General features: G+C 67.8%; 53 protein-coding genes, 2 tRNA genes and 1 pseudogene (1 of these 56 running past the window's edge). 33 read left to right on the forward strand and 23 right to left on the reverse strand.

Annotation, left to right across the window (positions count from 1 at the left end; translation table 11 throughout):
* Positions 1-93, forward strand: a pseudogene (locus ABZV44_RS10280) (1,4-dihydroxy-2-naphthoyl-CoA synthase); the annotation flags it as partial.
* Positions 94-202: 109 nt separating this feature from the next.
* Positions 203-1,018 (forward strand): alpha/beta hydrolase, encoded by an 816-nt coding sequence (locus ABZV44_RS10285; protein WP_354834168.1) that lies wholly within the window; start codon positions 203-205, stop codon positions 1,016-1,018.
* Here ABZV44_RS10285 and ABZV44_RS10290 read toward each other — a convergent pair.
* Positions 987-1,826 (reverse strand): helix-turn-helix domain-containing protein, encoded by an 840-nt coding sequence (locus ABZV44_RS10290; RefSeq protein ID WP_354834171.1) that lies wholly within the window; start codon positions 1,824-1,826, stop codon positions 987-989. The two genes, ABZV44_RS10285 and ABZV44_RS10290, sit on opposite strands and share 32 nt — an antisense overlap.
* Positions 1,827-2,310: 484 nt before the next feature.
* On the opposite strand from ABZV44_RS10290, the gene ABZV44_RS10295 reads away from it, so the two are divergent.
* On the forward strand, positions 2,311-2,814 hold the full coding sequence (locus ABZV44_RS10295; protein WP_354834174.1) for a hypothetical protein: 504 nt from the start codon (positions 2,311-2,313) through the stop codon (positions 2,812-2,814).
* Positions 2,815-3,007: 193 nt separating this feature from the next.
* On the opposite strand, the gene ABZV44_RS10300 is transcribed toward ABZV44_RS10295, so the two are convergent.
* A tRNA-Leu gene (locus ABZV44_RS10300) sits at positions 3,008-3,089 on the reverse strand.
* Between the two features lie 388 nt (positions 3,090-3,477).
* On the opposite strand from ABZV44_RS10300, the gene ABZV44_RS10305 reads away from it, so the two are divergent.
* Together ABZV44_RS10305 and ABZV44_RS10310 are read left to right on the forward strand one after the other, a co-directional pair.
* Positions 3,478-12,819 carry a fatty acid synthase subunit beta domain-containing protein gene (locus ABZV44_RS10305; protein ID WP_354834177.1) on the forward strand — a complete coding sequence of 3,114 codons (9,342 nt, stop codon included), beginning with the start codon at positions 3,478-3,480 and terminating at the stop codon, positions 12,817-12,819.
* A gap of 233 nt (positions 12,820-13,052) precedes the next feature.
* On the forward strand, positions 13,053-13,475 hold the full coding sequence (locus tag ABZV44_RS10310; protein WP_354834180.1) for a holo-ACP synthase: 423 nt from the start codon (positions 13,053-13,055) through the stop codon (positions 13,473-13,475).
* A gap of 31 nt (positions 13,476-13,506) precedes the next feature.
* On the opposite strand, the gene ABZV44_RS10315 is transcribed toward ABZV44_RS10310, so the two are convergent.
* Positions 13,507-14,145, reverse strand: coding sequence for a TetR/AcrR family transcriptional regulator (locus ABZV44_RS10315; RefSeq protein ID WP_230329926.1), 639 nt, complete (start codon positions 14,143-14,145; stop codon positions 13,507-13,509).
* Positions 14,146-14,438: 293 nt separating this feature from the next.
* On the opposite strand from ABZV44_RS10315, the gene ABZV44_RS10320 reads away from it, so the two are divergent.
* Entirely contained in the window at positions 14,439-15,755 is a 1,317-nt protein-coding gene (locus ABZV44_RS10320; protein ID WP_354834183.1) for a hypothetical protein, read from the forward strand.
* A gap of 70 nt (positions 15,756-15,825) precedes the next feature.
* Here the strand turns inward: ABZV44_RS10320 and ABZV44_RS10325 are convergent, their stop codons facing one another.
* Together ABZV44_RS10325 and bcp are read right to left on the reverse strand one after the other, a co-directional pair.
* A complete protein-coding gene (locus ABZV44_RS10325) occupies positions 15,826-15,981 on the reverse strand; it encodes a hypothetical protein (RefSeq protein WP_354834186.1) in 156 nt (51 codons plus the stop codon).
* A gap of 11 nt (positions 15,982-15,992) precedes the next feature.
* Positions 15,993-16,466 (reverse strand): thioredoxin-dependent thiol peroxidase, encoded by a 474-nt coding sequence (gene bcp / locus ABZV44_RS10330; RefSeq protein ID WP_354834189.1) that lies wholly within the window; start codon positions 16,464-16,466, stop codon positions 15,993-15,995.
* A gap of 140 nt (positions 16,467-16,606) precedes the next feature.
* Between bcp and ABZV44_RS10335 the strand changes: the two genes are divergently transcribed.
* Entirely contained in the window at positions 16,607-16,831 is a 225-nt protein-coding gene (locus ABZV44_RS10335) for a DUF3618 domain-containing protein (RefSeq protein ID WP_354834192.1), read from the forward strand.
* A 185-nt stretch (positions 16,832-17,016) separates the two neighbouring features.
* On the opposite strand, the gene ABZV44_RS10340 is transcribed toward ABZV44_RS10335, so the two are convergent.
* The gene (locus ABZV44_RS10340; protein ID WP_354834195.1) at positions 17,017-17,319 is read right to left on the reverse strand and encodes an excalibur calcium-binding domain-containing protein; all 303 of its coding nucleotides are present in this window, start codon (positions 17,317-17,319) and stop codon (positions 17,017-17,019) included.
* A gap of 391 nt (positions 17,320-17,710) precedes the next feature.
* Here ABZV44_RS10340 and ABZV44_RS10345 point away from each other — a divergent pair, with 391 nt between their 5' ends.
* Positions 17,711-18,175: a MarR family winged helix-turn-helix transcriptional regulator gene (locus ABZV44_RS10345; protein WP_354834198.1), complete on the forward strand. Its 465-nt coding sequence runs from the start codon at positions 17,711-17,713 to the stop codon at positions 18,173-18,175.
* On the opposite strand, the gene ABZV44_RS10350 is transcribed toward ABZV44_RS10345, so the two are convergent.
* The gene (locus tag ABZV44_RS10350; protein WP_354834200.1) at positions 18,172-19,218 is read right to left on the reverse strand and encodes a crotonase/enoyl-CoA hydratase family protein; all 1,047 of its coding nucleotides are present in this window, start codon (positions 19,216-19,218) and stop codon (positions 18,172-18,174) included. The genes ABZV44_RS10345 and ABZV44_RS10350 overlap by 4 nt on opposite strands.
* Before the next feature lie 52 nt (positions 19,219-19,270).
* A complete protein-coding gene (locus tag ABZV44_RS10355; RefSeq protein ID WP_354835294.1) occupies positions 19,271-19,585 on the reverse strand; it encodes a hypothetical protein in 315 nt (104 codons plus the stop codon).
* 165 nt (positions 19,586-19,750) lie between these two features.
* Here ABZV44_RS10355 and ABZV44_RS10360 point away from each other — a divergent pair, with 165 nt between their 5' ends.
* Entirely contained in the window at positions 19,751-20,608 is an 858-nt protein-coding gene (locus ABZV44_RS10360) for a GNAT family N-acetyltransferase (RefSeq protein ID WP_354834203.1), read from the forward strand.
* 16 nt (positions 20,609-20,624) lie between these two features.
* Here ABZV44_RS10360 and ABZV44_RS10365 read toward each other — a convergent pair whose 3' ends face one another.
* Positions 20,625-21,071, reverse strand: coding sequence for a MarR family winged helix-turn-helix transcriptional regulator (locus tag ABZV44_RS10365; RefSeq protein WP_354834206.1), 447 nt, complete (start codon positions 21,069-21,071; stop codon positions 20,625-20,627).
* Positions 21,072-21,149: 78 nt separating this feature from the next.
* Between ABZV44_RS10365 and ABZV44_RS10370 the strand changes: the two genes are divergently transcribed.
* A complete protein-coding gene (locus tag ABZV44_RS10370) occupies positions 21,150-21,524 on the forward strand; it encodes a cupin domain-containing protein (protein ID WP_354834209.1) in 375 nt (124 codons plus the stop codon).
* An 87-nt stretch (positions 21,525-21,611) separates the two neighbouring features.
* The gene (locus tag ABZV44_RS10375) at positions 21,612-22,433 is read left to right on the forward strand and encodes a thioesterase family protein (RefSeq protein ID WP_354834211.1); all 822 of its coding nucleotides are present in this window, start codon (positions 21,612-21,614) and stop codon (positions 22,431-22,433) included.
* 58 nt (positions 22,434-22,491) lie between these two features.
* Here the strand turns inward: ABZV44_RS10375 and ABZV44_RS10380 are convergent, their stop codons facing one another.
* Positions 22,492-23,403, reverse strand: coding sequence for a LysR family transcriptional regulator (locus ABZV44_RS10380; RefSeq protein WP_354834214.1), 912 nt, complete (start codon positions 23,401-23,403; stop codon positions 22,492-22,494).
* Between the two features lie 61 nt (positions 23,404-23,464).
* On the opposite strand from ABZV44_RS10380, the gene ABZV44_RS10385 reads away from it, so the two are divergent.
* A complete protein-coding gene (locus ABZV44_RS10385; protein WP_354834217.1) occupies positions 23,465-23,815 on the forward strand; it encodes a DoxX family protein in 351 nt (116 codons plus the stop codon).
* A gap of 82 nt (positions 23,816-23,897) precedes the next feature.
* Here ABZV44_RS10385 and ABZV44_RS10390 read toward each other — a convergent pair whose 3' ends face one another.
* Together ABZV44_RS10390 and ABZV44_RS10395 are read right to left on the reverse strand one after the other, a co-directional pair.
* Positions 23,898-24,833, reverse strand: a complete 936-nt coding sequence (locus tag ABZV44_RS10390; RefSeq protein ID WP_354834220.1) for an EI24 domain-containing protein — start codon at positions 24,831-24,833, stop codon at positions 23,898-23,900.
* A 508-nt stretch (positions 24,834-25,341) separates the two neighbouring features.
* Complete coding sequence (locus ABZV44_RS10395; RefSeq protein WP_354834223.1) at positions 25,342-25,551, reverse strand: cold-shock protein; 210 nt, start codon at positions 25,549-25,551, stop codon at positions 25,342-25,344.
* Between the two features lie 245 nt (positions 25,552-25,796).
* Between ABZV44_RS10395 and ABZV44_RS10400 the strand changes: the two genes are divergently transcribed.
* On the forward strand, positions 25,797-26,669 hold the full coding sequence (locus tag ABZV44_RS10400) for an SGNH/GDSL hydrolase family protein (protein ID WP_354834226.1): 873 nt from the start codon (positions 25,797-25,799) through the stop codon (positions 26,667-26,669).
* An 86-nt stretch (positions 26,670-26,755) separates the two neighbouring features.
* Complete coding sequence (locus tag ABZV44_RS10405) at positions 26,756-27,589, forward strand: SAM-dependent methyltransferase (protein ID WP_354834229.1); 834 nt, start codon at positions 26,756-26,758, stop codon at positions 27,587-27,589.
* An 18-nt stretch (positions 27,590-27,607) separates the two neighbouring features.
* Here the strand turns inward: ABZV44_RS10405 and ABZV44_RS10410 are convergent, their stop codons facing one another.
* Positions 27,608-28,873: a helix-turn-helix domain-containing protein gene (locus ABZV44_RS10410; RefSeq protein WP_354834232.1), complete on the reverse strand. Its 1,266-nt coding sequence runs from the start codon at positions 28,871-28,873 to the stop codon at positions 27,608-27,610.
* A gap of 272 nt (positions 28,874-29,145) precedes the next feature.
* On the opposite strand from ABZV44_RS10410, the gene ABZV44_RS10415 reads away from it, so the two are divergent.
* Both ABZV44_RS10415 and ABZV44_RS10420 read left to right on the forward strand, forming a co-directional pair.
* Positions 29,146-30,474 (forward strand): cytochrome P450, encoded by a 1,329-nt coding sequence (locus tag ABZV44_RS10415; protein ID WP_354834235.1) that lies wholly within the window; start codon positions 29,146-29,148, stop codon positions 30,472-30,474.
* Positions 30,475-30,498: 24 nt separating this feature from the next.
* The gene (locus tag ABZV44_RS10420; RefSeq protein WP_354834238.1) at positions 30,499-31,908 is read left to right on the forward strand and encodes a wax ester/triacylglycerol synthase family O-acyltransferase; all 1,410 of its coding nucleotides are present in this window, start codon (positions 30,499-30,501) and stop codon (positions 31,906-31,908) included.
* 120 nt (positions 31,909-32,028) lie between these two features.
* On the opposite strand, the gene ABZV44_RS10425 is transcribed toward ABZV44_RS10420, so the two are convergent.
* From ABZV44_RS10425 to ABZV44_RS10440, 4 genes are read right to left on the reverse strand one after another with little or no spacing between them, the layout of a single operon-like run.
* Complete coding sequence (locus tag ABZV44_RS10425; RefSeq protein WP_354834241.1) at positions 32,029-33,051, reverse strand: NAD-dependent epimerase/dehydratase family protein; 1,023 nt, start codon at positions 33,049-33,051, stop codon at positions 32,029-32,031.
* Positions 33,048-34,766, reverse strand: coding sequence for a fatty acid CoA ligase family protein (locus tag ABZV44_RS10430; protein WP_354834244.1), 1,719 nt, complete (start codon positions 34,764-34,766; stop codon positions 33,048-33,050). Before ABZV44_RS10430 ends, ABZV44_RS10425 begins: the two co-directional genes overlap by 4 nt.
* The gene (locus tag ABZV44_RS10435) at positions 34,763-35,683 is read right to left on the reverse strand and encodes a hypothetical protein (RefSeq protein WP_354834247.1); all 921 of its coding nucleotides are present in this window, start codon (positions 35,681-35,683) and stop codon (positions 34,763-34,765) included. Before ABZV44_RS10435 ends, ABZV44_RS10430 begins: the two co-directional genes overlap by 4 nt.
* Positions 35,680-36,720, reverse strand: a complete 1,041-nt coding sequence (locus ABZV44_RS10440) for a 3-oxoacyl-[acyl-carrier-protein] synthase III C-terminal domain-containing protein (RefSeq protein ID WP_354834250.1) — start codon at positions 36,718-36,720, stop codon at positions 35,680-35,682. Before ABZV44_RS10440 ends, ABZV44_RS10435 begins: the two co-directional genes overlap by 4 nt.
* A 392-nt stretch (positions 36,721-37,112) precedes the next feature.
* Between ABZV44_RS10440 and ABZV44_RS10445 the strand changes: the two genes are divergently transcribed.
* The 4 genes from ABZV44_RS10445 to ABZV44_RS10460 all read left to right on the forward strand — a co-directional run bounded on the left by ABZV44_RS10445 (position 37,113) and on the right by ABZV44_RS10460 (position 42,980).
* Entirely contained in the window at positions 37,113-38,486 is a 1,374-nt protein-coding gene (locus ABZV44_RS10445; RefSeq protein WP_354834253.1) for a cytochrome P450, read from the forward strand.
* Between the two features lie 3 nt (positions 38,487-38,489).
* On the forward strand, positions 38,490-40,688 hold the full coding sequence (locus tag ABZV44_RS10450; protein ID WP_354834256.1) for an MMPL family transporter: 2,199 nt from the start codon (positions 38,490-38,492) through the stop codon (positions 40,686-40,688).
* 48 nt (positions 40,689-40,736) lie between these two features.
* Positions 40,737-42,212 carry an NAD(P)/FAD-dependent oxidoreductase gene (locus ABZV44_RS10455; RefSeq protein ID WP_354834259.1) on the forward strand — a complete coding sequence of 492 codons (1,476 nt, stop codon included), beginning with the start codon at positions 40,737-40,739 and terminating at the stop codon, positions 42,210-42,212.
* Positions 42,213-42,752: 540 nt separating this feature from the next.
* Positions 42,753-42,980 (forward strand): hypothetical protein, encoded by a 228-nt coding sequence (locus ABZV44_RS10460; protein WP_354834262.1) that lies wholly within the window; start codon positions 42,753-42,755, stop codon positions 42,978-42,980.
* Positions 42,981-43,282: 302 nt separating this feature from the next.
* Here ABZV44_RS10460 and ABZV44_RS10465 read toward each other — a convergent pair whose 3' ends face one another.
* The gene (locus ABZV44_RS10465) at positions 43,283-43,690 is read right to left on the reverse strand and encodes a single-stranded DNA-binding protein (RefSeq protein ID WP_354834265.1); all 408 of its coding nucleotides are present in this window, start codon (positions 43,688-43,690) and stop codon (positions 43,283-43,285) included.
* 1,038 nt (positions 43,691-44,728) lie between these two features.
* Between ABZV44_RS10465 and ABZV44_RS10470 the strand changes: the two genes are divergently transcribed.
* A complete protein-coding gene (locus tag ABZV44_RS10470; RefSeq protein WP_354834268.1) occupies positions 44,729-45,259 on the forward strand; it encodes an HD domain-containing protein in 531 nt (176 codons plus the stop codon).
* On the opposite strand, the gene ABZV44_RS10475 is transcribed toward ABZV44_RS10470, so the two are convergent.
* Together ABZV44_RS10475 and ABZV44_RS10480 are read right to left on the reverse strand one after the other, a co-directional pair.
* On the reverse strand, positions 45,235-45,717 hold the full coding sequence (locus tag ABZV44_RS10475; protein WP_354834271.1) for an NUDIX domain-containing protein: 483 nt from the start codon (positions 45,715-45,717) through the stop codon (positions 45,235-45,237). The genes ABZV44_RS10470 and ABZV44_RS10475 overlap by 25 nt on opposite strands.
* Positions 45,718-45,722: 5 nt before the next feature.
* Positions 45,723-46,460, reverse strand: a complete 738-nt coding sequence (locus tag ABZV44_RS10480) for a helix-turn-helix transcriptional regulator (RefSeq protein WP_354834274.1) — start codon at positions 46,458-46,460, stop codon at positions 45,723-45,725.
* Between the two features lie 144 nt (positions 46,461-46,604).
* Here ABZV44_RS10480 and ABZV44_RS10485 point away from each other — a divergent pair, with 144 nt between their 5' ends.
* The 11 genes from ABZV44_RS10485 (at position 46,605) to ABZV44_RS10535 (ending at position 53,792) form a co-directional block, all read left to right on the forward strand.
* Entirely contained in the window at positions 46,605-47,090 is a 486-nt protein-coding gene (locus ABZV44_RS10485) for a hypothetical protein (protein ID WP_354834277.1), read from the forward strand.
* Positions 47,090-47,356: a hypothetical protein gene (locus tag ABZV44_RS10490; protein WP_354834280.1), complete on the forward strand. Its 267-nt coding sequence runs from the start codon at positions 47,090-47,092 to the stop codon at positions 47,354-47,356. Before ABZV44_RS10485 ends, ABZV44_RS10490 begins: the two co-directional genes overlap by 1 nt.
* 227 nt (positions 47,357-47,583) lie before the next feature.
* Positions 47,584-48,213 (forward strand): DUF2637 domain-containing protein, encoded by a 630-nt coding sequence (locus tag ABZV44_RS10495; protein WP_354834283.1) that lies wholly within the window; start codon positions 47,584-47,586, stop codon positions 48,211-48,213.
* On the forward strand, positions 48,213-49,523 hold the full coding sequence (locus ABZV44_RS10500) for an FtsK/SpoIIIE domain-containing protein (protein WP_354834286.1): 1,311 nt from the start codon (positions 48,213-48,215) through the stop codon (positions 49,521-49,523). The genes ABZV44_RS10495 and ABZV44_RS10500 overlap by 1 nt, the downstream gene beginning before the upstream one ends.
* Positions 49,520-49,708, forward strand: coding sequence for a hypothetical protein (locus tag ABZV44_RS10505; protein ID WP_354834289.1), 189 nt, complete (start codon positions 49,520-49,522; stop codon positions 49,706-49,708). Before ABZV44_RS10500 ends, ABZV44_RS10505 begins: the two co-directional genes overlap by 4 nt.
* Positions 49,705-49,872 carry a hypothetical protein gene (locus tag ABZV44_RS10510; protein ID WP_354834292.1) on the forward strand — a complete coding sequence of 56 codons (168 nt, stop codon included), beginning with the start codon at positions 49,705-49,707 and terminating at the stop codon, positions 49,870-49,872. Before ABZV44_RS10505 ends, ABZV44_RS10510 begins: the two co-directional genes overlap by 4 nt.
* Entirely contained in the window at positions 49,869-50,048 is a 180-nt protein-coding gene (locus ABZV44_RS10515; protein ID WP_354834294.1) for a hypothetical protein, read from the forward strand. Before ABZV44_RS10510 ends, ABZV44_RS10515 begins: the two co-directional genes overlap by 4 nt.
* Positions 50,045-50,707 (forward strand): hypothetical protein, encoded by a 663-nt coding sequence (locus tag ABZV44_RS10520; RefSeq protein WP_354834297.1) that lies wholly within the window; start codon positions 50,045-50,047, stop codon positions 50,705-50,707. Before ABZV44_RS10515 ends, ABZV44_RS10520 begins: the two co-directional genes overlap by 4 nt.
* Entirely contained in the window at positions 50,707-52,401 is a 1,695-nt protein-coding gene (locus ABZV44_RS10525) for a replication initiator (protein ID WP_354834300.1), read from the forward strand. The genes ABZV44_RS10520 and ABZV44_RS10525 overlap by 1 nt, the downstream gene beginning before the upstream one ends.
* 15 nt (positions 52,402-52,416) lie before the next feature.
* Positions 52,417-52,593, forward strand: coding sequence for an excisionase family DNA-binding protein (locus ABZV44_RS10530; protein ID WP_354834302.1), 177 nt, complete (start codon positions 52,417-52,419; stop codon positions 52,591-52,593).
* Positions 52,590-53,792 (forward strand): tyrosine-type recombinase/integrase, encoded by a 1,203-nt coding sequence (locus tag ABZV44_RS10535; protein ID WP_354834304.1) that lies wholly within the window; start codon positions 52,590-52,592, stop codon positions 53,790-53,792. The genes ABZV44_RS10530 and ABZV44_RS10535 overlap by 4 nt, the downstream gene beginning before the upstream one ends.
* Before the next feature lie 61 nt (positions 53,793-53,853).
* Here the strand turns inward: ABZV44_RS10535 and ABZV44_RS10540 are convergent.
* Positions 53,854-53,926: transfer RNA gene (locus ABZV44_RS10540), tRNA-Lys, on the reverse strand.
* Positions 53,927-54,245: 319 nt separating this feature from the next.
* On the opposite strand from ABZV44_RS10540, the gene ABZV44_RS10545 reads away from it, so the two are divergent.
* Complete coding sequence (locus ABZV44_RS10545; protein WP_354834306.1) at positions 54,246-55,448, forward strand: Ig-like domain-containing protein; 1,203 nt, start codon at positions 54,246-54,248, stop codon at positions 55,446-55,448.
* A gap of 96 nt (positions 55,449-55,544) precedes the next feature.
* Here ABZV44_RS10545 and ABZV44_RS10550 read toward each other — a convergent pair whose 3' ends face one another.
* Positions 55,545-55,916, reverse strand: a complete 372-nt coding sequence (locus ABZV44_RS10550; RefSeq protein ID WP_354834309.1) for a hypothetical protein — start codon at positions 55,914-55,916, stop codon at positions 55,545-55,547.
* Positions 55,917-56,051: 135 nt separating this feature from the next.
* A protein-coding gene (locus tag ABZV44_RS10555; protein ID WP_354834311.1) for a cyclase family protein crosses the window boundary here: on the reverse strand, positions 56,052-56,159 show its end. It continues 540 nt past the right edge of the window; the window shows 108 of its 648 coding nt (coding positions 541-648); its start codon lies off the right edge, out of view — the gene reads right to left on this strand; the stop codon is at positions 56,052-56,054.

Genomic DNA, 56,159 nt, shown 5'->3' on the forward strand with positions numbered 1-56,159 from the left:
CTGGCCTACATGACCGACGAAGCCGTCGAGGGCCGCGACGCCTTCCTCGAAAAGCGCGAACCCGACTGGAAGCCCTACCCCTGGTACTTCTGAACTGACCTGCGCTATTGCGGATTTCGCCATGCTGTCCGGCCGGACCCACCTCTGGACAGAGTGTGCTCGGGCCGCGACAGTAGGCAGAAAGCGCGGTTACGCTACGCCAATGCCGTACGTCAGTACCGATGGGGCTCGCATCTTCTACACCGACTCCGGTGCTCGCAGCAGCTCCGTCGTAGTGTTGAGCCATGGGTTCTTCATGGACCTGTCGATGTTCGCACCGCAGGTGGAATATCTGGAAGCGAAGGGTTTTCGGGTGCTGTGCTGGGATGCCCGGGGGCACGGTGGCACTGCTACAGAGCCGCATCGGTCTTTCAGCTATTGGGATTCGGCGCGCGACCTGCTGGCCGTGATGGACGCGGCCGGCGTGGACCGCGCGGTCCTGGGGGGAATGTCGCAGGGCGGTTATACGGCTCTGCGAGCCGCGCTGCTCGCACCGGAGCGCGTGCAGGCACTGATCCTGCTCGACACGGAGGCCGGTGACTCGCCCGACGAGCAGAAGGCAGAGTATCGCGAGCTGTTCGACGCCTGGACGAATCCTGAAGTGCCACTGGCAGTTCTGGCCGACGGTTTGGCGCCACAGCTGATCGGCGGCACGGCTGCCGATCAGGCGCCGTGGCGCGCCAAATGGGCGGCCAGTGACCGTTCAGCGATCATTCAGGCGGCCGCCTGCTTGACCGAACGGGAGTCCCTCCTCGACCGGTTGGGCGAGATCACCTGTCCCGCAATGGTTTTGCGCGGTGAATTCGACGCCTCGAGCACCGCCGACAAGTCCGGTGCTCTGGCTGCCGGACTGACCGGGTCCGGTCCTGTGATGACGGTTCCCGGCGCCGGCCACGCAGCCAATTGGACGGCCCCGGATCCGGTCAACGATGCGATCGGCGGATTTCTCAGTCGGTTGGCAAACTCGGCGGCCCGCTGAACGACTGGCGCATGCCGATGAACCACTGAAACGGTGCATCTACGCTGGGCACATCGGTAATCCGGACCCGCACACTGTAGGGCTCGCTGGTGGCCGGGTCACGCAGGTGCATCAAGGGCTGGTGGCGTTCGAAGTCGACGTGCTCGGCCAGATACATGGCCCGGAAGGCCGCGCATGAGCTGAGCCTGCCGAGCAGATCCAGTGCCCACTGTGGGTTCTGGTATCTGCCCATGTGCCATCTGAACCAGTTCACGGTCAGCCGGGCTTCGTCCTCCCATTCGATCATTACCTGGTGTGACTCCGGGACCAGGAAGAACCAGACCAGAATGTTCTCCACTTCCGACAGCCGTGGATACGCGCGGTCGTAGGCTTCGTTGGTCCACAACACATTCCATCGCTCGTCGATATACCCCGACAGATGTGGAATCAGGCCGTCGGCGGCAGCGCGTAGATCGTCGGAGATCAGTTCACGCATCTCGGCGACCGGCATCGGTGTGTGGGTCCGCGGGCCCGGAGTCTTGGGTGCGGCGAGATTGTGCATATGCTGCCGTTCGGCGGGCGTCAGCCGCAGTGCGCGGGCAATCGCGTCCACCACTTCGGGACTCGGTGAGGTCTTCTCACGCTGCTCGATCTGAGCTATATAACTGGCGCTGACGTCACAGAGACCGGCCAGTGCCGGACGGCTGAAGCCGCGGGGATGGTCCGGGTGCCTCGGAGCCGTGCGGTGGGTCCGGACGAAGTCACCGAGGTTGGGGGCCAGCAACTGGTCAACCTCGGTTCCCCCCGGTGCGGTGTAGCCAGCGTTCACGGCGAGCAGGATACTCTCCGGGAAGCGATACAGCCCGAATGAGTTTGAGCCCATGCACACCGGAAACCCAAGTGGGAGCGTGGGTCCCGCCTATGTCGAATCGACCACTGGCCAGAGGTACCTCTGGCCAGCGTGCGCCCGGCGTCTTTACCGGCGCAATCCGGGCGTGTTCTTATTTTCCTCGCACCGGCTCCTCGGACACCAACCTCAGAGTCGTCGGTGAGTAGTTGCATTCGGCTCCGCGTATATCGGAAGCACCCTGAATGGTGCGGAGCCCGATAGTTTCCCCGCCTCGCAGGAGGAGGATGGGGATCCCGCTGCGAGGGCTGCGTGAAGGGGGCGTAGCCCTCGCAGAAGGGCATGCACAGGGGATTGGTACGAGATGTCCACGGTTTTGCCGTGTCCGGCGTGGTGCGTAGAGCACGACGACCCGGATCCGTTCGCACCCGGCGATGGCTGTCACCATTGTGGCCAGGAGCGGCCAGTGCTGGTTGAGATGCCGGCGCGGTCCGGGCTTCCAGCGCTGTTCGTGCAGTTGAACGCTCACGACTGTCATGGGCTGCGATACAGCTGGATCGATCTGGTTGCGCCGAGCCGCGTCCATTCCGAGATGACCGCCGCACAGGCACGGCAGCTTGCCGAAGCTCTCGTAGCGACCGGGGATTTATGGGATTCCCGAATTCTGGCCGACGGCCTGCTGCAGGCCCATGCCTGCCCTCCGTGGTGTAGACAGCACGACGAGGCGATGGATCCGAAGGCCGAACAGTGGCACAGCAGTAGGCCGTGGACGGTGCCGGTGATAGGACCTCAACTGTCCGGTAGCAGAGTCCGAGTACGGTTGTGCGCCAAAGACACCCGTTTCGATCGCCGACTGGCTGTGGCCCTGACGGTGCGCGAAGGCGAAACAACGGAGCTTACCGGCCCTGAGGCCCGCCGCATCGCGGCAGCGCTTCTGAACGCCGCCGATGACCTCGACAGCACCCTTTAGCCCGGATCTTCATCGGTCCGATGTGCCGGTCCCTGAATGGACCGCGAGGCGATGGCGAGACCTGCTACCTACCAACAACACTCGATCGACGCCGGCCTGCCGGGGTTCAGCGATAGCCACTGGTTAGCCTTCCAGTGTCTGAGGGCACTCGAACACCGGGTTCGTCATACGTGGCACGGATGCCACGCTGCTGTGCGCGAGGCGGGACTTGAACCCGCACGTCCTAGGACACCAGAACCTAAATCTGGCGCGTATGCCAATTTCGCCACTCGCGCTAACGGTACGACCGTCCAAACTTTACCGGGTCTAACTGGGATCGCGAAGCACCGGGCGGGTGTGGCGTACTGGTCGGTAACCTCACCAGGGATTATAACGATTTAATAAACCTCAATGTGAGGGAGCCTCACATTTCCTACACGAACGTAACCGAGCCAACCAGCGGCTTCAAACATGAGGGAGGGTCATGTTTCGGGTCATTCTGGTACGACCGTACGGAAAAACTGCCCAGTAAGTACCCGGTTGGTGACCAAACATGAGGAGATCCTCATGATTTTGTGCCATCCTCGGCTTCTACCAGGGCCTGCGGGCCGGAGGGATACCTGCGCACCGTGAGCGCGGCCCAGTCCTTGGAGGCTGGCCGCCAGGAGAAGGAAGTCGAACGTCTTGACGATCAACGAGAGCACCGGAACCGGATCGAAGGCCAGGGCGGCGGGGAAGTCACGGGAGAGTGGTGTCAGGTCGTCACTGCTGGACCGGTTGCTGGGGGGTGCGCCGTACGCCCTCGCATTCGGTGGGCAGGGCGCGCAGTGGCTTACCGAGCTCGAGGAGATCGGGCGGGATTCCGCCCTGGAGCCCGAGCTGACGGCGCTGGTCAACGAGGCCGCCACCACACTGGAACCGATCGCGGCGCAGCTGCTGGTGGTCCGGCCGGTCGGTTTCGACCCCATCGCATGGATGCTGGAAGAAGAGATCGCCGACCCGGAACAGGGGGAGGTGTCGGGAGCGCCGTCAGCGCAGGTGTTGCGCTCCGCCGCCGTCTCGATGCCGGGTGTGTTCCTGACCCAGGTCGCCGCGCTGCGCGCGCTGCGCCTGCAGGGCCTCGACATCGTCGCGCACGCGCCCGCCGCCGTTATCGGCCACTCGCAGGGCCGCATCGCAGCAGCCGCCGCCGAGGCGCACGGGCAGCGTGACGCCGAACTGCTGGCCATCGCCCAGATGATCGGCGCCGCGGCCGGCCTGGTCGCCCGCCGCCGCGGTCTGCTCCCGGTGGGGGAGAAGTCCCCCATGGTCGCCGTCTCCAACGTCGACCCCGAGGTCCTGGAAGCCGTTGTCGCCGAGGTCATGGCCGGTGTCGCGCCGGAGAAGGCCGCCGTGCTGTCCATTCGCAACGGCCGCCGCCGCGCCGTGCTGAGCGGCCCGGTCGGCCAGCTCGACCGCGTGCGCCAGCGTGCCGCCGAGATCAATGCCGAGCAGGCCGCCGAGCGCGACGCCAAGAAGCGCGGCGGCGCGGTCTTCGCCCCCGTTTTCGAGGACGTCCCGGTCGAGGTGGCCTTCCACCACCCGGCGCTGGCCGAGACCGTCGACCTGGTCGAGGGCTGGGCCCAGCAGTGTGGCCTGGACACCGAGCTGGCCGCGCGCCTCGCCCGGGAAGTGCTCGTCGACCCGATCGACTGGGTCGGCACCGTCGACGACACGGTCTCCCGTGGCGCGCAGTGGATCCTGGACCTCGGTCCCGGCGACCTGCTGACCCGCCTCACCGCCGGCTCGCTCAAGGGCACCGGCGTCGGTGTGCTCGCCGCCTCCACCCGCCCGGGCCAGCGCAGCCTGTTCACCCCCGGCGCGGCCCCCGAGGTCGCCGCGGCCTGGAGCGAATTCGCGCCCAAGCCGGTCCGCCTGCCCAATGGCCGCATCGTGGTCGAGACCGCGTTCACCCGCCTCACCGGCCGCTCGCCCATCCTGCTGGCGGGCATGACCCCCACCACCGTCGACGCGAAAATCGTTGCGGCCGCGGCCAATGCGGGCCACTGGGCCGAGCTGGCCGGTGGCGGTCAGGTCACCGAGCAGATCTTCGCCGACCGGGTCGAGGAGCTGAAGCAGCTGCTGCAGCCCGGCCGCGCGGTGCAGTTCAACTCGCTGTTCCTGGACCCGTACCTGTGGAAGCTGCAGCTGGGCGGCAAGCGCCTGGTGCAGCGCGCCCGCAGCGCCGGCGCCCCGCTGGACGGCGTCATCGTCACCGCCGGCATCCCGGAACTCGAAGAGGCCGTTGCCCTCATCGAGGAGCTGTCCGAGGTCGGCATCACCCACGTGGCCTTCAAGCCCGGCACCGTGGCCCAGATCCGCGCCGTGCTGCGCATCGCCGACGCCGTGCCGTCGTACCCGGTGATCATGCACATCGAGGGCGGCCGTGCCGGTGGCCACCACTCCTGGGAAGACCTCGACGACCTGCTGCTCGCGACCTACGCCGAACTGCGTGGCCGCGAGAACGTGATCGTCTGCGTCGGCGGCGGTATCGGCACTCCCGAGCGCGCCACCGAATACCTCACCGGCGAGTGGTCGCAGCAGCACGGCTATCCGGCCATGCCGCTGGACGGCGTCCTGGTCGGGACGGCCGCCATGGCCACCCTCGAGGCCACCACCGCCCCCGAGGTGAAGCAGCTGCTGGTCGACACCCCCGGCACCCCCGACTGGGTCGGTGCGGGCACCGCGGTCGGCGGCATGGCTTCCGGCCGTAGCCAATTGGGCGCGGACATCCACGAGATCGACAATGCCGCCTCCCGCACCGGCCGCCTGCTGGACGAGGTCGCCGGTGACGCCGAGGCCGTGGTCGCCCGCCGCGCCGAGATCATCGCGGCCCTCGACGCGACCGCCAAGCCGTACTTCGGCGATGTCGCCACCATGACCTACCTGGAGTGGCTGGAGCGCTACGTCGAGCTGGCCGTCGGCCTGGACCGCCGCAAGGACTTCGACTGCGGCGCCGACTTCTCCGACGCCATCGTCGACGCCACCCGCTCGGTGTGGCTGGACATCACCTGGCGCGACCGGTTCGCGGAGATGGTGCGCCGCACCGAATCCCGGCTCAACCCGGCCGACCGTGGTGAAATCGCAACCCTTTTCGCGGACGACTCCGCCTTCGAGACCCCGGTCCAGGCCATCTGCACCCTGAAGGAGCAGTACCCGGCCGCCGCCGGCACCGTCCTGCACCCGGCCGATGTCCCGTTCTTCGTCGCGCTGTGCAAGACCCCCGGCAAGCCGGTCAACTTCGTCCCGGTCGTCGACCAGGACGTGCGCCGCTGGTGGCGCTCGGATTCGCTGTGGCAGGCCCACGATCCGCGCTACACCGCCGACCAGGTCTGCATCATCCCCGGCACCGTCGCCGTCGCGGGCATCACCCGCGTCGACGAGCCGGTCGGTGAGCTGCTGGACCGTTTCGAGCAGAACACCGCCTACTCCCTGGTCCGCGCGGGCGTCGTCCCGGCCGCCGTGGACGGCCGCCGCCGCGCCGAGGTCGCCAACGGCCTGCTCGACATCGTGCTCGCCGCCCCCGACGTGCAGTGGGCCGGCCGCACCACCGTCAACCCCATCCACCGCCTGGGCGACCTGGACGAGTGGGAGATGAACGGCAAGGGCGCCAAGCACCCGCGCACCGGCTCCACCCTGTCCGCCACCGAGGGCCCCGAATCCGATTCCGCCTATGTGGAATTGACCGTCCCGCTGCTGGGCCAGGATGCCGTCCGCATTCGCATCACCGTCCCCGGCTCCGTGTACAACGGTGGCGCGCCGGTCATCACGGACAGCGATGCCGAGGCCGCCATGTCGGCGCTGCTGGCCGTCGCCGCCGGCCAGTCACTGCCCGAGGTCAAGGCCGTCGACGGCGCCCAGGTGGCGCACGTCAACCTGGCCTGGAGCCCGGACCTGATCGCCGACCACGCCGGTGTCACCGGCGCGGGCCTGCCCGACAACCTGAGCACCATCGGCCGCACCGCCCCCGACGTGCTCGTCGGCGCCTGCTGGCCCGCCGTTTTCGCGGTCCTGGGCGCCACCCGTACCGCCGACGCGCAGAGCGTCATCGAGGGCATGCTGGATCTGGTCCACCTGGACCACCAGATCGAGCTGCTGGGCGAGCTGCCCGCCGAGCACGCCGTGCTCGCCGTCCGCGCCGAATCCGCCGAGGTGCTCGACACCGACCTGGGCCGCGTGGTCGAGGTCAAGGTCACCGTCGGTGTCATGCGCGACCACGGCCTGGAGACCCCGGCCGTCGCGAAACTGGTGGAGCGCTTCGCCATTCGCGGTCGCACCGGCCGGGCCGAGCTGGCCGACCCGCCGCGCGCCGCGGGCTCGCTGTCCGAGGCCGCCTCCGACACCCCGCGCCGCCGCCGGCGCGACGTGGCCCTGGTCGCGCCGCGCGCCATGGGCGCCTTCGCGCAGGTCTCGGGCGACTTCAACCCGATCCACACCTCCGACAACGCCGCGAAGCTGGCCGGTCTGGGCAACCCGATCGTGCACGGCATGTGGCTGTCGGCCGCCGCGCAGCACGCCGTCTCGGCCATCGATCTGAGCGACAAGGTGCCGCCGCGCACCATCACCGCCTGGACCACCCGCTTCCTGGGCATGGTCCGGCTCGGCGCCAAGATCGATGTCCGCGTGGAACGCGTTGCGGTGGACCGGGGTTCGGAGATCGTCGAGGTCTCCTGCCGCATCGACGGCAACCTGGTGATGACCGCCACCGGCCGCATCGCGCCGCCGAAGACGGTCTACGCCTTCCCGGGACAGGGCATTCAGGCCAAGGGGATGGGTCTGGAAGCCCGGACGCGGTCCAAGGCCGCCAAGGACATCTGGGATCGCGCCGACAAGCACACCCGCGAGGCCCTGGGCTTCTCGATTCTGGCCGTGGTGCGCGACAACCCGACCTACCTCAAGGCGCGCGGCGTCGAGTACCGCCACCCGCAGGGCGTGCTGCACCTGACCCAGTTCACCCAGGTGGCCATGGCCACGCTCGGTGTCGCGCAGGTCGCGGAGCTGCGCGAGGCCGGCGCCTTCATCGAGGGGGCCATGCTCGCCGGGCATTCCGTCGGTGAGTACAACGCGCTGTCCGCCGCGGCGGGCGTGCTGCCGCTGAACGCCGTGCTGGAGGTCGTCTTCCAGCGCGGCTCGGCCATGCACGAGTTGGTGCCCCGGGATGCCCAGGGCCGCAGCAACTACCGCATGGCGGCCATCCGGCCCTCGCAGATCGGCATCGCCGACGACCAGGTCATCGACTGGGTGAAGAACCTCGGCGAGCAGGCCGGGGAATTCCTCGAGGTGGTCAACCTGAACCTGCGCGGCGCGCAGTACGCCATCGCGGGCACCGTGAAGGGCATGGAGGCGCTCGAGACCGAGATCGAGCGGCTGCGCGCCGAGACCGGCGGCAAGCGGGCGTTCGTGCTCATCCCGGGTATCGACGTGCCGTTCCACTCCACCGTGTTGCGCGCCGGTGTGCCGGAATTCCGCGGCAAGCTGCTGGAGCTGCTGCCGCAGGACCTGGACCCGAGCCTGCTCATCGGCCGCTACATCCCGAACCTGGTGCCGCGCGTGTTCAACCTGGAGCGCGAATACGTCCAGGAGATCGCCGATCTGGTGCCGTCCGAGCCCCTCGCGGAGGTGCTGGCGAACTGGGACGAGTGGTCCGCCAAGCAGGTGGAGCTGTGCCGCGTGGTTCTGGTCGAGCTGCTGGCCTGGCAATTCGCCAGCCCGGTCCGCTGGATCGAGACCCAGGACCTGCTGTTCACCGATGTCGAGCACGGTGGCGTCGGCATCGAGCGGTTCGTCGAAATCGGTTTGGCCGCAACGCCGACCGTCGCGAACCTGGCGTCCAACACGCTGAAGCTGCCGCAGTTCGGCAGCGCCGTGGTCGAGGTGCTGAACATCGAACGCGAGCGCGGCGTCGTCTACTCGACCGATACCGATCCCGCGCCGGTGGAGGAGCCCGAGGAGACCCCGTCCACTGAGACATCGAAGGACGCCGCTTCCGCCGCACCGGCTCCCGCGGCCGCCGCCCCGGCCCCCGTGGCCGTGCCGACCGGTGGCCCCACCCCGGACGACATCGCGTTCTCCGCCGCCGACGCCACCCGCGTGCTCATCGCGCTGTGGACCAAGCTGCGCATGGACCAGATCGGCCCGGTGGACACCATCGAGGGCCTGTGTGACGGCGTGTCCTCGCGCCGCAACCAGCTGCTCGTCGACCTCGGCGCGGAGCTCTCGCTCGGCGCCATCGACGGTGCCGCCGACGCCGACATGGGCGCGCTGTCCGGCACGGTCGACCGCCTGGCCCGCACCTACAAGCCGTTCGGCTCGGTGCTCTCCGACGCCATCGGCGACCACCTGCGCAAGGTCTTCGGCCCCTCCGGCAAGCGGCCCGCCGCCATCGGCGACCGCGTCAAGAAGGTCTGGGGTCTGGGCGACGGCTGGGTCAGCCACGTCACCGCCGAGGTTTCGCTCGGCACCCGTGAGGGCCAGTCGGTCCGCGGTGGCGACCTGGGCGGCCTGGTCTCCGGCGGCCTCTCCGATGGATCGTCCGTGGATGCCGCCATCGACGCCGCCGTGCAGGCCGTGGCCCTGCGCCGCGGAGTCGCGGTCTCCATGCCGTCCGCCGGTGGTGGTGGCGGCGCGACCGTCGACGCGGCCGCGCTGGGCGAGTTCACTGAGCAGATCACCGGCCGCGACGGCGTGCTGGCGCAGGCCGCCCGGGTGATCCTGGAGTCCCTGGGCCACGCCGAGCAGGCGTCCGCGCCGGAGGCGACCGCGGACACCCTGGTGGACCTGGTCTCGGCCGAACTGGGTTCGGACTGGCCGCGACTGGTCGCGCCCGCCTTCGACGCCCGCAAGGCCGTGCTCATCGACGACCGGTGGGCCAGCGCCCGTGAGGATCTCGCCCGCCTGTGGTTCGGCAACGACGGCTCGCTGCCGGCCGAACCGGTGGTGGACGGCTACCTCGGCGCCGGTGAAGCCGTTGCCGCGCAGGCCACCTGGTGGCGCAACCGGGCCATGAAGGAGGCCCGCTCGGTGCTGGCCGGTGTCTACGGCGCGATCGCCGAAGCCGCCCGCAGCAGCGCGGATCCCGGCGTCTGGTCCTCCGACATCGCCGTGATCACCGGTGCCAGTAAGGGTTCCATCGCGGCGGCGGCCACCGGCCGGCTGCTCGCGGGTGGCGCCACGGTCGTGGTCACCACCTCCAAGCTGGACGACGAGCGCCTGGGCTTCTACAAGCAGCTCTACCGCGAGAACGCCCGCAAGGGGGCCGCCCTGTGGGTGGTCCCGGCGAACATGGCCTCCTACACCGATATCGACGCGCTCATCGACTGGGTCGGCAACGAGCAGGTCGACAATGCCGGTGGCGCAAAGGTTCTCGTCAAGGAGGCGATGACTCCCACGCTGCTGCTGCCCTTCGCCGCGCCGCGCGTGGCCGGCGACCTCTCCGACGCCGGCGCTCGCGCCGAAATGGAGATGCGGGTGCTGCTGTGGTCGGTGGAGCGTCTCATCGGCGGCCTGTCCAAGCTGGGCGCCGACCACGACGTGGACGCGAAACTGCATGTGGTGCTGCCGGGTTCGCCCAACCGCGGCATGTTCGGCGGGGACGGCGCCTACGGTGAGTCCAAGGCCGCCCTGGACGCCATCGTCGCCAAGTGGCGCGCGGAGAAGTCCTGGTCGGAGCGGGTCACCCTGGTGCACGCGCTGATCGGCTGGGTGCGCGGCACCGGCCTCATGGGCGGCAACGACCCGCTGGTCACGGCCGTCGAGAAGGCGGGCGTGCACACCTGGTCCACGCTGCAGATGGCCGACGAACTGCTCAAGTGGTGCAGCTCGCGGGCCCGCGTGGTGACCGCGGCCGGACCGCAGCAGATCGACCTGACCGGCGGTCTCGCCGGAGCCAAGCTGGATCTGCCGGAGCTGGCCCGTGAAGCCCGCGAGCAGGCCGAGGCCGCCGCCGACGAGTCGGAAGACGCTGACGGCGCGACCATTTCGGCCCTGCCCGCCCCGCCGACCCTGTCCTCCAAGCTGCCCACCCCCGAATGGGGTTCGGTCACAGCCGATCTCGACGACATGGTCGTCATCGTCGGCGCCGGCGAGCTCGGCCCCTACGGTTCGGCGCGCACCCGCTTCGAGATCGAGGTCGCCGACCAGCTCTCCGCCGCGGGCGTGCTCGAGCTGGCCTGGACCACCGGCCTGGTCACCTGGGAGAACGACCCCAAGCCCGGCTGGTACGACACCGAATCCGGTGAGTACGTCGAGGAATCCGAGCTGGCCGACCGCTACCACGACACCGTGGTGGAGCGCTGCGGCGTGCGCCGCTACGGCGACGACGGCGCCATGATCGACAATGCCGCCCCGCTGCTCACCTCGGTGTTCCTGGACAAGGACCTCACCTTCGTGGTCAACAGCGAGGCCGAGGCGCGGGCCTTCTTCGCCGCCAACCCGGAGCAGACGGTCGTCACCCCGGTCGCGGGCACGGACGACTGGCAGGTGACCCGTAAGGCGGGCACCGAGATTCGCGTGCCGCGCAAGGCCAAGCTGTCGCGCACCGTCGGCGGTCAGATCCCGACCGGCTGGGATCCCACCAAGTGGGGCATCTCCGCCGATATGGCCGGCTCCATCGACCGGGTGGCGCTGTGGAACATCGTCTGCACCGTGGACGCCTTCCTGGGCTCGGGCTTCAGCCCGGCGGAACTCATGAGCTGGGTGCACCCGGCCATGGTCGCCAACACCCAGGGCACCGGTATGGGCGGCATGTCGTCGATGCGCTCGCTCTACATCGACAACCTGCTCGGTGAGCCGCGGGCCAACGACATCCTGCAGGAGGCGCTGCCCAACGTCGCTCTGGCGCACGTGGTTCAGAGCTACGTCGGCTCCTACGGCGGCATGATCCACCCGGTCGCGGCCTGCGCGACCGCGGCGGTCTCCGTCGAGGAGGGTGTGGACAAGATCCGGCTCGGTAAGGCCGACCTGGTGGTCGCGGGCGGCTACGACGACCTCGGCATCGAGGGCATCGTGGGCTTCGGCGACATGTCCGCCACCGCCGACTCGGCCGTCATGTCCGCCAAGGGCATCAGCGACCGTTACTTCTCCCGCGCCAACGACCGCCGCCGCGGCGGCTTCGTCGAATCGCAGGGTGGCGGAACGGTATTGCTGGCCCGCGGCTCGGTGGCGCTGGAGATGGGCCTGCCGGTGCTGGGCGTCGTCGCCTACGCACAGTCCTTCGCCGACGGCGTGCACACCTCGATTCCGGCTCCGGGCCTGGGCGCCCTGGGTGCGGGTCGCGGCGGCCCGGAGTCCAAGCTGGCCAAGGAACTCGCCAAGCTCGGCGTCACCCCGGACGAGATCGCGGTGATCTCCAAGCACGACACCTCCACCGCGGCAAACGATCCCAACGAGTCCGAGCTGCACGAGCGTCTGGCCACCGCCATCGGCCGCTCGGAAGGCGCTCCGCTGTTCGTGATTTCGCAGAAGACCCTCACCGGTCACGCGAAGGGCGGCGCGGCGGCGTTCCAGATGATCGGCCTGTGCCAGGTGCTCGAGCAGGGTGTCATCCCGCCCAACCGCAGCCTCGACTGCGTGGACGAGAAGATGGCCCAGTACCCGCACCTGGTGTGGCTGCGCGAGCCGCTCGCGGTGGGAGATCGCTTCCCGCTCAAGGCCGGTCTGGTCACCTCGCTCGGCTTCGGGCACGTGTCCGGCCTGCTGGCCATCGTGCACCCGCAGGCGTTCGTCGAGGCCATCGCCGACACCGAGCAGCGGGAGGCGTACCAGCGCAAGGCCGAGGAGCGGCAGCTGGCCGGCCGTCAGCGCTTCGCCGAGGCCATGTGCGGCGGCGCCCCGCTGTACGAGCGGCCCGCGGACCGTCGCCTCGGCGGCGACGGCACCCCGGCCAAGCAGTCCCGGCAGCTGGAAGCCGACATGCTGCTGTCACAGCAGGCCCGGCTCGGCGCCGACGCCGTCTACGTGGCGGTGCCGAAGGGACCGGCCTGCCAGTAGGCCACACAGACCGGCCTGTCGGTAAGTAGCCCCCGGCAGGTCTGACACAGCGGGCTCGCGCCGGCGCTCCTCCGAGTGCCGGCGCGGGCCCGCTGTTTCCACGTCCGCGAGCGGACCAAATGGCACTGCGACGACTGGGACATGTGTTCGAGGGAGCCTACGGTGCCGTAGGTCCGCTGGTATGTTCGCAGCCAATTCGACTGCACGCACAAGGAATCTAGGAGTCCCGCACTGTGACGATCCTGGGTATCGGCCTGGACTTGGTCACCATCTCCGAGTTCGCCGAACAACTGGAACGCACCGGAACCACCATGCTCCGGGAGAGTTTCACCGCTGGGGAACGGCGCTACTGCCAAAGCAAGGGCACCGACCCGGCCCGGAGTTACGCCATCCGGTGGGCCGCGAAGGAGGCGGTCATCAAGGCGTGGGCGACCTCTCGCTTCGCCCGCAGCCCGCAGATCGGGGACAACCCGTACCCGTTGATCGAGGTCGTGAACGACGCCTGGGGACGGCCCAGCATCAAATTGCACGGGCTGGCAGCGGAATTCCTGCCCCGGGTGCGAGTTCACCTGTCGCTCACCCACGATGGCGACACCGCCGCCGCCATGGTGGTGCTGGAGGATCCGGGCGAACTGGCCGATCTGATGCGCGACTGATCCGCGCGGATCCGCAACGGGAGGGTCGCGGTTACTCCGGATCGAAGGTGGTGCGCTGCCCGCCGGAGCGCGATTCCTTTTCCGCGATCAGCAGATACGCCACCATGAGGCGCTTGAGCTCGGCGACGGCGTCCTCATGGCTGAGCCCGTCCTGCACCGAGAAGTTCAGCATCGAGTACACGACGTGCACCAGCACCTGCGCCATCATGGAACGGCGGCCGCGCGGGGTGCGCGGCATGAGCGGGCGCAGCATCTGCGAAACCGCTTCGGCGAATTCCTTTTCGTGGATCGCGCCGGTCGCACGCGTGGACGGGGTGGACTGCATGGCCAGCCACACCTCGCGCCGCGACGGGTCGGTCATCCACAGATCGGCCAGGTGATCGACCAGCTGCGTCATGTGCCGCAGCCAGTCCATGGACGGGATCTCGCCGTGGAAATCGGCCAGTTCCTGCGAAACCGCCACCAGGTCTTGGCGATTCAGCTCGCAGACGATGACGTACTTGTTGGCGAAGAACTGGTAGAGGGTGCCGATCGGCACTTCGGCGCGGGCCGCGACCTCTTCGCAGGTGAACGATTCGAAGCCGACCTCGACGAGTAATTCCCGGGATGCCTGCAGCAGGGCGTCGAACTTGCGTTTTGATCGTTCCTGCGTCGGGCGGCGACGGGGCATCAGCTCCTGTGGATCGTCCTGCAGCTCCAACGCAGGGTCCGGTCGTCGCGTCGACCCGGTTCCCGTGCGTGCTTCCACGATGAACAGCCTACGGGTAGCGACACGCGCATGACACGCTGCGGTACTTCGTGTGTCATCGCATCCCAACCCATCCACGCCGCGTTCGGCTCCGAACACCCATCGCAGCTGCCTCCCAGCTGCGGATCTCTGCCGGCGCATCTCGACTGTCCGTCCGCCAGTACGTCGACGTTGGAAGGCTGATTGTGGTTGCTTCTACCCCTGTTCGTTCCGCGGTGACCATCGGCGTCGCGACCGAGCGCGGCACGGTGCGCGCGGTGGCCCTCACCGAAGACGGCGACAAGGTGTCCGAGCGCGTGGTGCTCGAGCGTGTCGAACCGATCACCGGCGATACGAAGGCCGACTTGGCGGTCGCGGTGGAGTCGGCGCTGGAGGACATCGCCGACCGGATCGGTACGGGCCGTGAGATTCTCGGCGCGGCGGTCGCCTACCGGGATGCCGCCGAGCGCCGCGCGATCGTCACCAAACTGGCCGCCGGCTCCTGGCGCGACGCCTCCCTGGTGTCGGCCAAGGCCGCGCATCTCGCGATGGCGCGCGCCATGACCTGGGTGGATGAATTCGAGGATCTCGCCATCTGCGAGGTGGTGCCCGGCTTCCAGGCCTTCTCGCTCATCTCGCCCGAGCGCAGCCGGGTGCTCGCCGCGGTGACGCTCACCGGTGGCGCGGCCACCGAGGAGGCCATGCGCACAGCCGTCACCGCCGCCTGGGACCAGTTCGACGCGGCGGGCGTGAAGCCGGACGCGGTGGTGCTGATCGGTTCGGCCGCAACCGAACCCGCGGTGGTGGCCGCCCTGGAGTCGGGCTTCGGCGCACCGGTCATCCCGTGCTCGGTGGCGGCGGCCGCACCGGCCATCGGCGCGGCCCTGGCCGCCCTGCCCGAGGTCGAGTTCGCGGGCGAGGCCGCCGACCGCATCCGCCGCGTCCGCGGTACCGCGGCCCTGTTCGCGGCGGCCAGCGTGCTGGCGGGCGGTCTGGTGGCGGGCGGGATCTATACCTCGGGCAGTGATTCCAAGAAGGTTCCGGCCCCGATGCTCATCGACTCCCGGGTCTCCGCCGACCCGCGCAACGCTGCCGAGCATCCGGCCGGCGAGGCACCGGCGCCCGCCACGACCGAGATCGGACCTGGCGGACCCTTCGTCGACGGTCTGCCGGTCGGCCCGGTCGATCCGACGGATGGGGTGACGCCGAGCTACGGTCAGCCCACCTACGGTCAACCCACGCCCGAACTGCAGCCCAGCGATATGGTGACCATCGATCCGGCCACGCTCAACTGGGGTCCGCGCGGCGACAACCCGCGGACCGGCGGAAAACCCAGGCCGCTGATCAAGGCCCGTCCGGAGCCGGAGGTGGCCTCCAATCCGGAGTCGATCATCCCGGCCCCGACCCACACGGTCGGCGCACCCACCGAATCCGGGCTGTTCCCGGGCGAACTCGCGCCCCCGCCATTGGACACGACCGAGTTCTCCTCCTGGTGGGACAACCATTGGCGGATGATGCTCCAGTGGGCGGCACAGGCGCTGCCGAAGGCGTAGCGGCTTCCCTCCCGAGACTCTTGCTCGGAATCCCGGCCCGAATCAGGACCGGGATTCCGGGTTTTCGCGGTCAGACGGACAGATCGCGGCGCAACTTGGCGACGTGCCCGGTGGCCTTCACGTTGTACTGCGCGATCTCGACCTTTCCGTTCTCGTCGACCAGGAAGGTGGACCGAATAACGCCGGTTATTCGTCGATTGACACCTACATGGGTTGAACTGGGCACGGCGCGCGCGGCTATACCGACAGGTCGCGGCGGAGCTTGGCTACGTGGCCGGTCGCGCGCACGTTGTACTGAGCGAGGGCGATCTTGCCCTGCTCATCGACAAGAAAGGAGCTCCGAATAACGCCGGTGACCTTCTTGCCGTACATCATCTTCTCGCCGAACGCGCCGTAGGCGGACAGCACCTCCTTGTCCGGGTCGGACAGCAGCGGGAAGGTGAGCTGCTCGGTGTCGCGGAATTTGGCGAGCTTGGCCGGCTTGTCGGGGGAGATGCCGACGACCTCGAGGCCGGCGCCTTCGAGATCGGCCAGGTTGTCGCGGAAATCGCAGGCCTGCTTGGTGCAGCCGGGCGTGCTCGCGGCCGGGTAGAAGTAGACGATCACCTTGCGCCCGCGGTAGTCAGACAGCGAGACGTCCTTGCCGTCGGCGTCGGGCAGGGTGAAGGCGGGCGCGGTGTCGCCGGGACTGAGTCGGTGATTCTCGGTCATGCCGCCACGCTAGTCGACGGGCTCGAGCCGGTGTTGGCGATACACTCCTGAACAGGTCGGCTCGCATGCGCCTGCGTCGCGCGAGCGGCCCCGAGACGACAATGCCGCCTTCCAGCGCGGTTTCCAGACAGGAGTGTGACGTGGCGAGAGATACCGAGGCGATCGAGCGGGAGATCGAGGCAGCACGCAACCGGCTCGCGAGTACCCTCGATGAACTCGCGGTCCGCGCCGATCCCCAGCGGCTGGCCGACAATGCCAAGCGGTCGGTTCTGGCGAAGCTGAACGAGCCCAAGATCAAGTACAGCCTCATCGGCGCCGGCGCCCTGGTCGCGACCCTTGTCGTGGTCAAGATCTTCCGCCGCTGAGCAGCGCCGACTCTCGGATACTCAGGGGTCGCCCCTGAATCCCGAACCCGAATATGGCCCGGTCCAACAGGACCGGGCCATATTCGTATCGCTGGGTCCCCAACGCCAGGCGGCCCGGTCCGAAAGGACCGGGCCGCATTGGCTTTTGGGATTTCAGGGGTGTGTCCCCGAGGGCCCGAGAGTTGTCAGACGGTGGGGCAAGCCATTCCGGTGCCGTCCGGGTCCAGGTGCGGGCTGTAGCCGGGCTGGCCGCGGAACAGCGGCGCCACGCCGGCCGCGCGGGCCTGGTCGCAGTTCTGGTAGGTGGGTCCGCCGGCCGAACCGGTCTGGGACAGGCCCGCCGAGCCGGTGGCGGCCGAGCCGGTGTCGATGGCGGAGGAACCGGTGCCGGAGGAACCGGTGGGGACGTCGGCGAGGGCGACGGTCTGGGCTGCGATGGTCGTCAGTCCTGCGACGCTGGCGGTGACGAGAAGCCGGCGAACGTTCATATATTCCTCAATGTCGGCGCAATAGGGGTGGCAACTGGCCCGGTTCGGCGCGGATGTGCCACCGCCGCCGCAAGCGCTTGCGGCGCGGTGACCGGTCCGGGCTCGGCGTCGAGTTTTCTGGCGCAACGTTGCATTGTCAACCGGATGGGCTATTCATCCAGGTGAATTAGGGGATTTGCCCCGAATGCCCGGAACCTCTTCTGCCGGTGGGTGTCTCATTCGCCCCGGTCGGAAATGCGCTCGCGCATTGACGATTTCCGCCAGAACTACGCAAATTGGACGGTCAGTACTGTACGGCAGGATGATGCTCGATGGCCGCGCGGATTCGCCGTGAAGTTCCTGAGTATCTTCTTGGTGTCCGTGTCAACTATTCGCCGATACTATGGATGCCATGACGCGCTGGCTGACCGATGCGGAACAGACGACCTGGCAGGCCTACATTCGCATGCGGCAACGCCTGGATGCCGCCCTCGCCGCCGGGCTGACCCAGGATGGACTGTCGACCTCCGACTACGAGGTGCTGGTCGCGCTGTCCGCGGCCGGTGGCCAGCTGCGCGCCAAGGAACTCGGTGCGGAGATCTGCTGGGACAAGAGCCGCCTGTCCAAGCACCTGTCGCGGATGGCGATCCGCGGCCTGGTCGATCGCTGCCAGGCCGTCGACGACGCCCGCGGCCGGGAGGTGCGGCTCACCGATGCCGGGCGCCGGGCGCTCGAGGCCGCCGCCCCCAATCACGTGGAGCTGGTGCGGCGGCTGTTCATCGACGAGATGACCGCCGGGGAGGCGGCCGCGCTGCGCTCGCTGGCCGAACGGGTCGTCGCCGAGGTCGAGCGCACCGACGTGGAGGGCATCGCCTAGTCCTCGGGCCGCTCGAACCGGGCGCGCTTCCAGTCGCCGAACGGTTCGTCGCGCTCGCGGACGGCCTCGCGGAAACCGGCGGTGGCCGAACGCAATTGGAAGGCGTAACCCTCGCGAGTGTGCCGCGAGATGCCGTCGAACACGGTGCTGACCATGCCGGAGTTGGCCACGCCCTGATTGAGCAGCGCGCTGTTGAGCGCCAGCTTCGCCATCACCAGCTGATTGATCGGCACCCGCGCAATGCGTTCCAGCAGTTCCTCGGTGCGTTCGTCCAGTTCGGTGGCCGGCGGGGCCTCGATGGCCAGGCCCCACTCCAGCGCCTGCTTGCCGCTGAGGCTGTCGCCGGTGAACAGCAGTCGCTTGGCGCGCTGGTCGCCGACCCGGTGCGCCCACATGCCCGCGGCCGGAATGCCCCAGGTCCGGGTGGGCGGGTAGCCGAAGCGGGCGTCCTCGGCGCAGATGATCTGGTCGGCGAACAGCGCGATATCGGTGCCGCCGGCGATGGCGAAGCCGTGCACCTTGGCGACGGTCGGCTTGTTGGCGTGCAGCAGGCTGGCGAAGCCGCGGTTGAAACGCGACATCATGGCGTAGTCGACCATGGGATCCCAAGTGCCCCAGGGATTGTGATTGCGCGCCTGCACGACCGGGTCGAGCACGGTGCCCTCGGTCGGCTGGGCGCCCTCGGCCGGGGCAACGGTGCCGGCCTGATGATTGTTCTCGGCGAAGATCGACAGGTCGTAGCCGCCGCAGAAGCCCTTGCCGCGCCCGCTCACCACGATGACGTGCACGCGCGGATCCAGATCGGCCCGCTCGACGGCGGCGGCCAGCTCGATCGGGGTGTCGGCGGTGATGGCATTGCCGCGTTCGGGCCGGTTGAAGGTGATGCGGGCGATGCGGCCGGTCACCTCGTAGGTCAGCGTGCGGCCGGTGTATTCGTTCACCGGTTCGGGGCGGCCCGCGAACAGCGAGTCGTCACCGCCGGTCAGATCGTCGCGCCAGGCAGCCGGGCGGGTGCCGAAGTGGTTCTCGTAGTCGGGGGACACTCAAGCAGTGAACCCCGGTTCATTTCTTGCTGTCAAGGGTTTCCGGGCGTTCCTACTCCCAGGGTTTGACCGGCGGTTTCACCCAGAGGATCTTCTCGTCCATCCGCTCCCGGCGGGCCTGCGGATGCCCGGGATTGCGCTCGGCCCAGGCATCCTTCTCGCCGAGCAGTCCGGCCGTCACCTGCCAGGTCTCATCGGTGCTGGGCGGATTGGTGCCGGCCGCCCGCGCCAGCTTGCGCCGTTGTGCGGCGGGCAATTCCAGCAGTTCGGGTCCGCTGATGCCGCGCGCCCAGAGATAGGCCGCCAGCCGCCGGGCCTTCTCCTCCCGGCTGCGGCTGGCGTGATCGGAGTGTGCGTAGTCGGCCATATCTTCCTCGAACTCCGCGCAACCCCGCAGGTCGCGGGCCATGTCTCCTCGACCCTACCGGAGCGCCGGGGCCGGCTCGCCGGGCGCTCCGCCGGGATGGAGGGCATGCCCGCCGTGTCCTCGAATCTCCGCGAGTCACAGAGCTTTTGCGGTTACCGTGGTCGCATGCCGGATGCCGTGCGTATCGATGGTCTGGTCATTGCCCGCGCCACCCCGGCGGAATGGGCCACCGTGGTCGAGTGGGCCGCCGCCGAGGGGTGGAATCCGGGGCTGCGTGATGTCACCGCGTACTTCGCGCAGGATCCCGACGGGTTCCTGCTCGGGCGGGTCAACGGGGAGCCTGCCACCGCGGTCTCGGTGGTCAACTACGGCGACGACTACGCGTTCCTGGGCTTTTATCTGGTGCGCCCGGACCTGCGCGGGCGCGGGTTCGGTCTGGCCACCTGGGAAGCCGGGCTGAAGCACGCGGGGGAGCGGGTCGTCGGGCTCGACGGAGTTCCCGCGCAGCAGGACAAGTATCGGCGCAGCGGGTTCGAACTCGCCTACAGCAGTGCGCGATTCGTGGGCGTGCCGCGTCTGCCACTGCCGGATGACACGGTCACCGCGCTCGCGCCGGCGGATTTCGCGGCGCTGCAACCGTACGATTCCGCGTGCTATCCCGCGGACCGGCCGGTGTTCCTCAGCGCCTGGCTCGCCGAGCCGGGGCACCGGACCTTCGCCCGCATTGTCGACGGCACGGTCACCGGCTACGCCACCCTGCGTCCGGCCCGGGATTCGCTGCGGGTGGGCCCACTGTTCGCCGATACCCCCGGCGACGCGCACCAGTTGCTGGCCGCGCTCGCCGCCCACGCGGCGGGTATGCCGCTGGCGGTGGATGTCCCGCTCGACAACGAGCCCGCGGTGCGGTTGATGGAGGCGGCCGGGTTGACCCCGAGCTTCGAGACCGCGCGCATGTACACCGGGCCCGTCCGGGCGTATCACCGGGAGCGGGTCTACGGGGCGACCTCCCTCGAACTCGGCTGAGCGGTAGTGGAATTCGTCACCAGGCCGACGGGCGCACCCGGCCGGGCGTGACCACTCGCGTGAGGGCATTGCGCAGTTCGACTGTGGCTGCCGGTCCCAGCGTGGCGGCCCACCGCTCGGTGAAGCGGGCCGCGGCGGCGTCGGCGGCGCGGGTGCACGCCCACCCGCGCTCGGTGAGGGTGACGAGCTTGGCGCGCGCGTCGTGCGGATGCGGATTGCGTTGCGCGTAGCCCTTTTTGACGAGTTCCTCGACCAGCTGGCTGGCGGCCTGCTTGGTGACCCCCAGATGGTCGGCGATCTCGCCGACCGTCGCGCCGTTCGGCGCCATGCGCACGAAGGCGAAGCCGTGGGTGGGCCGGATGTCGGTGAATCCGGCCGCGACGCACCCGTCGTTGATGGCGTCGGTGACCTCCGCGGCGGCCGCGAGCAGTAGCAGCGGCAGGTCCTGTGCGTATCCGGGCATGTCTGGAATCTTGGCACTTGACAAAGAAGTCAACAAGCTTGACTATATAGTCAAGCAGCTTGACCAAAGGAGATGGCAATGCCCGTAATCCACGCCGCCGAGGCCCAGTCCCACGAAATGCACGGCTCCCGCTTCACCCCGCTGGTCCGCCCCAGCACCGGCAGTAGCGAACTGTGCCTGTGGCGGCTGGAGGTCGCGCCCGGCATCCAGGGTGTCCCGCACCGCGTGCACCGCGAGGAGGCGTTCGTCCTGCTCGCGGGATCGATCACGCTGACCATCGATGGCGAGGCCGCGCGGCTGGCGCCCGGTGACGCGGCGGTGGTGCCGGCCGGGTCCATCATCCGCCTGGACAATCCGGATGACCGGACCGCCGAGGTGCTCGTCAACGCGCCCGTCGGTTTCACCGGCGAGCTGCTCGACGGCACTGTCGTCAACCCGCCGTGGGTGAACTGATCACCCGCTGATTGGGACGTGGGTCTTCCCTCCCGTTTCTGCAACGTGTTCTAATTCGGGAGCTCATCAACCGGTAGGGGAGGCACCATGGCCGCGTTCTTCACCCACGAGAACGGTCGCTTCACAGCGACCCGTATGGCGGTCAGCGCCTGGTCCTCGGGGCAACTCGCGGGCACCGCCGTCTGCGGCTTGCTGGCCCACGAACTCGAAACGCACCGCCCTGGAACCGATTTCGTGCCCGCCCGCTTCACCGTCGACCTGTTCAGTCCGGTCCTGAACGAGCCCATCGAACTGCGCAGCTCGATCGTCCGCGACGGCAATCGAATCCGGGTGGCCGACGCCGCCATCGTGCAGCACGATCGCGTGCGTGCCCGCGCCACCGTGCAATTCCTGGTCGCCACCGCCGAGCCGCCTGGCCGGATCTGGCAGCCCGCCCGGGACCTCCCCGCCCCCGCGACCCCGCTCGACGGCCCCGAGGGCAGCCCGCCGCTGTTCAAGTCCGGATCCTTCGACTGGACCCACGATTTCGCCTCCGGCGTCAATCCGCACCGGAAGGCGGCCTGGAACAACGTCCCGTCCCTCATCGAGGGTGTGCCCATCACTCCGTTCGAGCGCGCGGCCTTCGTGAGCGACTCCACCAACCTCGTCTGCAACTGGGGCACCGAGGGCGTCGGCTACATCAACACCGACGTCACCATGACGCTGTCCCGCCTCCCCGAGGGGGTGGAACTGGGTCTCCAGGCCCGAGACCACGTCTCCTCGAACGGCATTGCCGTCTCCACGGCGACGCTGTACGACCGCAGTGGCGAGCTCGGCGTCTGCACCATCACCGCACTGTCCAATGCCCGCCGTCAGGTCGATATGGCCGCCTTCGCCGAAGCTCAGGCTTTCCCCGCCTCCGCCAACTGACGGTCCGGGTGCGTTGGCGCACATCAGCGCCCGCAATCCGCCAGGCCTGAGCCGGTTTTCACGCGGTGCTCGTCGGCGGCGTCTGCCGGTGATCGAGGCAGCTGCGGATGAAGTCCTGCACGACCGGATCGGTGTCCGCGCCGGGCCGCCAGGCCACGCCGGCCTGGCTCGGGCTCACGCCGCTGACCGGGCGATAGACGATGCCGGGACGCGTGTAGAAGCGTGCCGCGGATTCGGGCGCGAGGGCGATGCCGTCACCGTTGGCGATGCAGATCAGCCAATCGTCGGGGTGTTCGGTGACCGCGCCGATCCGCACCGGATACCCGTCGCGCTCGTCGGCCGCCAGCCAATAGTCGTGCCACGCACCGGTTTCCGGCGGGGCCGCCACGAATGGCTCGTCCCACAGGTCACGGAACGGGATCACCTCGCGGGTGGCGAGCGGGTGCGAGGCGCGTAGCGCGACCCAACGCGGTTCGGTCAGCAGCAATTCCACCCGGAACTGCTCCTGACCGGGAAATGGCAATCGCAGCAAAGCGACATCGACCTCCCCGGCGGCCAGCCCCGCAGTCGGGTTCGACCAGGCCGCCTGCCGCATCTCGATCCGCCACTCCGGCCGGCGGCGGACGAAATCCGCGATGATGAGCTGGGTGGCCTCATTGGCCCCGCCCGCGATGAACCCGACCCGCAGCACGCGCGCCGCCGCGCTCGCGGCGCTCATCGTCTCGGTCAGCGCCCGATCCCAGCTGGTCAGTACCTCCGGCACCCACTGCGCGAGCGCCCGCCCCGGTTCCGTCAGTGCCATCCCGGATTTCGACCGCGTGAACAGCCGCACCCCGAGCTGGTTCTCCAACTGCTTGATCTGTTTGGTCAGCGCCGGCTGCGACACGAACAACCCCTCCGCCGCGCGGGTCAGATTCCCTTCCCGGGCCACCGCCGCGAAATACCTCAGCAATCGCGTGTCCACATCCATGCCATCAGGTTATAGATGCAGGTATTGGACGTGGAAAGTCGCGGTCGGTCAGCATCGTTGGGTGTCCATCGCCTACCTGGTAATCACCTTCGTCACGATCGCAATCAACGGCGGAATGGCCATCGCCGACTTCGCGCGGGCAAAGTTCGTCCTGGCCAACTCGGCCGAGGTGAACTTCCCCTCGTCCTGGATCCCCGTCGCCGGCACCGCGAAAGCCGCCGGCGCCCTCGGCCTCGTACTCGGCCTCCTCGGCGCCCGCCCCCTCGGCATCGCCGCTGCCCTCGGCCTGGTCCTCTATTTCATCGCCGCAATCGTCGTCCACATCCGCGCGCGGGTGCTCCACAACATCGCTTTTCCCGCAATGTACTTCGCCTTCGCCGCAGCATCCCTGACCTTCGCCCTCGCCCGATAACGCAATCCCGACCCCAGCGTTGCGCGCAGCCTGCTTCCGAGTCGGGTTCGAACGCGTGCGCGGCCGCCGCGAGTCGATTCGCTCAGGCGGCAGCGTGGTTTTCGGCGAGGCGGTTCGGTTCGTGCAGTAGTTCGCGGGTCAGGAGAGTGGCGCCCGCGACGGCACCCGGCATGAGGAATACCGCGACCAGCGGCACCAGAAAGGCCAGCCCGAGGGGCACGCCGAAGCCCCATGCCAAGCCTTTGCGGGCGCGCAGCAGAGCCAGCTGCTCACGCAGGTGAACCGTGCGTCGCTGGAGTGCGACCGAGGTGAGCTCCTGCGTGAGGAAGAACCCGGTGACGAACACCGCGACAACCGGAATCACGGTCTGACCGACGACGGGGACGAACCCCAGCACGAACAACAGCACAGCCCACACCATGGCCCGCACCAGAATCCGAACACTGTCCCGAACCGACACCCACAACTCCCGCCACCAGGAAAGCCCGGACTCCGGCGCAGTCCCATCCGGCGAGACCGACCGATCCACCCGCTGCGAAATCACGTCATAGAACGGCGCCCCGATCACCAAGGTCACAGCGGTGAACGTCAGCACCGCCGCAAGCACCGCAAGCGCAATCAACGCAATGTCCAACGCCCCGCGAAACAACCCCGCCCAAGGACTGGGCCAGTGGTCGGCGAACGGCGTCACCGTCTCGGTCAGATCTCCACCCCACGCCACCACCGCAATCAACGCCCCCACATACAACACCAACGTCACAAGCGCCGGCACGATCCCGAACCCGAACTCCCGCGGCCGCCGACCCACCCACCGCTGCCCCCGCACAAAGTATGTGAAACCAACCCCGAAATCGCGCATCCCCGAACGATACTGGCGCCCGCCCAACTGCCATTCGGCCGCGTATACCCCGAAATTGGCGAAGGCCCCCCACGGCATGCCGATGTCACCGGCGACTACGGATATCTCGTCGTTCCGGTGACCTTCTCGTACACCCTTCAGGGTGAGCCGGTCACGCAAACCGGCGCAATCTTCACTGCGGCACTCGGAAGGTCGGCACCGACTGGCGCTTGACGGCCTGGGCCTGGGCAAAAGGCACCCACGCGGCTCAATGACGAGCCTTCCGCCGGATCCGAGTACCGAGATTCCATGCATGCGCTAATGCGCGCCGAACACGATGCGCCACAGCACGTTCGCAACATAGTGGCTGTGGCTGTTCAGGAACTCGTCGGCCACATGATGCGCACTGCACAGCGCAGCCTCGCCGCCGGCGACCTCGGGCGACTCGCCCGGCGCGTCGGGGTCGTGCCAGCCTGGGCTGCCTCGCGGCCGGGCTCGATGTCGAACGCAGAGAACCGCACCCGGCCGTATCCGGTGCTGCGTCCGAGTTGAGTTCCTTCGCGTCGTCCAAACACTGTGTAGGCCTTCGGTCACCTGGGCCGGGGGCTTGATTCGTGTTCGGGCGCATGCGATGAGCTCGGGGCGACCTCGAACGCACCGTTGCTGACCGTGTCCCGCGGTTGAGAACTTACTGACCCTGCACGACGACGTTTTCCGCCTGCGGGCCCTTTGCTCCCTGCACCACGTCGTACTCGACGCGGTCGTTTTCCTGCAACGTTTTGTAACCGGTCGACTGGATCGCGCTGAAGTGGACGAAAACGTCCGGTCCACCCTCGTCCTGCGTGATGAAACCGAACCCTTTGTCGGCGTTGAAGAACTTCACGGTGCCTGTTGCCATTTGGTGCCGCTCCCTTCCGGTCGGACGAGTGGACCGCTCGAGCCTACCGGCCGACTTGTCTCCTCACTGGCCGGACACGGCGAACGAGGACCCTTCGGTTCGTCGCAGACCGCCGTTCACGGGTTTGCGGCCCGGGGGCCGCCGCCCGACCGGGATAACGATTCGGTCGCTTGATCTATCGGCTGCCGGGTCATCTCGTACCGTCTGTGGCTGTTCGCCCGAGCTCGACCGCGAGGACCTATATCGTGAATCTGAAGTACTGCCTGTCCACTGTTGCGATCGTCGCGGCCGGGACCCTCGTCAGTATCGCCCCCGCTACCGCCGACGCCGGCACGAAGTATGTGGCGCTGGGGGATTCGTACGCGGCGGGAGTCGGGATCTCCAACATCCTCGACAAGACCTGCTCACGCTCCGATCGCAACTACGCCCACCTGTTCGCGGCGGCACGCGGTTACAGCCTCACCGATGTCACGTGTGGCGGCGCGACGACCGACTCGGTGACCAGCACCCAGCTCTCCGCCGTCACCGCCGACACCAATCTGGTCACCCTGGGCGTCGGTGGCAACGACATCGGCTTCACCGACATCGTGAAGGACTGTGTGACGGCGGGAACCCTCGGCACAGGATCCGGGACGGGCAGCGCCGTATTCCAAAATCTCGGAACGGGAATCGCCAGCGGTAGTGCCGAGGTGCTGCTGGGATGCAAGAACAAGTACGACGCCTCGATGCCGACCCGGCTGTCACAGGTCTCGGCCAAGGTCGCGAAACTGGTGTCCGACATCAAGACCCGAGCCCCGCAGGCGCGGGTCGTCCTGGTCGGTTACCCGCACATCCTGCCCGACAACGCGGCCCTGTGCGCCGGGCGGCAGCCGGTGCTGCCCGCCGATGTCGACTGGGCGCGTGACACCGTCGTCGGCGGATTGAACACCATGTTGCGTTCCCAGGCCGGCACCGAGTACTTCAGCACCGACGAGATCTACAACGGGCACGATGTCTGCGAGGCGATCCCGGACCGCTGGGTCAACGGCACCTCGGTCGACAATGGCGAAGGCGCGCAATTCCATCCGAATCAGTACGGGCACGCGGCCACCGCGCAGAAGATGGCGGCCACGTTCTGAGCAATTCGGGCAGACCCAGGTCAGGGCGGTGAGTTCGGATTTACCATGGTCGAGGTCGAAGGTTGGATGCGTCGAGGGGAGCGTGGATGTCCGGGCCGGCACCTGGTTACCCGAGCGCGATACCGGTCGGAGTGGACGCCACGCGTGCCAGTATCGCCCGCGTCTACGATGCGGCGCTGAACGGCAAGGACAATTTCGAGGTCGATCGCCTGGTACTGGATCAGGTCCGCGCGGTGGCCCCCGGCGTCGCCGAATTGGCCTGGGCCAACCGGGATTTCCTGATCCGTGTGTGCCGCTTCCTGGCCAAGGAAGCGGGCATCGACCAATATCTGGATCTGGGCTCGGGCCTGCCCACCACCGAGAACACCCATCAGGTGGTGCAGCGCGTCAAGCCGGATTCGACGGTCGTCTATGTGGACAACGACCCCATGGTGCTGGCCCACGCCCACGCCCTGCTGGTCGGCAGTCCGAACACCTCCATCGTCACTGCCGACATCTTCCGGCCGTTCGAGGTGTTGAAGCATCCCGAGGTCCGCGACGAACTCGACTTCACCCGCCCGCTGGCGATGTTCCAGATCGGGACGCTGCACCACTATCCGTCCGACGATGCCGCCGCCCTCATGCGCACCTACATCGACGCACTGCCCTCGGGTTCCTATGTCGCGATCGCCCATTTCTGCGATCCGGAGGCCGACGAGTACAGCGAGCTGGCCCGCAAGATGGAGGAGAAGTTCGTTCACAGCCCGATGGGCTCCGGCCGCTTCCGCACCCGCGCCCAGATCCAGGCCCTGTTCGGTGACCTGCAGATGATCGACCCGGGTCTGGTGCTCTGCGACGACTGGTGGCCCGACGGCCCCCGCCTGGCCCCCCTGAACGCCGTGCGGCACTGCATCGTCGGCGGCGTCGGCTTCAAACGCTAGCCGGTTCGCCGCATTTCGTCACATGGCCGCTCCGTCACCGGGATCCGGAACGACCGGAGCCGGGTAGAGGTGGTGGATGATGAGGGCGGCGGCGAGCAGCCGGGAATCGTTGGGGTCGCTGGGATCCAGGCCGGTCAGCTCGGCTACGCGGCGGAGGCGGTAGCTGAAGGTGTTGGGGTGGACGTGGACCCCTGCGGCGGCGGCCTTGCGGTCGGCGGAGCCGTGGCGGATGTGGGCGTCGAGGGTTTCGAAGAGGTGGGGGTGGCGCAGGATCGGTGCGATGCGTTCGGCGAGGCGGTCGCGAGCGGGGCCGGGGCGGGTGAGCTGGTATTCGAGCAGGAGGTCGTCGAGGCGATAGACGCCGGTGGAGCGGCCCAGCAGGCGGGCGAGTTCGGCCAGGTCGGTGCTCTGCCGCGCCGCGCCGGGCAGATCGGCGCGTGCGACGCCCGGACAGTCGGCGATGAAGACGTCGACGCCGAACTGGTCGGCCAGGCTCGCCGCCACGCGCGCGAAGGGACTTTCGCCGACTTCGGAGAGCGGACGAGATCTACTGGGCAGCAAGGCGATTCCATTCGATCCGTCGAAGGTATTGAGGACCGTCGTCCCGAGCATCGCGTCGAGTGCCTGCTGGAACTGCCGGATCCGGCGGCGGGTGACCATGGTGTCGGCCACCAGGACCAGCGGGTCGGGGCGCAGGTGGAAGGTGAGGACGTCGTAGCGGTCCGCCAGCGCCATGTCGGCGCGCGCCGCCAGTTCCTCGACCGGCGCGCCCCGCAGCAGGGCCGAGCACAGGGCGCGGCGCGCCTCGCGTTCGACCGTGTAGATGGACTGCTCGACGTCGGAGTGCACTTCGGAGATGGTGATGGTGATGTGCATGAGCGCCTCGAGTGCCCGCTGGCCGATCGCGACGATATCGGGCAACTCGTGCGGCTCCGCGGTCGCGGCGACCTCGTCCCAGAGATAGCGGGCGCCGCCGAACAGGCCGGTCATGAGCTGGCGCACGGGGATTCGGTCCTCGGCGTGCCGCTCCACCACCGGGACGACGTACTCCGCGACCTCTTCGGCGGTGATCACGCGCCGCTCCTCGATGGCCCGGATGAACGCCACCGTCCCGGCCAGCAAGCTGGGCATGACATCGGCGAAGTGGTCCTCGGGCAGATTCTCGAGGCCGGGCACCGCGCCCAGTGCGGCTTCGAAGATACCGGCGGCAATCTCCGGGAGCCGCGGCAGCAGGCGGGCCAGGACGGGCGAGTCATCACCCAGTGGGGGAACGAGGGCGAGCATCTGCCGATTGTCACCAAGAACAGACTCGAGCACCAAGGAGTGTGTGCGAAATACCAATCGGCACAGCATCATCCCTGGTCGCCATGACACCAAACAGTTGCTTGGCAAGGGGTGCAGTCACTTTCACTCGATTCCAGGTCGATTAGTTTCGCGAGACCAAATTGCAACGAATTTCTTGTCTCCGAATGCAAAGCAGTTCTTCATCTTTCGCATTGGAGCCAATTCGCGGTTAAGCTCCTGTAGTGTCCCTCTCGACTTCTCGAATGGTGTCAGTGGACGATCTACCGGGGCCCAGAGGATGGCCACTGGTCGGCAATCTCCCGCAATTGACACCCTCCCTGCTGCATCGCCAATTCGACTCCTGGAGCGACGAATACGGGGCGTTGTACCGGGTCGGCATGCCCGGTCGGCGGATCGTGGTGGTGAGCGATCCCGAACTCAATCGGGAGATCCTGCGGGACCGCCCCGGCGGCTTCCGGCGGCAGTCCGCCATCGAGTCGGCCATGGACGACATGGGCTCCAACGGCCTGTTCTCCCTGGAGGGCGAGGCCTGGCGGCGGCGGCGCAAGCTGGCCATGCCCGCCTTCAACGCGGCTCATCTGCGCGGTTTCCAACCTACCCTGGAGACCATTACCGAACGCCTGCGCCGGCGCTGGGAACGCCGGTCCCCGGAGGATGTGCGCGCCGAATTGACCCGCTACACGGTCGATGTCACCGCCAAACTGACCTTCGACTACGACATCAACACCATCGAAGAATCCGGCGACGTCATTCAGCGCCATTTGGAGCTGATCTTCCCCATGCTGAATCGCCGGCTCGCCACGCCGTTCCCATACTGGCGCTATGTGAAGCTGCCCGACGATCGGGCCCTCGAGCGCGCATTGGCGGCCCTGCGGCAGGATCTGACCGACGTCATCGCCCGTGCTCGCGCGAGTCTCCCCGAGCGGCCCACGAATTTCATCGAGGCGTTGCTGCTGGCGCAGGACGGCCGCGGCTCGTTCACCGACGACGAGCTGTTCGCGGAAGCGCTCACGATCCTCATCGCGGGCCAGGACACCACCAGCAATGCCATGGCCTGGCTGCTCTACCATTTGGCCGGGAAACCCGAAGTGCAGCAGCGGATTCGGGAGGAGATCGCCGAGATCCCGTCCGTGCTGGACCGGCAGCCGTACCTGGAGGCGGTCGCGGCCGAATCCATGCGGCTGCAGCCCACCACCCCCCTCATCGGCTTGGAAGCGATCGTCGACCGGACCATCGCCGGGGTGCACATCCCGGCTGGAACCTGGGTCATCGTCAATGTCCAGCATGCGGGCCTGCAGGAGGAGAACTTCAGCGAGCCACTGGTTTTCGATCCCGATCGCTGGCTGAACGAGGGCCCCGGCAATCACCGGCCCGACGCCTCCATCCCGTTCGGCTCCGGCCCCCGCTTCTGCCCGGGCCGCGGCCTGGCCATGCTGGAGGTCAAGAGCGTCACCGGCATGGTGTGCCGCAACTTCGACATCGCGCTGCCGGCGAATAGCGAACCACCCAGGGACCGTTTCCATTTCGCCGTCATCCCGACCGGTATGCGGCTGGATATCACGCCCCGGCCGGCCCACTGACTCTCGAGCACGAAAGGATCGCGCATGGCGATCAAGCGGCTGTCGGCCACCGACGGCGTCTGGCTGTCCCTCGAATCACCCGATATGCCGATGCATGTCGCATTCCTGCTGGAGTTCACCGTCCCGGACGGGGATGCGGCCCGCTTCGTCCGGCGCTGGCGCGCACAGGTCGTCGCGCCGATCGCGGTGCCGCAGCCGTGGAATCTGGTGCCGGTCGGCGGTCCGCTGACCCGCCTGGTGGCCCTCATGCGCGAGGCCGCCGAGGTCGATCCGGCCGACCACATCCGGACCTGGCAACTGAACCGGCCCGGTGACCGCCGCGAACTCGTCGAGCTGGCCGCCCGCATCCACCGCGAACAACTCGATGCGACCCGGCCGCAGTGGGAGATTCACCTGGTCGAAGGCCTGGCGCCGGACCGCTTCGCCCTCATTCTCAAGGTGCATCACAGCCTGTTCGACGGCGCCTCGCTGATGCGGCTGTTCATCGACACCTTCTCGACGGATCCGGCCGACCGGGACACACCGAACCTGTTCACCGTCGGCCGCGTGAATCCGGATGCGCCGCAGCGGGTTCCGTCCGCGAGCCGGTTGCGGACCCTGCTCGCGACGCTGCGGGGCGTGCTCGAACTGGTGCGCGGCATCGGTGCGGCGGGCCGCGACGCCCTGCGCCGCGCCCGCGGCCGGACCCCGGCGCAGCGGGCCTACCAGCAGCCGGCGTCCATCTTCGACGGGCCGATCACCGGCCGCCGGGACCTGTCCCTGCGCCGCTATGACCTGGGCCGGTTCAAGCGGCTGGCCAAGGCCGCCGACTGCACGATCAACGACATCGTGCTCTATCTGGTCGGCACGGCCTTGCGCGACTACCTGACCGAACATGCGGAGCTCCCCGCACGCCCGCTCACCGCCGGAGTCCCCGTGGACCTGCGGGAAGGCGACGACGACCGGGTGGGTACCCGCGCGGGCATGATGTTCACCGCGCTGGGTACCGATATCGCCGACCCCGCCGAGCGCCTGGCTGCGGTCCGCGCGGCGATCCGCGCCGCGAAACAGGAGATGGCGGGCCTCCCGGCCAATACGGTCATCGGCTACGGCCTGGCCGTCACCCTGCCGTGGATCATGGGACTGACCTGGGGTCGCACCAACACTCCGGCCTCGCATCCGATGGGCATCTCCAATGTTCCCGGACCCCGAAATCCGTTGTACTGGAACGGTGCCCGGCTGGAGTCGCTGTACCCGATCTCGCTGCTCATGCACGGCAACCCGTTCAATGTCACCTGTGTGGGCTACCTCGACGCGCTGCACTTCGGCGTGCTCGGGGCGGCCGACAAGCTGCCGGCGATGGAGTACCTGACCGACGGTTTGGACGCCGCTCTCGACGAGCTGACCGCGCTGTTGTTGCCCGCGGAGGAACGTGCCCTGCCGTCTGCGGGGTGAGCCGAAACGACGGCGGGGGAGACGAAACGACAACGCTCCCGGTCCATTCCGGACCGGGAGCGTTGCGCTGTCCTGGTGAGCAGACCAGGGCGGCAGGGCGAATCAGGACGGCAGGGGGAATCAGGACGGAAGTGCCGACAGCCCGCCGATCGATTCCGCCCACGCCACATAGCGATCCAGACCGTCGCGCAGGGAAATCGTCGGGGCGTAGCCGAAATCGCGCCGGGCCGCGCCGGTGTCGTAGGTGCTCGACACCGTGAGCGCCGCGACCGTCCAGCTGGACAGCGGGGGCGCGACGCGCGACTGCAGTCCGGGGATCTTCCAGACGGTGTCGAAGACCGCGATGATGCCGTCCAGCACCGGTTTCGGAATGGTCCGTGTCGGCGGTGCCAGGTCGAAGGCCCTCGCCAGATCGCGGGCGAAGCCCCACAGGTCGACGTCCTCGGTGTCGGCCAGGAAGTAGGGTTTCCCGGCCACCGCGTCGGACCGCGACGCCTGCACGCACGCGCGAGCGGCATGCTCGCAGTAGGTGATCGACACCAGCACCGGCTTGCCGCCCGACAGATCGGGTAGACGCCCGGAGCGAATCTTGTTCAGCAGCAGCGTCATCCAGCCGCCCGAGCGCGGCCCCCAGATCATCCGGGGACGCAGCGCGCAGGTGGTGAAGTCGGGCCCGTTCGCCGCCAGCACCTCACGCTCGGCAATCGCCTTGGTCTCGACGTAGTAGCTCTTCGGGTTGCGCACATAGGGTTCGGATTCGTCGATGCCGAAACGCTCGCGATCGTACTCGGTGGCCACACTCGGGCTGCTGACGAAGACGAAACGGCCCGTGCCGGCGCGCCGTGCGGCATCCATGAGCCGCCGGGTGCCCTCGACATTGGCCTCCCAGAACTGGCGGCGGTGGCCGGTCTCGGCCACCCGGCCGGCGCTGTGGTGCACTACGTCCACGCCCTTGCAGGCCGCGGTGAGCGACTCCGGGTCGCCGAGGTCGCCGTGCACGATCTCGACCTCGGGCAGTGAGCCCAGATAGCCGAGATCGGCGGTGGGGCGGGCGAGTACGCGCACCTGGTCGCCCGCGGCCAGGGCCTGGTCGACGATGTGGCTGCCGAGGAATCCGGTGCCGCCGGTGACGAGGACTTTCATCGCTGTTTTCCTTCACTGTCGTAGCCGAGGCGGGCGCCGGCCCACTCCGACAGCGCCTCGCGGCCGATCTTGGCGTTGTGCCGGATGTCGACCGGGAAGCCGTCGTGCCGCAGGAAGGTGCGGATCGGCGCGGTGATCTCGTGGGACTCGGCCAGTCCCCGCAATTCCCGCTCGATGCGGGGGCCCGCGCCGCGATCGACGCCCGCGCGCGGCTCGTAGCAGAGCACCGGCACCTGCGCGCCGGCCCGGCCGACGCCGACCAGCGCAGTGCGGTGGACATCCGGGTGGGTATTGAAGACCTGTTCGCACTGCACGGTGAACAGGTCCCCGGCGCCGGTGCGTACCCGCTGGGAGATGCGGCCACAGAACCACAGCCGGTCGTCGGTGTCCCGCCAGGCGAGGTCGCCGATGCGGTGCCAGCGGCGCAGCGTGCCGTCGGGTAGCCGTTCGTCGATCTTGGCGCGCGCATCGGCGGCCGGGTTGTCGTGGTAGCGCTGACTGACCTGCGGCCCGGCGGCGACGATCTCCCCGATCTCGCCCGGCGCGACCTCCAAATCGTCTGTCCAGACCGGTATTTCGTCATCGGTGATGCGAATGATCCGCACTCGGGTATCACTGTCGGACTCCGGCAGTGCCCGTCCCACGCAGGTGCCGGCCCCGTCCCGGGTCCGCTCCCGCAGCGTCTCGAGCTCCGACCACTCCAGGGTGGTCAGCGGAAGCGCCTCGGTCGCACCGTAGGTGGTGAAGACCCGGGCCCGCGGTCCGAGCGCGCTGCGCACCGCGACCAGCGCCTCCAGGTTCGCGGGCGCACCCATCGAAATGACCGTGGTGAGGCTGGGCAGCTCGATTCCGGTCCGGCCCAGATAGGCGCCGAGGGGACCCAGCAGGGCGGGCGAGGCGGTCAGATCGGTGATCCGGAAGGCGCGGGCCACCTCGACCAGCAGCGCGGGATCCGCCTGCGACACCTTCACCGGATCCACCGGCCCGAGCACCACGTGCGCGCCCTGCATCAGATCGAACAGCCCGAACAGCGGCACTGTGGCCAGTGAGACGAAACCGTCCGCGCGATCGTGCAGATCGGTGACCACCCGCAGCGAGGCGGCGAAGCCCGCGCGGGTGAACTCCACTCCCTTGGCGGGGCCCGTGCTGCCGGTGGTGAACGCGATCATCAGCAGATCCCCGGGTGCGTGGGCGACCGCGACCGGCTCGCCCACACGGCCGCGCTCGGCCAGCTGCGCCAGTGTGTAACCGCCCCAATAGGAGCGAGCGCCCGCCGTGACGTGCACGCGCACCGACCGGAAGGTGCGACGCGCGGCGATCCGGATCAGGTGGGCCTCCGGGACGCCGATGAACGCCTGTGCGCCGACACTGCGGAAGCAGTGCAGCATGCGATTCACGCCCATGCCCGGGTCCACTACCACCGGCACCGCGCCCACCCGGAACAGCGCGAAGATCACCGCGAACAGATCCGGGTCGGGCCGGACCATCACAATCGTCTTGACGCCCTTGGTGATTCCGATCTCGGCAAAGGATCGCGCGTAGGCGTCGATCCGCTCGCCGAGGTCGGCGAAGGTCAGCGCGTCGAAGGCGGCGCTGACCCCGACGCCGCCCGCGCCGCCCAACGGCCGGGTCCGATAGCTGACGGCGGGCAAACCGGCGTACTTCTCGATCTGGCGCGCCAGCAGCAGATCCGGATCGTCGAGTACCTGATTCACGCGGCCCCTTCCACCCGGTAGCTCACGCATCCGGCCATCGGACCCGAACCCGCCGCCAGGAATACCAGCTCGGCGCCCGGCGTCAGTGCGCCCTGCTCCCGAAGCTGGTGGTAGGCAATGGCCAGGCCCGAGCTTCCGGCGTCGCGGTCACCGGTCATCGCCTGGTAGCCGCGGGCGAATCCGAATTCCTCCGCGAGGCCGCTCGCGAGTCCGGGCACCGGGTTGTTGGTGACCAGAACGGTATTGCCCGTGTCGATTTCGGGCTGATCGGCCAGGTAGCCGCGCAGCGTGTCGGCCGCCGTCGCGGTGATCACCGTCTCGTAGTCCGGCGCGACCTCGACCGTAATGGTCTGCTGCCCGGCACTTCCCATGGCCTTCAGGTCCAGATATCCGGCGACGCCCGGATTCGCGCCCGCTGCCCGGCCGCGCACCGGGGAAATACGTAGCGGGCCGAAACCCGTCTCTCGATCCACCCCCTTGCTCAGCAGCCAGGCCGAACCGACGGTCGCGTACCGGAAGTCGTTCGGCCGGTGGGCGATTCCGCCGGGGTGCGCATCACTGCCGACGACCAGCACCCGTTGCGCGGTGCCATTGGCCAGCAGCGCGGTCGCGGCGTGCACGGCGTTCAGCACCCCGCACGCGCCGTTGCGCAGGTCGAACGAGAAGGTGGAGCGGCCCGATCCCGCCTCGTAGTCCAGGTGCATGCGCAGCCCGAGCTGGATGAGCGCGGAGTTCGCGGGCTCGACCACATTGCCGTCCCGATAGACGCCGACATTGACCAGCACGTCGATATCGCCGGGTTCGATTCCGGCTCGCTCCAGGCATTCCCGGCCCGCGGCCACGGCATGGTCGATGGATCCCGCGGTGGCCGGGGCGGCGCTGATCGCGGATTGTTCGATGACAACAGACATGCTCATCCCACCAGAGAATCGAGAGTGGCCGACATGACGCCGAAGATCATTCCGGAGGCGGTCGGCACCACGCAGATCTTGGAACCCTTCGGTATTTCTCCCCGCGATATGTAGTCATATATCGCGAGGAAATGCGTGCTGGCACCGGTATTCGCGTATTTGTGCACGGTCGCCAGCCGCGGCGGCATTTCCGCCTCGTGGATCTTGGCGCCGGATTCGGCCAGCTTCTCGGTGAACGCCACCCCGAGTTGATGGAAGACGATGAAATCGAACTTCTCGTCGGCGAAGGTGGTGCCGCGCTTGACGAGCCGATCGCGGTGCAGTTTCGCCCAGGTTTCCCGGCGCGGGGCCGCCTGCATGGTCATATTGTCGGTCAGCATGATCATGTTCTCGGAGGCGTCGCTGGGCTTGGCGATACACAACGGCGAGAACTCGGCGCAGGTGATCATGTCCACGTAGTGGATGCGGTCGTGTTCGTCCTCGGCGCGGTCCACGATCACCGCGACGGCGGCGTCGGCCAGGGTGAGCGCCGGGAACTGCAGATCGCGCGCGTCCTTCGCCTCGGCGAGTGCGCCCTCGGTGACCGGGGAGATGATCTCCGCCGTCACCACCATGCCGGTGCGCACCAGACCGGCGCGAATCATGTTCTCCAGCAGGTAGATCGCGGTCATGGTGCCGCCGCAGGCATTGACGACGTCGTAGCCCATGGCATGGTCCGCGCCGATCCGGCGGGCGATCTCGTGGGCGGCGGCGGGCTCGAACACCATGTGGAACCCGTCGTGCACCGTGGTGCCGGCGCTGATGATCACATCGAGGTCGGTGGCCTCGTACCGCGAGCGCGCCAGGCAGTCCTGCGCGGCGCGCGCGCCGAGCGAGAGGCTGTCCTCACCCGCGGACCGGTCGACCATGCGCCGGGTGCGGATTCCGGTGATCCGCTCGACTTCGAATTGCCCGCCGCTCGACATTCGGGCCAGTACTTCGTCGGTGGTGTATTCGCGCTGGGGGAGAGCGGCTCCCAGCGCACCGAGGCGCGCGGCACTCACAATCGTGACTCCCGATCGTAATGGGATGGATGGAACCGGCGAGTGGGCCGTCCATGTGAATCGAACGAGGCGAACAGTGGCTCGGTTCGGATTCCACGGACGCTAGAGACGAGCGCCATACGGTGTCAAGGAAACTCGGTCCAGAGAGCGACAGACATCACCCGGAGACGGTGTCATATCGAATACTACTGCTCCCGGAAGACCAATAGCGGCAACGGTTTTTGGCTCCCGAGACAAAGACGAAAGTCCGGTTGCGACGGCATCGAATTCCTGGTTACGCTGGCCGAGACCGGCACCCTTCCGGCAATCGACAGCCGGGCCATCGCCCGCAATCACCAAGAGTCCGCGCGTCGTCGCGCGATCCGGCCCGCCAGATTTGGAGCACCTTCGCGATGACATCCACCGCCACCGTTACGCCGATCGCGCATCGCGCGGCGCCCACCGCGCCCGGCGCGATCCCATTGCTCGGCCACTGGCCGCGGTTCGGCCGCCGGCCCTACCGATTCCTGTCCACGCTCTCGTCGGTGGGACCGGTTGTGCGCGTGCGGATTCCCGGCTACGACACCTATGTCGTCACCGACCCCGAGCTGGTCCGCGAGGCGTTCGTGGCGCTGTCGGACCAGGGGCTGATGATCGAACGCGCCGAGGCGCTGCTCGGTGAGGGCGTGACCGTGCTCCAGGGCCAGCGGCATCGGCGCGAGCGGCGCATGATCGCGCCCGCCTTCGCGAAGTCCCGGATCGCGCGTTACGCGGCGGTCATGACACGGCTCGGGGCGGAGCGCGCCGCGTCCTGGCGTAACGGTGATTTCCTCGCGGTCAACGAACAGATGCACGACCTGGCGCTGCGCACCGTGGCCGGATCGCTGTTCACCGGCGAACTCGGTTCCGAGACAGCCGAACACATCCACCGACTGCTGCCGCCGGTCATGACCCTGCTCTCCCGGCGCGTCACCCGGCCCGCCTGGATCGACCGGCTGCCGCTGCCCGGCAATCGCCGTTTCGACCGCCTGGTGGTGGAGATGAAGGCGGCCACCGGCACCATTATCGCCGCGTACCGCGCCGAGCTCGCCGCGGATCCGGACCTCGATCACGGTGATCTGCTGGACACGCTGCTCAAGGCCCGCGATGAATCCGGGGGTGCGCTCACCGACTCCCAGGTACACGACGAGCTGATCAACTTCCTGGTCGGCGGCACCGAGGCCATCGGGGCGACGCTGGCCTGGGTGTTCCACGAGCTCGGGCAGAATCCCGAGGTGGAGGCCGCGCTGCACGCCGAGGTGGACGCCGTGTTGCGCACGCAGGGGGATCCGCGGGCCGCGGAGTTCGGCGATCTGGCCGAGCTCGAGATCACCAAGCGCATTGTGCTCGAGACGCTGCGCAAGTATTCGCCGTGGCTGACGGTCCGGCACGTGCCCACCCCGTACACCCTCGGAGATATCGAAATCCCGGGTGGCAGTATGCTTTTCGTCTGTCCGGTGGCAGTGCACCGAGATCCCGTCGTGCATCCCGATCCGCAGCGTTTCGATCCGGACCGGTGGCTGCCCGAGCGGATGGCGGACATGTCCAAGGGCGCGCACATCCCGTTCGGCATGGGCGCCCGGCAGTGCCCCGGAAACGTGTTCGCGCTCACCGAGATCGCCCTGCAGGTGGCGACCATCTGCGCCCGCTGGCGGCTGCGGCCGGTGCCGGGTATTCCGGTGCGGGAGACCGTGATCGGCGCGCTGGTGCATCCGGAGAAGCTGCTCATGCGGGCGGAGGCGCGCTGACCGATGGTGCGATTCGTAGTGCGCAGGCATCGTGCGGTGCTGGTCGTCGCCGGGGTGCTGGCGGTGCTCGCCGGACTGGCGAGCACCACGCTGTTCGGCAAGCTGCAGGGTGGCGGATACTTCGACCCGAGTGCGGAATCCAGCACCGCCGCCGATGCGCTGCGGGACCACTTCGGCCAGGGCGCGCCGAACCTGGTGTTGCTCGTGGACGACGCCGGCAGGACCGTCGATGATGCCGAATCCACGCATGCCGCAACGGAACTTGTGCGGCGTCTGCAGGCCGAGCCCGATATCTCCGGGGTGATGTCGTACTGGACCTCGGGGCACCTGCCCGCGCTGCGCGACAAGTCCGGCCGTCAGGGCCTCATCGTCGCGACGATCATGGGCGATGAGATGCGGATCGACCACCGGATCGCCGATCTGGCACCGGAATTCGGCGGTACGCACGACGACGGGATCGAGGTCCGGGTCGGCGGGTACGCCATGATGATGCACGAGACCGTGCAGCAGGGGCAGCAGGACGTGGCCGCCGGTGAGGCCGTGGCGTTTCCGCTGACCCTGATCGCGCTGCTCGTGGTCTTCGGGACCGTGGTGGGCGCGGCGCTGCCGCTCATCACCGGAACCGTCACCACCATGCTCACCATGGGTGTGCTCTGGCTGCTGGTGGAGTTCACCGAATTGTCGTCCACCGCAACCAATGTGGCCTCACTGCTCGGGCTGGGCCTGGCGATCGACTACAGCCTGCTGATCGTCAATCGGTATCGCGAGGAGCTCGCCACGGCCGCCGATCCGCGCGCGGCGCTGATCACGACCATGGGATCCGCGGGGCGGACCGTGGCCTTCTCCGCGCTGACCGTGGCCGTCGCGCTGTCGTCCATGCTGATCTTCCCGCTGCTGGCGGTGCGATCGATCGGGTATGCCGGGATCGCCGTGGCGCTCACCGCCGCCGTGGTCTCGCTGACGGTCTTGCCGGCGATTCTGCTGGTGGCCGGCGATCGCATCGACAGGTTCCGGATCGGCCGGAAACGGGTGTCCGGCAGCGACTCCCGCGCGCTGGACCAGGGCTTCTGGCATCGGCTCGCGACAATGGTCATGCGGCGGCCGATTCCGGTCGCCACCGTCACGGTGGCGCTGCTGCTCGCCCTGGGGCTGCCGTTCCTGCGCTTCCACCCCGGTTTTCCCGACTATCGGTCCATGCCGGCGGGGTCGTCCGCGCGGCAGGTGGCCGAGACCGTACAGCGCGATTTCGACGCGGCCGAACTCAGCGGACTGTTCGTGGTGCTGCCGGACAGCAACGCCGGGGTCGCCGAGTACGCCGTGGCGCTGTCGTCGCTCGACGATGTCGCACGCGTGGATACCGCGACGGGCAGCTACATCAGGGGCGCGCTCGCGATACCCGCCACCACCGCCCATCACCGGTTCGAAACCGGCGATGCCGCTTACCTTTCCGTGGTGCCCACCACCACCGACCCTCGGACGGTGGACGCCGTCATCCGCGCCGTCCGCGCCACCCCTGCACCGTCGCGGGCGCTGGTCGGCGGGGTGGACGCGGCCAATATGGACGCCATCCACGCCCTGACGGCGCGAGCGCCCTTCGCGCTCGGCTTCGTGGTGATCGCCATGGCGCTGCTGCTGTTCCTGTTGACCGGCAGCGTGCTGGTGCCGGTGCTGGCGCTGATCCTGAGCGCGCTGAGCCTGACCGCCACCTTCGGCGCACTGGTGTGGATCTTCCAGGAGGGCAGGCTGTCCGGGCTGCTCGGGTTCACCCCCACGGGCGACCTGTCGGCGGTGGTGCCGGTCATGCTGTTCGCCGTCGCCTTCGGGCTGGCCATGGATTATCAGGTCTTCCTGCTGGCCCGTATCCGTGAGGAGTACGAGAACACCGGGGACGCAACGGCTTCGGTCGCGATCGGGCTGGAGCGGATCGGCCGCATCGTCACCGCCGCCGCGGTCCTCATCTCCATCGTGTTCCTGGGCTTCCTCGCCTCCGACATCACCTTCATGAAGGCCTTCGGCATCGGGCTGCCGCTGGCGGTGCTGGCCGACGCCACCGTGGTGCGCGGATTCCTGCTCCCGGCGACGCTGCGCCTGGGCGGACGCTGGACCTGGTGGGCTCCGCGACCACTGCGCCGCTTGCACACCCGATTCGGGCTGCGCGAAAGCAGCGCCGCGCCCGCCGAAGTCGCGGCCGTCTCCGCCTGACGATTCGCCGCCCATCACTACTTCTCATTCACGAACCGAGGTGCCCGCATGCCCGAGTCCTCCTCCGGCCCCGACCGTTACGACGTTGCCATCATCGGCACCGGATTCAGCGGGCTGGCTGTGGCGATCAATCTTCGCCGCCTCGGCATGGACAACTTCGTCCTGCTGGAGCGGGCCGATGCCATCGGTGGCACCTGGCGGGACAACGTCTATCCCGGATGCGCGGTCGATGTGCCCTCGGTGCTGTATTCGTATTCGTTCGCACCGAATACGGAGTGGACGCGCCTCTACGCGCCCCAGCCCGAGCTGCGCGCATACACCGAGTCGGTGGTGGATCGCTTCGATCTGCGGCGGCACGTGCAGCTGAACAGCGAAGTGGCCGACGCGGATTTCGACGAAGCCGCCGCGGAATGGGTGATCCGGCTGAGCGACGGCCGGACGGTGCGGGCGCGTGCCGTCGTCATGGGGTACTTCTCACTGCACACCGCCGCCATCCCCGACATCCCGGGCCGCACCGAATTCAGCGGCGCGCAAATGCATTCGAGCGCCTGGAATCGGGACTTCGAGCCGGCCGGCAAGCGCATCGCCGTGGTCGGTGCGGGCGCGAGCGCCGTGCAGATCGTGCCCGCCCTGGCGCGCACCGCCGGAGAGGTGGTGTCCTTCCAGCGCACCGCCGCCTGGGTGCTGCCCCGCGGCGACCGCCCCATCCCGCCGACGGTCCGGACCCTGTTCCGCCACATCCCACCGCTGCGACTCGCCGCCCGCGGCTTCGTCTTCGCCTTCCTGGAGGCGCTGCACTTCGCCGAGTTCCATCCCCGCCTGGTGCGACTCTACGAGCGAATCTGCCTGGCCGCCTTGCGGCATCAGGTTCCCGATCCCGAGGTTCGCCGAAAGCTGGTCCCCGACTACCGCTTCGGCTGCAAGCGCCCGATGGTGTCCGACGAGTACTACGCCGCTTTCGCCCGGCCCACCGTCGACCTCGTCACCGAGAAGATCATCGAGATCACCCCCACCGGCCTGCGCACCGCCGACGGCGCCCACCACGAAGTCGACGCCATCGTGTGGGCCACCGGCTTCCACGTCCAGGACTCCATCGCCCGCTTCCCCGACTTCCGCACCGAAACCACGTCCACTCGAAAGAAATTCACCGAGGACGGCTTCACGGCCTACCGCGGCATAGCCTTCGCCGGCCTACCCAACCTCTTCGCCGTCACCGGCCCCAACACCGCCCTGCCCCACACCTCCCAATTCCTGGCCATCGAACCCACCGCCCGCCTCATAGCGCGCACCATCGCCCACATGCACACCCACGCCGTCCCCCGCTACACCCCCGCGCAATCCGCCGAACGCTCCTGGGCATCCCGAGCCCGCACTCTCCTCAGCACCCGAATCTGGTCCACCGGCGGTTGCACCAGCTACTTCGTAGACCCCGAAGGCGCCAACACCCTCACCTACCCGGGCGGCACCTGGACCCTCCGCCGCGACCGCCGCCACCTCCGCCTCGAGGACTGGCAGCACCTCTGAACATGACCCCGCTCACCCTGGTGAGACTCCCTATCAGCCTGCCCCAGAACAGAATCTCGCGCAGCGAGCGACGATCCGGGGCAGCGCGCAGGTAGGCATCCGCGGCGGTTCATAAGCTACAGCTGAAGCTGTAGTGCGCATGAAGAAAGCCCCTCCGGATCCAGCGTTGTGTGCTGGTCGGAGAGGCTTTCTTTGGTGCGCCATCAGGGACTCGAACCCCGAACCCGCTGATTAAGAGGCGGATACAGACCCTACGGAACAATCTTCGGCCACGTACTGGCAGCGTCTTCCAAGGTCGATTCGTCTGCTCGAATCCGGGGATGTCCGCTGCACTTGTGACAGCGTAGTGACATCACCGATGCTCGTTCGCGGGGGTCTTCATCGCCAACTGGATGCGGTACAGTCGCTGCGCGAGCTCCATGATTGGGAGGCGCTGCCCGGTGTGAAGGGGACCTTTTCTAGGGCAGCCATAAATCTCGCTGACAAGCCGGTAAGCCTGGTCAGCCGATCCGGTTCATTCTCCGTTCCCTGGAGTGAACCGTGTCGTGCATCGTGTACTTCTTGGTGTTCTTTGCATTCCTGGCCGTGCTTGCGGTCGGACTGCTGATCTACCTCACTCAAACCGCAGTTCGCGTTCTCCGTGACCACGGCACCGCTGGCCTGAAGTCGTTCAGGAAGTTCGTGAAGGTCCTGCCGTATCCCGCTCTGCGGATGGTGCGGACCAGCTTCACATTCGTCAGGCCCTCGCCGGGCAAGGATTCCGAATGAGCTGAACTAGGGGACTTCTCTTCTCCCTGCTTCCTCATACTGGCCGCCCTCAGTGGAAGGAGACCGGGTCAAGGGTGGGCGAAGCCCATCGGCGTAGCCGACGCGAAGCGCCCTTGAGGCGGTCTCCTGGAGCGAGACAATTGGGCCTATGAGGAGGCGGGGAACTCACCCTCACCTCGGCATTGCGGGGTGCTCGGCCCGGGGATCGTTCAATACGTAATAGAGGAATTCGGCAGTTGTTCGTGTGGCGGGTGGTCAGAGACCGGGCCCGGTGGTGCCAGGCCCGGTCTGTGTCGGCCGGATCAGAACGGCGGTTCGTCGGTGCCGGGGCCGCCGTTGCTGCGGACGCGGCGGGTGATCTTCGCGAACTGGTATTTCAGGTCGATCGCTACCGTGTCGGCGGTCAGTTGCAGGGCAGCGTGCGGTTTGGAGTCCTTGCCGATGTAGGCGTCGGGGACCAGGCGGTGGCCGGTGACGGTGACTCGGCAGCCTTTGACCAGGCTGTCGGCGGTCTCCTGGGCGAGGTCGCCCCAGCAGGCGACGCGCATGACGGTCTTGCCGGCATCGACCCACTGGTTCTGCTGGCGGTCGAACACGCGGTCGTTGGCGATGACGGTGAAGTTGGTGACGAACTTTCCGGTGCCGGTCGTGCGCGGTTCGGGATCGTCGGCGAGATGGCCGGTGATGGTGACGGACACGGTGCTGGCCATGACGGTGACCTCCTGGTGGTGGAGTCCGGGCGGGCGCCGGGCTCTCGGTGTCTGGTGGGACGGGGGTCGCTGTGGTGGGCACTGTGCGGTTGCGTCAAGGCTCGCCGTGGATGCGCCTCCCAAAAGCCTTGTGCGGTAGCTCGATTGGGAGGTGTAGCCGCGGTGACACCGCTTGGTCTTGGCGTGGCCGTGCGGGGTCTGCCATGGTGGCACTCGGCCTACCGGACATCGGGAGAACGGTGCTCGGGCTCCGCCATCGGGAGGGCATCGGTGTGGCTGGTGCCGCGGCCGTCGTCAGCGCCGGACGGCTCGATGATGATCACGGACCGTGAGCGGGCGGCACGGGGAAGGTCGGCGCGAAGTTCGCCGGCGGCGGCGATGGCCGTGGGTTGGATCGCCAGCAGAACCAGTGGGCCGGTGCCGGTGAGGGCGGCGTGAGTGGCGGTTGCTGGGGTGGCCTTGCTCGGGAGAGTGCAGGCGGCCTGGGCGGAGGATGCCGGGGCAGCGTCGGCGGTCAGCGCCTGGTCGCCGGACCCGCATCGGCAAGGACTCCGAACCGTGGGCTGGGCTGTGACTGAGGGTTGACACGGTGGTGAGCGGGCTGGAATGGCGGGGCGTGATGGTCGCTCGGCGTGGCCGTAGCGGCGGCGGCATTGGCTGCGGCGGATCGACGGTCTGATCCGGCTGGCACAGACCGGGAATGGTGCTGCCGGGTTCGATCGCTGGGCGCGGGTCACGCGGGCAAATGCTGGATTGCTCTGTGGAGTGTCATGAGTGGCGCGCTGGTGGGAGCCGCAACGCGCCGACGCTCCGGGGCGGCGGAGCGTGCGGAGCCGCCCCGGAGTGCGGCGTAGCGCGGGGCGGCGCGCGTCAGCGCGCCGCTCTTGATCCTGTATGGCGGAATTCGGCAGTGGATACGGAGGGGACGTGGACTGGAGTTCTGAAATATGTTGTGCAACAACAGTTCTCGATCCACGCGTAGCCCAACAATCGTCGAAGTCCGTGCTGGCGGGGATACGGCGCGTAGCATGGCGATTCGTGGATGCTGCCTTCGCGGAACTTCTCGCGCCGTTGACCGAGTCTCGGCGTGCGCACACGATCGAGGTGGGTCGCAAGGTCGAACAGGTCGCACACCTGGTGCCGGAAGACATCCGCGACGAGGTAGTTACAGCCGCCTATCTGCACGATGTTGGCTATGGCTACCCAGTGTCCGGCTTCCATCCGCTGGATGGTGCGGAGTTGCTGGAGGGGCGGGGATACTCACCGATCATCTGCCACCTGGTGGCCTTCCACTCCGCGAGCACTGTTGAGGCTGACGTCCGGGGAATCGACGCTGAGGCGCTTGACCAGTTCGCGTTGGCAGCAGAGGTGCCAGGCATTGGCATGGCGAACGACCTCGTGTGGTGGGCGGACATGACTACCGGGCCGACTGGCGGGACGCTGACGTTGGACGAACGGTTGGCGGACATCCGGGTGCGATATCCGGAAGGCACCCTTGTCCGGACTGCGATCGACCGGGCCGAACCGCTCCTGAGGGGAGCCGTTCAGCGGGCGTCAGGATCGATGTAGGGCTCGGTCTTGGAGAGTGCCCAATCGACGCGCTTTCGCTGGCTCGGGTCCATGGTCAAGGTCGGAATCTGTTGGACCGGAACCCATTCGACATGGGTGCTCTCGTCGCTGGTTGTTGGCTCACCACCGACGGCTTCGCCGCGGTAGATGATGGTGAACTCTTGGCGAACCTCGTCATTGCTGGTGTAGTGAATGACGTGAGTCGGGTCGGTGAAGATGCCGACCAGTCCAGTGAGGCGTATATCTACGCCTGTCTCCTCCTGGGTCTCCCGGACTGCGGTCCGACTTAGGGATTCACCAGGATCATGGGCACCGCCCGGCATAGACCAGTTGCCATTGTCGGATCGGCAAATCAGCAGGACCTCATCCCCTCGGCGTACGAAAGCGCCGGCACTTGGCCGGACGCTGTTCGCGGCAGGTGCGTTCGGATCTTGGTGGTAATCGATGCGTCGGCCCATGCCGTTTAGAGTACTGCGGGCCTGGCAGTTGACCAGACCGCTTCGAATGAGTCGAGGTAGTAGTTGAATAGGTGTCCGCCTTGCACCTGCTGAAGGTGTTGCACAGGCGACTTGGCTGCATACGCGCCATAGCTGTGGGTATTGACCAGCATTGAATCATCGAACCGGTAGATGCTGTTGTACAGCGGCGTGTGGTGCGTCCTGATATCGACCCGAGGGAGATGAGCCGTCTCCCAGAGGTATTCGAGGGTCGAGTGGCAACGCTGAGGAAGCGATGGCAGACCCTCCTCGCGCGAGCGCGCCCTGACGTTCTCGGAGTCGCTTTCCCCTAGGAGAATCCGAACCTCCGCTCCCGCTTGGGATTTCTCGCGAACAACATTTACGAAGTCGAGCGACTCCACAAGGAAGCCGCCTGCGTAGACGAGTACCTGGATGTTCTCGGTCGCCTGACGCATCAGAGATCGCCAAACATCGTGCGGCACTTCCGATCGAGTCGGCCAGATCTGGACGATCTCCGAGAGCGAGGCAGCAGAGGCGCGAGCTCCGGCCAGCAACTCAGGCCAGAGGTATGTCTCCTCGCAGTTGAGAACCCGGGCGACCTTCAGCCGGATGCCAGGGTGTGGGCAGCGATCTTGAGTAAGCCAGCGCTCCACGGTTTTCGGGCTGATATGGAGTCTCTCCGCGAGCCCGTTCTTGCTGAGATCGGCGGAAGCCATTGCCCCCCTGAGCCGTTCATTCCCCATAGGGACATGGTACGCCGGCGGGTGTCCCTAAGTGTCCCTTTTCGCGGGTTATAGCGTCCCCATCGTCGGCGCGACTCTGAGTGTGTTGGGCAGATCGGATTTACAAGAGATCCGAAAAGCCAATGGACACAAAGGAGTTGAGCAATGGCTCTCAAAGATGCGTGGTTCAAGCCGAAGTACGAGGACGTGTTCCCGGAGGGGACGATGCTGATCGGCAGCATCGAGCCGATCACCGAGTTCGGTACGGACCGCAACAAGCCGAAGAAGCAGAAGACCGATCTGGACGACTTCGGCAACGGTACGGGCAAGCGGCTGTGGAAGGGCACGGTGGCCGACCCGACCGGTGCTGGCGCGAGGGGCAAGACCCTGGATGTCACGTTCGTCTCGGATGTGCAGCCGGTTCCCTCGGCGACGCCGATCATGCCCGGCTACACCCCGGTCGTGCTGGAGGGCTTGCAGGTCAAGCCCCGGATCGTCGGTGAAGGCCAGTACAAGTCGATCGGCTGGAGCCTGCGCGCGACCGGCATCGTCGGCGACACCTCCGGCTCGAACCAGCCGCCCGCGGATGTCCCGGCGTCGCGTCCGGGTCGTAATGGCCGTTCCGCCAGCGATTCCGAGGCGGTGGCGTGATGTCGTGGTTCAGCTCCAGCGGCTTCATGACCGGTCCGCGCAAGGTGCAGTACAAGCCGGCGCACACGGATCGGTGGGGCAGCAACAACCAGTATGAGGACGAGGTCCCCGCGCAGATCTGGGTGTACATGGACGGCGATAGCTCGCTGTCGCTGAGCCTGTCGCCGGAGGACGCCCAGGTGCTGATGGAACACCTCGCGGTCGCGCTGGTGGAACACGCTGTGGCGCTGAAGGATTCGACCAGCGGCCCGAAGTTGGTGGCGTGATGGGCATCATGCGGGTGATGTGGCAGGCCATGTTGATGTTGGCCGCGATCTGCTTCTTGCCGGTGTCGCTGCTGCTGGCGTTCGGTCCGCGGGAATCGAGCCCGTCTGTCCCGAGTCCGGTTCCGGGTGCGTGTGCACCGTTTTGCATCGCTTCGACCGTGGTGGGTGACCCGCGATGAGCAGTCCCCCTTTCGACTCGGTAGTGACGGGATGGCGGGGGTTGCGTGATGGACATCGCCGAGAAGTCCCGTGCCATGGTCGCGGCCCGCCTGTTCGCGGTCACCACCACGGTGGCCGTGGGCATGGCCGCCTTCTGGCTCTCGTTCGCCACCCTGCGGGATCTGGCGACACTGGCCCACATTCCGGCCTCGGATGCGTGGCTGTTCCCGATGATCGTGGACGGCACCATCATCGAGGCCACCGTGGGCGCGCTGGTGCTGGCGAATTCCCCGGAACGGCAATGGTTCCGGCGGGTGCTGGTCATCGGTGCCATGGTCTCGATCGCCGGCAACAGCCTGCACGCGGTCGCCGCCGGCAAGTCGCTTCCCCCGTGGGCCTGCGCCTTGGTGGCCGCTATCGCGCCGCTAAGTTTGCTCGCCGATACCCACGGGCTTGCACTGCTTTTCCGTGCGGCACACCGTGTTTCAGCACCGGTGGCTGAGACGGTCGTCGAAGCACTCCCCGAGTCGGACCCGGTCAGCGTGGACACGGTCGAACCGGCAGCGTCGCCGGTTCCTGCTCCGACTCCCCAACCCGTTCCCGTCCCTGCTCGTGCGCCGGCCGTGGCAAAGCCGCTGCGGCCCGCGCTCCCACTGCAAACCATGCTTCCGATCTCTGTACCTGTTGGGGGTGCGTGATGTCCCTGTTCACGTCAATCATTCCGCTCGCCGTTCCCACGCTGGCCGCATTCGGGTCCACGGCCTGGATTCTGCGCCGCCCGAAACCCTCCGAGGTCGAACAGCTGATTGCTGCGGCGCCGGCCGAGTTGTCCAGGGCGGTGGAGGTTCTCGCCGACAATGCCCGGCGCATGTCCATGCTCGTCACGCTGGGTCTCGGCGCGATGGATCGGGGCTTCCCGCAGCTGGAGTGGTGGGACTACACCGAGACCGGCGTCGAGGTGGAATGGACGCTGCTGTGCGGGCAGTCCACCAAGACCTGGACCGACCCGGAGATGCTCGATGCTCTGGCCCACTACCTCATGGTTCCGCAGGTGCTGGCGACCTCGCCGGAGCCGGCTCGGATTCGCTTGCAAGTGAGGGCCTTCGACACCCTCGCCGCCCCGGTGATGACGCCGGCGGTCGTTCACGATGGCGTGGACCTGGAAGCGGCCCACGTGGGCGTGCGGGAGGACGGGTTGCCGTGGCGGCTGCGCATCCTCTACGGCCACATCCTGCTCGCCGGCGCGACCGGCTCCGGGAAGGGCTCGGTGCTCTGGTCGATCCTCAACGCCCTTGGCCCGGCGATCAAAGCCGGTCTGGTGGATGTGTGGATGGCCGATCCGAAAGGCGGTGCGGAGTTCGGGCGCGGTGAGGGCCGGCTGTTCGTACGGTTCACCACCGATGCCGACACCATCCTCGCGATGCTCAAAGAGGCGGTCGAGGTGATGGACGACCGCCTTGCCCGCATGCGCGCCGAAGGAATCCGCAAACTCGTCCCGACCCTGGACGAACCCCTGATCCTGATCATCATCGACGAGGCCGCGTCGCTGTCGTCCTACGCCGACCGCGACCAGCAGCAGGAATTCCGCCGCCTGACCGGGCTCCTGCTGTCCAAGGGTCGCGCCGCCGCGGTCACGGTGGTTGCGGCCTTGCAGGACCCGTCCAAGGAGACGATGCCCAACCGTCAGTTGTTCCCGGTCCGGATCGGGCTACGGCTGGACGAGCCGACCCAGAACGCCATGGTCCACGGCCAAGGCGCGAAGGACCGCGGCGCCCGCTGCGACGAGATCTCGGAACTCACGCCCGGCGTCGGCTATGTGGGCGAGGACGGCACCGCCGAATTCGTGCGGGTCCGCGCCTTCTACGTCAGCGACTACGCCGCCGACCGGATCGTGGATGCCTACTCGCCGGCACCGGAAATCACCGGTCCTACCGAGGACTACAGCGACTTCGACCCTGACGACCTCGGTGACGAAGACGGCTTCGACGAGACGGGAGCGGCGGCATGAACGGCCACGTGCAGATCCGCCTGTCCGGCCAGCTCGGCGACATCACGATGGTGTTGGCAGAACTGTTGGCGTCCAAAGCATTCCGCATCGAAGTGGACGAGCACCCGCACCCGAACCGCCGGGGCCTCGGTGTCCGCGTCTATGCCGAACTATCCCTTCCGGTCGGACAGGAGACCCGATCATGAGCGCCCGCTACCGCTACGAGCGCGGCTTGGACACGCAGATCTCGCTGCGGTTCTGGCTTGAACGCCAGGGCTTCGACCCGCTGAACACTGCCGCCGACCCCATCGAGGATGACGACACTCTCGGCCTGGCGGTGGATTACGACGGCGGCGGGTGGGCGGCATGACTGGCTCCGATCGCAAACCAGCTGCACCGCAAGTGAATCCGATCGTCCGGGCCGCCGCCGATCAGGTGGCCAAGTCCAAGCGCCGGCGCAAAGCCGCGGGCAAGGACATTCCTCGCACCTGGACCTGCGAGGGCCAACTGTCGCTGTTCGATCCCACCGAAGGAACCCAGCCATGACCGCGACACCCACCCGTCACGCCCGACCCGCCGGCGAATTCGATCCCATGGACCTGGTTCTCACCGCGCTCGGCCATTTCCTCGTCGGTCTGCTCGCCGCGGTGTTCGTCACACTCTGGTGGGCGCTGCTGTTCCCGATGATCTCTATCCCGATCGGCGCGGCCCTCGCCGCCGGTGTCCTGCTCGGTTGGCCCGCCGGCGCCGCGGTGGCCGCGCTCGGGCTCGCCGGTCTGGGCCTGTGGCTGGCGACCTCGCCGAAGTCTTTCCGCCGCTGGGTGATCGATCGGGCACGGGTGCGGTTCCTGCGCTGGTTCCGCTATCGCCGCCGCTGGGCGCGCATGCTCACCGCCTGCGGGCTCACCGAGGGCGACGCCCACGCCCTCTACGTCCCGCGGCTGCGCACGGTCACCATCGGCGACCACCTCGACCGGGCACGGGTGCGGATGCTGCCCGGCCAGTCACCCGAGGACTACCACACCCGCGTCGTGCGCCTGGCCCACGCCTTCGGCGCGGTCGAGTGCCGCGCAATCGACGCCGGCCCGGCCCTCGTGGAACTGGTGTTCCGCCACGGCGATTCCCTCGCTGAACCGATCGTCCTGCCCGCCGATGCGTGGCGGACGCTGCCCCGTCACCGCAAGACCCGGAAGGACGCTGCCTGATGAGCATCGACGACCCCACCTCTGACCTTCCGCCATCGCGGGCCGATGCTGCTGCTCGGCGCGCTCTGCCGGATCTGCATGACATTGCCCAGGCCGCCGCCGAGAAGTACGAGGTGTGCAAGCGTCCGATCGCGATGCGCGTGTTCGACCCGGACACCGGCAAGACCACCTACGAGGGCGCGCCCTGCAAGTCCACCATGGAATCGGCGTGCCCGGCCTGCGCGAAAGCTGCTCGCGCCCTGCGCATTCAGCAGTGCACCGAAGGCTGGCACCTCGACCACGAACCCGTGGACCCGACCACGAACCCGTCCGGCTTGCAGGTCCAGGTGCTCACTGCCCGCGCGGATCTGCTCGCCGAATACCGAACCGCTAAGGACAACGGGGACGAGGAGTCCGCCGCCGCGTTCCGGGACGTGATCGCCGACCTGGACCGGGAACTGCGCGAGCTCGGCCTGCGCGGTCGCCTGCCCGATCCTGATGCCGTGGCCAACCCGCGCCGGCAGCGTTCGACCCGCCGCCGCCAGGACGCCCCGAACCTGCCGCGTCGCAAGGTCACCAAGCGCACCATCGGCGAGGTGCTGGACGGCAAGTGGTTGCCCGGCATGTTCATCACCTTGACCCTGCCCTCCTACGGCCCGATCAACCGCGTTGGTGCCCGCGACGAGAAGGGCAAGGTCTGCTCCGATGGTTCCCCGCGTGACCCTCGTACCTACGACTACACCCGTGCGGCCCGCGACATCATCCACTTCTCCGCGCTGTTCGATCGCTGGATTCAGAATCTGCGCCGCGTGGTCGGCTACGACATCCAGTACTTCGCGGTCGTGGAACCGCAGAAGCGCGGCGCGCCACACCTGCACGTGCTTCTGCGAACCCCGGTGTCGCGCAAGCTGATCCGGCTGGTGACCGAGGCCACCTATCACCAGGTCTGGTGGCCACACTTCGACCACCCCGAGTACGACGACGACCGGATGCCGGTGTGGAACGGGGTTACTTTCACCGATCCGCGGACCGGCCGTGCTCTGCCCTCCATCGATGACGCGTTGGACGTGATCGGTGAGGTGGACGAGTTCGAACCGGCCCACACCATCCGCTTTGGCGCGCAGGTCGATCCCCGCCACATTCAGGGCGTCGTCGCCGGCACCGAGGCAAACCGCACCATCCGCTACGTCACCAAGTACCTGCACAAATCCATCGGCGAGGTGCTGGAGACGGACTCACCGCGCACCCAGGCCCACTACGACCGCCTGCACCATGAGCTGACCCTCACCCCGTGCTCGGAGAAGTGCCCGGTGTGGCTGCGCTACGGCATCGTCCCCCGCGGCGTCTCCGACAAGACTGTGCCCGGTCACTGCAAGGGCAAGGCGCACCGCCGCGCCACCCTCGGTCTGCCCGGTCGGCGGGTTCTGGTTTCGCGCCGCTGGACCGGCAAGACCCTGCCGGATCACCGGGCTGATCGTGCCGAGTTTGTTCGGCAACTGCTCGCTAAGGTCGGCATCCTCAAGCCTGACACCAGTCGTTTGCAGATGCGGCCTGTGCAGCCGGGTGACTGGGAACGCCCGCTGCGCGAACACCTGATCATGGCCGTGATCGCCAAGCGCACGGCGTGGCGCGCCGAATATCTCAAAGCCCAGTTGGCAGCCGAACCTCCGGACCCGGACCCCTCGGATGGTTCGGCAACCGGGCAAGCGGCGTGAACGGAGGAACAGAAGATGGCGCAGCTACTCACCGAATCCGAAGTCCGCAAACGGATTCCGATCGGGCACAGCAAGTACTACGAACTGATCATCTCCGGTGAACTGCGGTCGGTGAAGATCGGTCGCCGGCGCTTCGTCACCGAGCAGGCGGTGGCCGACTACATCGCGAAGCTGGACGGGGCCGTGGCATGAGTCGCCAACAGCTGCCGCCGCAGATCACGAAGATGATGGTCACCGATCGGCGCACCAAGAAGGAGGTCGTCCGCTACGAGGTCGTGGCCGACGCCGGCCGTGATCCGGAGACCGGTAAGCGGCACCAGATACGCCGCCGCTTCAAGACCGAGAAGGAGGCTCGGGAGGCGCTCTCGAAGTTCCTGGACGAGGCGGCCTCGGGCACCTTCGTTCCGCGCAAGGACGTGACCGTAGCCGAGATCATCGGCGACTGGCTGAAGAGTCTGCACTCGGTGCGTCGCGTCACCCTGGGCGGCTACGAATACGACCTCGCGCCCGTGAAGCAGCGGTACGGCACGCTCCCGGTGCAGAAGCTCACCCGCAAGCACCTGGACGAGTTGGTGGTGGCGCTGCGTGAGGGCGGCACGCTGACCGAGAAGGGACGGGTCCGCCGGCCGTGGGCTCCCCGGTCGCTGAACCGCACGGTGGACACCACCGCCATGGTGCTCGATTATGCGATGGACCGGAAGTTGGTGGCGCGCAACGTCGCCGATCAGATCAAGGCGGTGCCGCGGCGGCCTAGGAAGCACGACACCTTCACCGCCGAGGAGGTGCGGCAGGTGCTCGACAGCATCGCCCAGGACCGGAACGAACACCTGTGGCACTTGGCTCTTCGGGGCCTGCGTCGTGCGGAGATCGGCGGATTGCGGTGGCGGAATATCGATTTCGCTGCCAAAGCGCTCTCGGTGGAGATTGGTCGGGCCGATGCGCGCGACGGCGTGGTGGTGGAGGACACTCCCAAGACCGAGGCGTCGCGGCGGACCTTGCCGATGGACGACGAGTTGGTGGAGGTGCTGCGACGAGCACATCGCAGGCAGGCCGGCGAGAAGCTGGCGGTGGGCGATGCCTATGGCAAGGGCGGCTACGTGGCCTGTGATGAAGCGGGACGGCCGTACCACCCTTCGACGATCACACACCTGTGGGGCAAGGCGGCCAAGGCGGCGGGAGTGCGGCACATCCGGCTGCACGACTGCCGGCACACCGCGGGGACGCTCATGCATCTGCGGCGCGTGCCCATCGCCGTGATCGCGGAATGGTTGGGCCACACCGATGCCGGGTTCACCCAGCGGACCTACGCCCATTCGCAGCGGGATGCGCTGGCGGAGGCGGCGGCCACTTTGGGGGCGGTTGTGACAACTCGTGACATCGAGACCCGCTGAGCCCGTAGAACGAAAAGAAGCCCTTGACCGGAATTACCTGGTCAAGGGCTTCTTTTCATTGTGCGCCATCAGGGACTCGAACCCCGAACCCGCTGATTAAGAGTCAGCTGCTCTGCCAATTGAGCTAATGGCGCGTGTCACTCCCCAGGGGGCTTGGGCTTTCGCTTGGGCCGCTCTGCGGTGCGAGAAGAACATTAACAGGGTGGAGCGCGGAAAGTGAAATCGGGTGTCTGAGCTGCGGGTTTGTGAGGGGTTGGGGAGTTGTTAACGCGGCGGGGGCGATTACGGATGTTTCGGACGAAGCCCCTGTGGGCGGGACGCTTGGTTGGAAGCCGGGGTGGTCGTGACTGCCAGGGCGGGGTCTCGGTCGGACGGGGTGGATCGAACAGGCGTGGTCGGGGCCGGGAGTTGTGCGGTGGCCGGTTGTGCACCGAGATGTGAAGCGGGGTTGTGATGAGTGACGGTCGGGGGCGGCGACGGCTGCTGGGTGCCGGGGTGGTGGTGTCCGTGCTGGCGTTGGCGTTGGTTGGGTGCTCGTCGGGGGGTAAGGGTCAATCCTCAACGGTGGCAATCGATTCCAATCCCATCGGCGAGCTCATGAAGCCGAAGCTGATCTCACCGGTGAAGGACGGCGACAGAGGGGTGTCGCCGGGGGAGCTGACGTTGAAGGTGGAGGATGGCCGGCTCACGACCGTGGCACTGACCAATCCGGACGGCAAACCGGTGCCGGGTGAGCTGGCGGCGGACGGCCGTTCGTGGCGGCTGACCGAGCAGTTGGCGTTCGGGCGCACCTACAAGTTGAGTGTCGACGCGATCGGCCTTGGCGGCACTACCAATTCGACTATGAGTTTCACCACTATCTCGCCCAATAACCGCACCCACCCGTACCTGTTGCCGGCGGAGGACGATGTGGTCGGTATCGGCCAGCCGGTGGCCGTGCAGTTCGACGAGAACATTCCGGATCGCAGGGCCGCCCAGGCGGCGATCAAGATCACTACCACGCCCGCGGTGGAGGGCGCTTTCTACTGGGTCAACAATCGCGAGGTGCGCTGGCGGCCGCAGAACTTCTGGGCCCCGGGCACCAAGGTCGACATCGCGGTGAACGCGTACGGCCGGGATCTCGGCAACGGCCTGGTCGGCGACAGTGACATCCACTCCAGCTTCACCGTCGGCGACGCCACCGTCTTCACCGCCGACGACGACACCAAGATGGTGACCGTCCAGCGCAACGGCGAGGTGATCAAGACCATGCCGACCTCGATGGGCAAGAACTCCACACCCACCGACAACGGCGTCTACATCGTCGGCGACAAGTTCGACAAGATCATCATGGATTCCTCCACCTACGGCGTCCCGGTGAACTCGCCGGCCGGCTACCGCACCCCCATCGACTGGGCGACGCGGATCTCCTACTCCGGCATCTTCTTCCACTCGGCCCCGTGGTCGGTGGGCGCACAGGGCTCGGTCAACACCAGCCACGGCTGCCTGAATCTGAGCCCGGCCGACGCCAAGTGGGTGTACGACAACGTCAAGCGCGGCGACATCACCATCGTCAAGAACACCGTCGGCGGCACGCTGTCCGGTCTGGACGGGCTCGGCGACTGGAACATCCCGTGGGAACAGTGGAAGGCCGGCAACGCCGACGACAACCGCTGATCCCCGACGCCCGCCGCTGATCGCGGACGCGCCGAAGGGGCATCGGCGTGTTCGCCGATGCCCCTTGAGACGCGCTCGATCTCGGGGGAGTGGGGGTCAGCCGATGGTCCCCGGTCCGATGCCGCCGCCACCGTTGAGGTTGCCGCAGCCCAGTCCCGCGTAGCCCGCGAGCGCCGCGGCGCTGCCGGCGACGGTGCAGCCGCCCTTCGAGGAACCCGTGGTCGCCGAACCGGTCGCGCCGCCGAGCTTGATGGCGGAGGACCCGAAATTGACATCCGACTCGATCGGGTTGCTGTCCGCGGTCGGGTCGGTCGTGCCCGGAGTGGTGGTGCCCGGAGTGGTCGTCGTGGTGCCGGGCGTGGTCGTGGTCTGCGAGGCGTCGGTGAGAACGATCTCCGCGGATGCGGCGGGCGCGGCGGGCAGAATGGCCGCAACGGCTAGCAAAGTGGTTACGGCATAGCGGTTCACGTGCGAAGTCCTTCGGATCGAGCATGGGTCGGGGCCCCGACTCCCCGGTGTCCAGAGCAGTGTACGAAGATCGCGTGACCCGCGCCGCAAAATGCGACACACTGGTGTTTCTGTCACACTCCGAGACACGCTCGATCAGGCTCCGATGCATGCCACGGCCCGCACCGGAGCTCCGTCCGCACCGGGCAGGTTGAGCGGGAACATCGACACCTCGACCCGCTCCCCGGCCTGCTGCGCCGCGAG

Source organism: Nocardia sp. NPDC004860, from assembly GCF_040609015.1.
In the GTDB taxonomy this organism is placed as follows: Bacteria; Actinomycetota; Actinomycetes; order Mycobacteriales; family Mycobacteriaceae; genus Nocardia.

Excerpts from the sequence above, each read along its gene's own strand:
- ABZV44_RS10420 (WP_354834238.1), top strand. The coding sequence starts at position 30,499 with ATGGCGATCAAGCGGCTGTCGGCCACCGACGGCGTCTGGCTGTCCCTC.
- ABZV44_RS10445 (WP_354834253.1), top strand. The coding sequence starts at position 37,113 with ATGACATCCACCGCCACCGTTACGCCGATCGCGCATCGCGCGGCGCCC.
- ABZV44_RS10545 (WP_354834306.1), top strand. The coding sequence starts at position 54,246 with ATGAGTGACGGTCGGGGGCGGCGACGGCTGCTGGGTGCCGGGGTGGTG.
- ABZV44_RS10410 (WP_354834232.1), bottom strand. The coding sequence starts at position 28,873 with ATGCTCGCCCTCGTTCCCCCACTGGGTGATGACTCGCCCGTCCTGGCC.
- ABZV44_RS10285 (WP_354834168.1), top strand. The coding sequence starts at position 203 with ATGCCGTACGTCAGTACCGATGGGGCTCGCATCTTCTACACCGACTCC.
- ABZV44_RS10510 (WP_354834292.1), top strand. The coding sequence starts at position 49,705 with ATGAGCGCCCGCTACCGCTACGAGCGCGGCTTGGACACGCAGATCTCG.
- ABZV44_RS10340 (WP_354834195.1), bottom strand. The coding sequence starts at position 17,319 with ATGAACGTTCGCCGGCTTCTCGTCACCGCCAGCGTCGCAGGACTGACG.
- ABZV44_RS10515 (WP_354834294.1), top strand. The coding sequence starts at position 49,869 with ATGACTGGCTCCGATCGCAAACCAGCTGCACCGCAAGTGAATCCGATC.
- ABZV44_RS10315 (WP_230329926.1), bottom strand. The coding sequence starts at position 14,145 with ATGCCCCGTCGCCGCCCGACGCAGGAACGATCAAAACGCAAGTTCGAC.
- ABZV44_RS10425 (WP_354834241.1), bottom strand. The coding sequence starts at position 33,051 with ATGAAAGTCCTCGTCACCGGCGGCACCGGATTCCTCGGCAGCCACATC.
- ABZV44_RS10435 (WP_354834247.1), bottom strand. The coding sequence starts at position 35,683 with ATGAGCATGTCTGTTGTCATCGAACAATCCGCGATCAGCGCCGCCCCG.
- ABZV44_RS10490 (WP_354834280.1), top strand. The coding sequence starts at position 47,090 with ATGTCGTGGTTCAGCTCCAGCGGCTTCATGACCGGTCCGCGCAAGGTG.
- ABZV44_RS10520 (WP_354834297.1), top strand. The coding sequence starts at position 50,045 with ATGACCGCGACACCCACCCGTCACGCCCGACCCGCCGGCGAATTCGAT.
- ABZV44_RS10500 (WP_354834286.1), top strand. The coding sequence starts at position 48,213 with ATGTCCCTGTTCACGTCAATCATTCCGCTCGCCGTTCCCACGCTGGCC.
- ABZV44_RS10530 (WP_354834302.1), top strand. The coding sequence starts at position 52,417 with ATGGCGCAGCTACTCACCGAATCCGAAGTCCGCAAACGGATTCCGATC.
- bcp (WP_354834189.1), bottom strand. The coding sequence starts at position 16,466 with ATGACCGAGAATCACCGACTCAGTCCCGGCGACACCGCGCCCGCCTTC.
- ABZV44_RS10360 (WP_354834203.1), top strand. The coding sequence starts at position 19,751 with ATGCCGGATGCCGTGCGTATCGATGGTCTGGTCATTGCCCGCGCCACC.
- ABZV44_RS10375 (WP_354834211.1), top strand. The coding sequence starts at position 21,612 with ATGGCCGCGTTCTTCACCCACGAGAACGGTCGCTTCACAGCGACCCGT.
- ABZV44_RS10370 (WP_354834209.1), top strand. The coding sequence starts at position 21,150 with ATGCCCGTAATCCACGCCGCCGAGGCCCAGTCCCACGAAATGCACGGC.
- ABZV44_RS10465 (WP_354834265.1), bottom strand. The coding sequence starts at position 43,690 with ATGGCCAGCACCGTGTCCGTCACCATCACCGGCCATCTCGCCGACGAT.
- ABZV44_RS10405 (WP_354834229.1), top strand. The coding sequence starts at position 26,756 with ATGTCCGGGCCGGCACCTGGTTACCCGAGCGCGATACCGGTCGGAGTG.
- ABZV44_RS10365 (WP_354834206.1), bottom strand. The coding sequence starts at position 21,071 with ATGCCCGGATACGCACAGGACCTGCCGCTGCTACTGCTCGCGGCCGCC.
- ABZV44_RS10355 (WP_354835294.1), bottom strand. The coding sequence starts at position 19,585 with ATGGCCGACTACGCACACTCCGATCACGCCAGCCGCAGCCGGGAGGAG.
- ABZV44_RS10525 (WP_354834300.1), top strand. The coding sequence starts at position 50,707 with ATGAGCATCGACGACCCCACCTCTGACCTTCCGCCATCGCGGGCCGAT.
- ABZV44_RS10485 (WP_354834277.1), top strand. The coding sequence starts at position 46,605 with ATGGCTCTCAAAGATGCGTGGTTCAAGCCGAAGTACGAGGACGTGTTC.
- ABZV44_RS10475 (WP_354834271.1), bottom strand. The coding sequence starts at position 45,717 with ATGGGCCGACGCATCGATTACCACCAAGATCCGAACGCACCTGCCGCG.
- ABZV44_RS10505 (WP_354834289.1), top strand. The coding sequence starts at position 49,520 with ATGAACGGCCACGTGCAGATCCGCCTGTCCGGCCAGCTCGGCGACATC.
- ABZV44_RS10380 (WP_354834214.1), bottom strand. The coding sequence starts at position 23,403 with ATGGATGTGGACACGCGATTGCTGAGGTATTTCGCGGCGGTGGCCCGG.
- ABZV44_RS10455 (WP_354834259.1), top strand. The coding sequence starts at position 40,737 with ATGCCCGAGTCCTCCTCCGGCCCCGACCGTTACGACGTTGCCATCATC.
- ABZV44_RS10450 (WP_354834256.1), top strand. The coding sequence starts at position 38,490 with ATGGTGCGATTCGTAGTGCGCAGGCATCGTGCGGTGCTGGTCGTCGCC.
- ABZV44_RS10535 (WP_354834304.1), top strand. The coding sequence starts at position 52,590 with ATGAGTCGCCAACAGCTGCCGCCGCAGATCACGAAGATGATGGTCACC.
- ABZV44_RS10395 (WP_354834223.1), bottom strand. The coding sequence starts at position 25,551 with ATGGCAACAGGCACCGTGAAGTTCTTCAACGCCGACAAAGGGTTCGGT.
- ABZV44_RS10345 (WP_354834198.1), top strand. The coding sequence starts at position 17,711 with ATGACGCGCTGGCTGACCGATGCGGAACAGACGACCTGGCAGGCCTAC.
- ABZV44_RS10495 (WP_354834283.1), top strand. The coding sequence starts at position 47,584 with ATGGACATCGCCGAGAAGTCCCGTGCCATGGTCGCGGCCCGCCTGTTC.
- ABZV44_RS10480 (WP_354834274.1), bottom strand. The coding sequence starts at position 46,460 with ATGGGGAATGAACGGCTCAGGGGGGCAATGGCTTCCGCCGATCTCAGC.